The organism is Bacteroides sp. M10, from assembly GCF_014334015.1.
In the GTDB taxonomy this organism is placed as follows: domain Bacteria; phylum Bacteroidota; class Bacteroidia; order Bacteroidales; family Bacteroidaceae; genus Bacteroides; species Bacteroides intestinigallinarum.
Map to the genome: position 1 here is coordinate 2,894,010 of NZ_CP060488.1, position 57,671 is coordinate 2,951,680.

Genomic DNA, 57,671 nt, shown 5'->3' on the forward strand with positions numbered 1-57,671 from the left:
AACCGAAGTTCTTTTCTACCAGTACCACCATATCGACCAAGTCCAGGCTGTCCAGTTCAAGAGTTTCCATTAACGGTGCATCCGGCTGGATAACGTCGATGTCTACTTCAAACTCTTCTGCCAGAGTGGTTCTTATTTTCTCGATGATTTCTTCGTTTGTCATATATCTGTTTTTTTTAGTAAATTATGGATTGATTTTGCGTATGATTAGCGTGGAATTGGTTCCTCCGAATCCGAATGAGTTGGAAAGGAACGTATCAAATTCCAGGTTTACCCGTTGGGTAGGTATATTTAATTGTGCAGAGGCCTCGTCCGGTTCCTCGAAATTGAGGTTGGGAGCGATGAAACCGTTGTTCATCATGAGGGTGGAATAAATCACTTCACTGGCACCGGCCATCCACATTTCATGTCCTGTCATAGACTTCGTGGAAGTCACATACGGGTGATGCCCTTCAAATACTTCCGCAATGGCTTTCGCCTCGTTCAAGTCACCTACCGGAGTTGAGGTGGCGTGTGCATTGATATAACTGATCTGTTCGAGTGCAATCCCTGCATCTTTAATGGCCATTTGAAGAGAACGTTTCGGGCCGTCCACATTAGGTACGGAGATATGCTCCCCATTGGATGAAAAACCGTAACCGATGACTTCGGCCAAAATAGGAGCTCCTCTTTTTACAGCCGATTCATAACTCTCTAATACCAGACTGGCGGCTCCTCCACTCGGAATCAGTCCGTCACGTCGTTTATCAAAAGGTTTCGAGGCTTTCTCGGGGGCTGCTTCCTGGGTGGAAAATGCGCTTAGTCCGTCGAAACTTCCTACTGCATAAGGATTGACTTCTTGTGCGCCACCGCAAAGAATGCAATCCTGCAATCCCGATTTTATAAGCAGGTAACCCATGCCAATAGCGTGAGAACCGCTTGCACAGGCTCCGGCAATGGTGAAGTTGACCCCTCTAAGTTTGAAAATAACCGATAGGTTCATTGTCACGGTGGAATTCATCGACTGAAAAATAGAACCGGAACCCACCAGCGCTGTATTTTTCTTTTCACGAATGATGTCCACTGCATTAATAACAGGAGCGGCACTACTATCATTGCCATACAAGATACCCACTTCGTTGGCTTCGAGAAAATTCTCGTCAATACCGGCATTACGGAAAGCCTCTAATGTGGCGAGATAAGCATATTCTCCCTGCTCCGGCAGACAGAGACGTTTACGGCGGTCTAACAACTTCTTCAAATCGGGACGTTCCAATATCCCCGTTAATGCAGAAAAATAGCCCAATTCTTTCCGTACCGGGTCTATGCCAATTCCCGATTTCCCATGATATAGTGAGTCTTTTACTTCATCCAGATTCTTGCCGATGCAAGAGTAAATCCCCATTCCCGTGATAACAACTCTTTTCATTATTTTGTCTATTCTATGCTTTTATTTTAAGTATATAGTCCTCCGTTGATGGAAATCACTTCTCCTGTGATGTAGGATGAGGCTGGAGATGCCAGGAAACCGACCAGGTCGGCAACCTCTTCCGGAGTGCCGAAACGTCCCGCAGGAATATGTTTCTTCCATTCGTTCTCATCAATTCCTTCCGTCATATCCGTACGGATGAATCCCGGAGCTACTGCATTGACTGTTACTTTCTTCTTGGCAACTTCCTGTGCCAGTGCTTTGGTAGCGGCTATTACGCCACCTTTGGCTGCGGAGTAATTGGCTTGGCCGGGCATTCCCTGAATGCCCGACAATGACACGATATTTACGATACGTCCATAACGTTTGACCAGCATATTCTTCAATAAAGGCTGTGTCACGTTGAAGAATCCGTTCAGGCTGATATCGAGCACTTTGCTCCATTCTTCTCCTGTCATCCAGAGCATCAGGTTGTCTTTGCGGATACCTGCATTGTTTATCAGTACCTCGATATATTCGTCGGGGTGTTGGGAAGCCCAGTTGCCCAAAGCAAGGGTGATAGCGGCAGGGTCGGTCACATCGAACTTCATCAACTCGCCATTACTTCCTTTTTCCTGTACTAACTGCAACGTTTTCTCCGCTTCTGCGTCGTTATTCTGATAATTTATCAGTATAAAGTAGCCCATTTCCGCCAGTTTACAACTGACAGCACGGCCGATACCTCGGCTTCCTCCGGTTACTAATGCATATTTCATTTTATTTATCTTCTTTTTTGAGATAGTCTATCATCATTTCTATCTCTTTATATTTAGGTGTGTCATTGGTAAATACAGGGAAGAAACTGCGTATTTCTTCATAAACCTGCCTGCTTTTGGAACTTAGGCGATCCTGTATTTTCAGGTAGTCGATAGCTTGTGCCATTCCCATGAACTGGATAGCCATCACCTGATAAGAATTCTCAATGACTGTTTTTGCTAATAGAGCCGAGTTGGTTCCCATGCTGACAATATCCTGATTATCATTGTTGTTGGGGATACTGTGTACATACATCGGATTTGATAATGTCTGACACTCCGCTGTGGTGGAGGTTGCAGTGAATTGCGAAGCCTGTAAACCATAGTTCAATCCAAGCACTCCCAAATTTACAAACGGAGGCAGGATGCCATTGATACGGTCGTGGAACAGATAGTTAATCTGTCTTTCGCAAAGCATAGTCAGCTTGGTCACGGCAATTTTCAACTTGTCCATTTCGAAAGAAATGTAATCTCCGTGGAAGTTGCCGCCATGATAAATATTTTGTGTATCCGGATCGACAATCGGATTGTCACAGGCGGAATTTATTTCGTTTATTAATACTTCTTCCGCATTCTCCAGTTCATCGTAAATAGGACCGAGTATTTGCGGAACACATCGCAAGGAATAATAGGGCTGTACTTTGTGTTCGAAGATTTTCTCTTTATGCACCTGGTTGTATAGCTCGTTCTCTCTTTGAAGCACGCATTTACTGCCTGCCACCCATTCTCTCATCATAGCAGCTATCTCTTGTTGACCTTTATGATGCTTGGCCTCGTTTAATGCCTGTGCCATAAAATCATCATAAGAGGCGGCAATCTCATTCATCATTACAGAGGCAGCCACCGACCAATGGAGTAGTTTTTTTGCATAAATCAGATTGACAATACCGATGCCTGTCATTACAGAAGTACCGTTTGTAACGGATAAACCTTCACGAATACGCATGGAAAAAGGTTTCAGGCCGTTTTCCTGAAGCACCGTAGCTGCGTTACACAATTTACCCTGATAAAAAACTTCCCCTTCCCCTATTAATGTCAGGGCGATATGGGCCAGTTGTACGAGATCGCCGCTGGCACCTACACTTCCATGTTCGGGTATGAACGGATAAATTCCGCGGTTGATAAATTCACAGAGGAGAGAAACCAGTTCCAGATGCACTCCTGACTTCCCTTGTAGAAAAGTGTACAAACGGGCAATCATAGCTGCTTTTACATAAAGTTCGGGAAGCGGTTTGCCGGCACCGGTGGAATGGCTTCGGATGATATTATACTGAAGGTCGATCAATGACTGATCTTCTATTCTGTATTGTGCCATTGGGCCGAATCCCGTATTGATACCATAAATAATCTTATCGCTGGAAAAGGATTGCAGAAAATCGAAGCTTTCCTCTACTTTTCGAATACATTCTTCAGAGAGTTCCAGCTTCTCATTATCAAACAATACTTTATGAAGGGTATCTAAATTTATACTTTTGTCAGCTATCATTTTCTGTACTAGATATTTTATGCCTTAATAATAAGGTGCAAAAATAGGCAATTTCTGTTATATAGCGGACATGAATCAGGATAAAACTTTTTCTAAGGAATTGGTTTTGCTTGTTTTGTTTCTTATTCGTGGGAGATTTGTTCCCCGGTGTCGGAGGGTGTCTTCATCGGTGGGGTGGAATCAATCTATGCTTTTTGCAAATCCCGTCCTTCATACTTGCAGATCGCTTCTATCCATTCCTTGGTCAGTGGCATGGACTCATGTCTTTCAAGATCGAAAGTAACCATGATGGACTTGCAAACACATTTCACCTCATTGGTTTTCGTGTCAATGACTTGTTGAACCAGATGAAAGCTTTTGGTACCTATCTTAGAGACGGCGGTTTGTACAGCGATGTGGTCCGATGCGAAAATTTGCTTAACGAAATTCGCTTCAATATGAACAACGACAATGCCAATCTTTTCCCAATCTACTCCCGGGCATACTGAACCGAAGTATTCAGTCTTTCCCAAGTCGTAAAAGGAGAAGTAAACCGTGTTGTTGACGTGACCAAATTTGTCTACATCATTGAATCGCAATTGGATAGGTAATGTGTGATGAAATACGATTTCTTCCATTGTTTTCTCTTAAACGTTTTAAATTCGACACAAAAATAGCACTTTTGCTTTCTTGCTTGAAATTGGGACAAAGATAGATATTTCTGCTGATTCTGTTCTCGGAGACGGGGGAGAAATTAGTTAATAATCGTTTAAACTGGAGTTTTGGAACGTTTATTCTGACTTCTGATATGTGGAAACAATCAGAAGGATGGAAAGGAACTTTTAAATACGGATTATTCTTAACTTATTATCTTGTGGAATATGTCCACATTTCTGTGGAATTTTTGCACAGGATCGTGCTTGAAACTTAATCTGGCTATTAATGCTTTTTTTCTTTATTGCAAATTGTTTATGTGTTTGAAAATGAGTGATATAATCTCTTTTGTTAAACTTGGCAAGTCTCGTTGTATCAGTCTTTTGTTATGCTTTTGGCACATAAATTGCCTAATATTGATGGTAATCTATCCTAATAACTATTCTAATTTTAGAACAATAATGGAAGTAATAATGAAAAACAAATGGCTATTATGCATTCTTTTAATGCTGTTTCTGCCTTTCGGATTATTCGCGCAGGTTGCTCCTCCTCTTGAAAAACAGAAGACAGAAACACAGGAAGCCCCGGAAAATAACAATGAAGTTACGACAAACAGTGATACTAATACCGACGGGGATGCTGGAAAGACAATCAAAGGAGTGATTAACGACGAACAGGGAGAGACAATCATTGGTGCTTCCGTCATTATCAAAGGTGAAGATACCGGAACTACCAGTGATATGGATGGTAGGTTTACTCTCGAAGCTCCGGAAGGAGCGATTTTAGTGATCTCTTACATCGGTTATCATACGCAAGAAGTGAAAGTCAGAAAGAGATCTCTTCTTCGTGTTGTGTTGAAAGAAGACAATCAGTTATTAGATGAAGTGGTAGTGGTAGGATACGGAACCGTCAAAAAGAGTGACCTTACGGGTGCTGTGTCCGGTGTATCCAACAGACAATACAAAAATCAACCTGTACAACGGGTTGAAAATATACTCCAGGGTCGTACTCCCGGTGTAGAAGTCACTGCTACGAGTGGTATGCCCGGAGCAAGTATGAAGGTGCGCGTTCGTGGAACTACCTCTATTAATAAAAGCAGTGATCCTTTATATGTGATTGACGGTATCATCTCTTCCAGTGGCTTGGACGGTATTAACCCTTCTGATATCCAGTCGATGGAAATACTGAAAGACGCTTCCTCCACTGCCATTTACGGTTCCCGTGGTTCGAATGGCGTTATCCTGATAACCACCAAACAGGGTAGTGAGGGAAAAGCACAGGTAACGTTCGATGCATCGGTAGGGCTTTCGACTGTCAGAAAACAGTATGACCTGCTGAACGCTTACGAATATGCAACTGCACTGAATGACATTCGCGGATCGTCTACTATCTCTGCCGAAGATCTTGAGGCTTATAAAAATGGAACGAAAGGAATTAACTGGACTGATCTTCTGACTCGTACAGGTATCACCCAGGATTATCGGCTCGCCATATCCGGAGGAAATGAAAAAGTGAAATACCTTATTTCGGGAAATGTGCTCGATCAGGAAGCCATCACCATCATGTCCGATTATAAACGCTATGGAATTCGGGCAAACATCGGCTCGGAAGTGAAACCCTGGTTGACAATCTCTGCAAAATTAAACGCATCCAGTCTTCACAAACACAATGAAGGTGGGGCGAACTGGTTGCATGTCACTAACTTTTCACCTACCATGGAGCTGAAAGATCCCGAAACCGGCGTGTACAATACAGACCCGTATAATATGATCGGTTCCAGCCCTTACGGTGAAATGATAGTGAACAATAGCGATAGCTATAGCTATAATTTAAACGCTAATCTGACATTGCTGTTTAAGATCATGAAAGGACTGACGCTTTCCGTTCAGGGAGGTTATGACTACGATAATAGTCCTTCTTATTCTTTCCGGTCGAAACTGGATTCGCCGGGTGCTATCAATAGCGCAAGCAATACCAACGCATTGCATAACTATTGGCAGAATACTAACAATCTGACCTGGCAAAAGCAATTCGGAGATCATAGCTTCACTGCCATGGGCGTATGGGAAATAAGTCGTTCGTGGGACTCACAACTAAAGGGAACCGGTTCCAATCTGAACAATGAAAGTGTTGGGTACTGGAATCTTGGTAATGCTGCTATCAGAGATGCGAGCAATTCATACACGGAATTTTCTTTGGCTTCCGGTATCGTGCGTGCTAATTACGATTATAAGAAACGATATTTTATTACCGCTGCATTAAGAGCTGACGGTTCTTCTAAATTTCAGGGAGACAACAAATGGGGATATTTCCCTTCCGCAGCTGTGGCTTGGGATATTGCACAAGAATCTTTCATGAGCAACCAGCACGTGCTCGATCAGTTGAAACTGCGTGCCAGCTTTGGTGTCACCGGAAATCAGGATATTGCTGCTTACAGTACATTGGGTATGTTGTCGGGGGCATCTTACGGCTGGGGAACTTCCACTTCCTCTACGGGATATTGGGGATATCAGTTTGCTACACCCGGCATTACCTGGGAAAAGACTTACCAATATGATTTGGGATTGGATATGAGTATCGGAGGCTTTAATATTACAGTGGACTGGTTCAAGAAACAAACGAAAGATCTGCTCTTTCAGAAACAAGTGCCTAAATATAACGGAGGTGGTACTTATTGGGTGAATCAAGGAAAACTGAACAATACCGGAGTCGAATTATCCCTTACCACTTTTCCTGTAAAGGGGGCTGTGACGTGGGAAACCAGCCTGAATGCTTCTTATGTGAAGAATGAAGTAGCAGACCTCGCAGGAGATGACTTTGTACTCACTGCTAACTATAGCGATTTGGGAGGTCCTCTGCAGATTATGAAGCCCGGTTATCCTATGGGATCTTTCTATGTCTATCAATGGAAAGGATTCGATGATAAAGGCGCCAATCTTTATCAGAAAGCAGATGGTAGTCTGACAACGAATCCGACTTCCGATGATCTGGTTGTGAAAGGACAGGCAAGTCCCAAATGGACAGTAGGTTGGAACAACACTGTTACTTGGAAAAACTGGACGCTGAATGTCTTTTTCAATGCTGCCACCGGATATGACCGGTTGAATATCAGCCGTTTTATGGCGGCATCCATGACTGGTGTCTCTCGTTTCGTAACCTTGCGTGATGCCTACTTCAAAGGATGGGATCATGTTGCCAACAAAGCGGACGCTCTTTATCCGAGTCTTACCAATACCGACAACAAGAGTTATGCTAATTCGGATTTCTGGCTTGAAGATGCTTCTTTTATCAAGTTGAAGAACATTAGCCTCTCGTACCGCATTCCTCGCCGTGTACTGAAGTTTGCAAGTGTACAACTGTCCGTCAGCGCACAGGATCTCTTTACAATCACCCGCTACAAAGGAATGGATCCTGAAGTGTACACCAGTTATGACGGACTGGATTACGGTGCTTATCCGATTCCTCGGACAATCACCTTTGGAGCCAAATTCAGATTTTAAACCGTGTATTAAGACAATAACCGTATGAAAACAGCATATACCTTTATAATGAAAGCCTTGCCTGTGCTTCTGACAGCTTTGTGTTGGACTTCGTGTAGTGATTTTCTGGAAGAAGATCCGAAAGGACAGTTACCTTCGGATACCTATTTCAGTAACAAAGAAGATCTGGACGCTTCGCTGACGGCTCTCTATTCCGTGATCGCAAGTTCACAGGCTAGTAATAATCTTTGTGGAACGAACTTCCTGGTGGGAGATGATATCTCCACTCATCCTTCCAGTAATAAACAACCTCTTCGTGAACACGATCAGTTTGATGTGAAAGACAATAACTCGTGGTTGTCCAGTATGTGGGAGCAGCGTTTCAAAGTTATCAAGGCGGCCAATTTTATCATAAATAATGCGGAGCGTACGCCGGAGGTATCAAAAGACGATATAAAAGTGGCTATTGCACAAGCACATTATTGGAGGGCCTACTCTTATTTTTATCTGGTGACCACTTGGGGGCGGGTTCCCATTATGCTGAAAGAAGAAATAGATTATAATGCTCCGTTGAAGACGGAAGAAGAAGTGTACGAATTGATTCTGTCTGACCTGAAAATAGCAGAAACCGATTGCCCCGCATTGTACACGAAGGAACCGTATGGCAGAAATGGAATGAACATTGCTGTAAGTGAGGGAGCCGTAAAAGCAACGATGGCTTATGTCTATATGTGTATGGCAGGATGGCCGCTTAATAAAGGAGTAGAATATTACAAGCTGGCTGCCGCCAAAGCCAAAGAAGTGATAGACGGTGCAGATGGTGGTAGCTACTATTATAAACTGCTGCCGGAATATAGCCAGGTATATTCATGGGAATACAATAATAAGAATACGGAACTTCTGTTGGGTATCTATTATAATAGGGATGCAGCAGGACAATCCGCTCCCTTGACTGATTTCCTGCAAGATATGAAACAGGCCGGTTGGGGAGATACGAATGGAGAAATTAATTTCTGGATGAACTTCCCCGAAGGCCCTCGTAAAGATGCTACGTATTTCCCGAAAATCATGCTTAGCGACGGGAAACTATATGATTGGTGGTATGATACCGATCCTGCTTCCCGCGAGGTAGTGGCACCTGTCTTTATGAAGACCGTGGAAGGTGCTGTACGCGGAACTGAATTTGATTATACAAATCCTGCCGTAGTCAATGCATCGGGGGAGAAAACATTCCAGTTATTACGTCTTTCGCAAGTATATTGCTGGTATGCCGAAGCAACAGGCCGTGCGGGAGAAATCAATGAACAGGCGGTTAAAGTGTTGAACGAAGTGCGCAATAGGGCAGACGGTGAAAAAACAAATAGATATACGACGGATATGTCTCCTGATGAACTGGCGGAAGCAGCCTACAATGAACATGGTTGGGAAATAGCCGGTTATTATTGGGGCGGTATTGCGAGCAGAGCCAGGGATATGTTCAGAATGTACCGGTATAAGGATCATTTTGAATTCCGTAAGAAAAATGAGCCTATTAAAGTGGCGCCCGGAGTTTTCAGGAAAGAAGCAGTAACGGTCACCGGAACTTGGGATGACAGTAAGATGTATGTTCCTTATCCCTATGAAGATGTGATTTTGAACCCGAATCTGGACAATAGTTGGAAGAATAGATAGCGTTAGGGGTTGATTTTTTGAATGATCTGTTTTTTATAGAACGATGTAGGTTATCTCTTAATTTACATCGTTCTTTCTTTTTTGTATGGTTTGTTGTGTCAATCTATATTTTTGAGGGACTTAAAAACGTCGGGATAGATTTCACTAAATGGAATAAAAGTGTTATTTTTGCGTCTTGTTCTTAACGGAAATTAATCAAGAAATGATAGAAGATATTAAAAAAGCCTGTCAGGTGATGAATGAAGGAGGAGTGATCCTTTATCCCACCGATACCGTATGGGGTATAGGCTGTGATGCGACTAATGAAGAGGCTGTACGCCGCGTGTATGAGATTAAGAAACGCGCTGACAGTAAGGCTATGCTGGTCTTGGTAGACTCTCCGGTTAAAGTAGATTTTTATGTACAGGATGTGCCTGATGTTGCATGGGATTTGATTGAAGTTACCGACAAGCCGTTGACGATTATTTATTCCGGAGCACGTAACTTAGCATCGAATTTGCTGGCCGAGGATGGCAGTGTAGGGATTCGAGTGACGAATGAAGACTTTTCCAGACGACTCTGTCAGCAGTTCCGTAAAGCAATCGTTTCTACTTCGGCTAATGTCAGCGGGCAGCCGGGGGCGGCTAATTTTAGTGAAATCAGTGATGAAATCAAATCGGCGGTAGATTATATCGTTGGCTTTCGCCAGGACGATATGAGCCGGCCGAGACCCTCAAGTATTATTAAGTTGGAGAAAGGTGGAGTGATAAAGATAATCCGCGAATAAATGAAGGGAGAAAAACTTAGTTTATTGCAGCGTTGCATCAAATGGCGGGAAGCGAATATAAAGGAGAAGCAATTTATCCTGATATTAAGTTTCCTGGTCGGAATTTTCACAGCGTTTGCCGCATTAATATTGAAATTCTTTATCCATCAGATACAGAATTTCCTAACTGATAATTTTAATGCAACGGAAGCTAACTACCTGTATTTGGTATATCCGGTAGTCGGGATTTTTCTTGCAGGTTGGTTTGTTCGTAATATTGTTAAGGATGACATCAGCCATGGAGTCACCAAAATTCTATATGCTATTTCCCGTAGACAGGGACGTATCAAGCGACATAATATCTGGTCCTCTACGATTGCCAGTGCCATCACTATCGGGTTTGGTGGGTCGGTCGGAGCAGAGGCGCCGATTGTACTGACAGGTTCGGCAATCGGTTCCAATTTAGGGAGTGTATTCAAGATGGAGCACCGCACGTTGATGTTGCTCGTCGGCTGTGGCGCAGCAGGTGCGATTGCCGGCATTTTTAAAGCTCCGATTGCGGGATTGGTATTTACATTGGAAGTCTTGATGATCGACCTGACCATGTCCTCTTTACTTCCCCTGCTGATTTCTGCCGTGACAGCGGCAACCGTTTCATATATAATCACCGGTACGGAGGCTATGTTTAAGTTTCATCTGGATCAGGCATTCGAACTGGAGCGTATTCCTTTTGTTATCTTATTGGGAATCTTTTGCGGACTGATTTCATTGTACTTTACACGTGCCATGAATTCGGTGGAAGGTGTCTTTGGTAAACTCAACAACCCTTATAAGAAACTGGCTTTCGGTGGTGTGATGTTGAGTATATTGATCTTTCTTTTCCCGCCTCTTTACGGTGAAGGATATGATACCATTAATCTTTTGCTGAATGGAACGTCTGCGGCAGAGTGGGATACGGTCATGAACAATTCTATGTTTTATGGCTATGGCAATTTGCTGCTGGTTTATCTGATGCTGATTATTCTGCTGAAGGTCTTTGCTTCCAGTGCAACGAATGGTGGCGGTGGTTGTGGTGGTATCTTTGCACCTTCACTTTATCTGGGATGTATCGCCGGGTTTGTCTTCTCTCATTTTAGCAATGACTTTGCTTTCTCCGCTTATTTGCCGGAGAAGAATTTTGCATTGATGGGGATGGCGGGAGTGATGAGTGGCGTTATGCATGCTCCGTTGACAGGGGTGTTTCTTATCGCCGAATTGACAGGGGGATATGATTTATTCCTTCCGTTGATGATTGTATCCGTAAGTTCATATCTGACCATTATTGCTTTCGAGCCTCATAGTATCTATTCGATGCGTCTGGCCAAGAAGGGACAGTTGCTTACACACCATAAGGATAAAGCTGTGTTGACATTGATGAAAATGGAAAATGTGGTGGAGAAGGATTTTGTTGTCGTACATCCGGAAATGGATTTGGGAGAATTGGTGAAAGCAATAGCTGCTTCCCATCGAAATGTGTTCCCGGTGACAGATAAGAAAACGGGTGAATTGCTAGGAATTGTACTTCTCGACGACATTCGTAACATCATGTTCCGACAAGAACTTTATCATCGTTTCACTGTTAATAAATTAATGACATCTGCCCCTGCCAAGATATTCGATACGGATGGAATGGAACAGGTGATGCAGACATTTGATGATACGAAAGCCTGGAATCTTCCGGTAGTGGATGAAGAAGGGCGATACCAGGGATTTGTCTCTAAATCGAAGATATTTAATTCATATCGGCAAGTATTGGTACATTTCTCAGAAGACTAACAACCGTAAGGGAAAATTTATTAGGCACGGATTACACAGATTACGCTGTTGTTTTATGTAGCCGTAATTCAGGAAACCGTGAAATCCGTGTAATCCGTGCCTAAGTAGCGATAACATATTGAATTATGAAAAAAGAAGATTTAAGAATAGTATATATGGGGACTCCCGATTTTGCGGTAGAGGCCCTGCGTCAATTAGTAGAAGGCGGTTATAATGTAGTGGGTGTGATTACAATGCCCGATAAGCCTGCCGGACGCGGACATAAGATTCAGTATTCTCCTGTAAAGCAATATGCACTTGAACAAAATTTGCCGTTACTTCAACCGGAAAGGTTGAAAGATGAGGCTTTTGTAGAAGCATTGCGTGAATGGAAGGCGGACTTGCAGATTGTAGTTGCTTTCCGTATGTTGCCGGAAGTGGTATGGAATATGCCACGACTGGGTACGTTCAATCTTCATGCTTCTTTGCTTCCTCAATACCGTGGAGCTGCCCCCATTAATTGGGCGGTAATCAATGGTGATACGGAAACCGGAATTACTACTTTCTTTTTGAAACACGAGATAGACACCGGAGAAGTCATTCAGCAAGTGCGTGTGCCTATCGCAGATACGGATAATGTGGAAGTGGTACATGATAAGTTGATGGTGCTGGGAGGAAAATTGGTTCTTGAAACGGTAGACGCTATATTGAATGGAACGGTAAAACCGATTCCTCAAGAAGAAATGGCAGTTGTCGGTGAACTTCGTCCTGCTCCGAAGATCTTTAAAGAAACCTGCCGGATTGACTGGAATCAGCCGGTGAAGAAGATATACGATTTTATCCGTGGATTATCACCTTATCCCGCTGCCTGGAGTGAACTGATTACTTCCCAAGAAGGAGCAGCAGTGGTCGTGAAGATCTTTGAAAGCGAGAAGATTTATGAATCACATCAATTAGCTACGGGAACAATCGTGACCGATGGAAAGAAATTCATGAAAGTAGCTGTACCGGATGGATTTGTATCTATTCTTTCTTTACAGCTTCCCGGTAAAAAACGTCTGAAAATAGATGAATTGCTTCGTGGATATCACCTGGAAGATGGTTGTCTGATGAAGTAATTAATCGGATGAGCAGATTAAAACGAGCAAGCCATTAGATTATAAATAGAATAAAACGTCCCGAATAAGAGACGGCTAGAACCTAAAATAAAAGAATTATGAAACCGATTATCGCTCCTTCCATTCTTTCTGCCGATTTTGGATATTTGGCAAAAGATATTGAAATGGTAAACCGCAGTGAAGCGGAGTGGGTACATATTGATATTATGGACGGAGTATTTGTTCCGAACATTTCATTTGGCTTTCCGGTACTGAAATATGTGGCGAAGTTAAGCCAGAAACCGCTGGATGTGCATTTGATGATTGTGAATCCGGAAAAGTTTATTCCGGAGGTAAAAGCGTTGGGCGCCCATACGATGAATGTGCATTATGAAGCTTGCCCGCATCTGCATCGGGTGATTCAACAAATCAGAGAAGCCGGGATGCAGCCTGCTGTAACTATCAATCCGGCCACTCCTGTAGCTCTTTTACAAGATATTATCCGGGATGTATATATGGTGCTTATTATGAGCGTGAATCCGGGATTTGGCGGACAGAAGTTTATCGAACATTCAGTAGAAAAAGTTCGTGAACTGCGTGCCCTGATTGAACGGACAGGTTCGAAAGCGCTGATTGAAGTAGACGGTGGGGTGAATCTGGAAACAGGTGCCCGCTTGGTTGAGGCGGGAGCCGATGCGTTAGTGGCTGGTAATGCTGTCTTTGCGGCACCGGATCCGGAAGCGATGATTCGTCAGTTGCACGAACTGTAACTCTTCTGTTGAGTACTTTTTACATCCATCGATATCCCTATATACGCCTGATTATCCCTTGGATAACAGGCGTTTTTTGTGGAGATCATTTTTTTGACCGTTCATGGGAACCTTTTTGGAGTATTCTAGCTCTTGGACTTTGTATTGCTTTATTGTTTGTTCTTTATTTCCTGAAACGCCATTCTTTGCGATGGTGCTTTGGATTAGCTGTCTCTATCCTTTGTTTTATAGGAGGGTGGTTTGGAATAACTTGGCAATTACAACACGCTGTCTACTCTTTTCCGGAAGAAGAAACAGTGTATCGGGTTTTAATAACGGATGCACCTCAAGCGAAAGAACATACTTACCTCTGCCAGACATTATTAAAGGAACGTCGTGATACTGCCGGCACATATCCGATAGAACGTGCTGCAATCCTTTATCTACAGCAAGATTCGGCCGTCACCCGGTTGAAAAGTGGAGATGAACTGCTGATTTCTGCCCGTATTTCTCCCCCTCTCAATAATCGCAACTTTGATGAATTTGATTATGCCCGCTTCCTGATGCGGAAAGGAATCAGTGGAACAGGATATGTTGCATCCGGGAAATGGACAAAACAGGACGGAATGAATAACCTTGATCTCAAAAGTATAGCCAGCTCTTGCCGAAGAAAGATGATTTCACTTTATCAGAAACTAGGGTTTTCCGGCGATGAACTGGCTGTACTTTCAGCACTGACCATAGGAGACAAAACGGAACTAAGTGATTCGGTTCGTGAGAGTTATTCGGTGGCCGGTGCAAGTCATATTCTAGCTCTATCCGGTTTGCATATCGGGCTTTTATATACATTGCTCTTTTTCATACTGAAACCTATTGCCCGAAGAGGAAATATAGGTAGAGTTATACGTTCTGTTCTTCTTCTTATCCTATTATGGGCTTTTGCCTTTTTCACAGGACTTTCTCCTTCGGTAGTACGCTCGGTCAGTATGTTTTCGATTTTAGCAATGGCAGATATGGTTGGTCGCCAACCGCTATCTTTAAATACATTGGCGGCAGCTGCATGGTTGATGTTATTCTGCAATCCGGCATGGTTGTTTGATGTTGGTTTCCAGCTCTCTTTCCTTGCTGTTGCTTCCATCCTATTGATTCAAAAGCCAATCTATCACCTGATTACGATGAAAGGTAGAATAGGAAAATATATTTGGGGACTGATAAGTGTGTCTGTTGCTGCACAAATAGGAACAGCTCCGCTTGTCATGTTTTATTTCTCCCGGTTTTCTGTACATTTTCTATTGACGAACTTGGTTGTTATTCCTTTCATTACGATTATCCTGTATGCTGCTGTCATTATGCTTCTTCTAACTCCTCTTTCGTGGCTTCAGATCGTAGTGGCCGAAGGTGTTAAGAAACTATTGGAAGGACTTAATTTCTTCGTCCGATGGGTGGAACAGCTTCCTTACGCTTCTATAGATGGAATCTGGCTTTATCAGTCAGAAATATTGGGTATCTATATCGTTGGCTCTTTGTTAACCTATTATTTCATGAACCGTCGATACCGGAATTTATTGATTTGTCTTTTTTCTATCTTATTACTAGGAACTTATCATGCAACATTATATTGGCTAGATCGTCCCCGGACAAGTCTGGTCTTTTATAACGTGCGCGGTTGCCCTGCAGTACATTGCATTGAGAGCGATGGACGTTCCTGGATAAACTATGTAGATACTATCCCCAATGAAAAACGTCTGAAACGTATGACTGCTAACTATTGGAAGCATCATCACCTTCTGCCTCCCAAAGAAATAACTGGCGATTGCCGGTATATGGAACTTAACCGTCAGCAGCAGATTATATCCTATCATGGCTGTCATATTTGTGTAATAAACGATAACCATTGGCGGAACAAAACCACCGTTTCTCCGTTATCTATTCAGTATCTTTACTTATGCAAAGGGTATGACGGACATCTGGAAGAGCTCACCCGAATCTTTTCTTTCTCTTACGTCATATTGGACGCATCTCTCTCGGAATACCGCAGACACCTCCTTGAAAGCGAATGCAAACAATCCGGTCTGCGGTTTATCTCGCTATCCGACGAAGGTTCTGTCCGCTTTTTGCTCTAAGTACAAAGATTTATCGTACATTTGCACCTTGATAAAGTATAAGAGTATGTTGACGAAAGTAATTGAACAAGCCAAAATAGACCATTTCACCAAATGGTTTGAACGAGCTGACAAAATAGTAATTGTATCTCATGTTTCTCCTGACGGCGATGCTATCGGTTCTTCACTGGGATTATATCATTTCTTGGATTCACAAGAGAAAACAGTAAACGTAATTGTGCCGAATGCTTTTCCCGATTTTTTGCGGTGGATGCCGGGCAGTAAGGATATCCTGTTGTATGACCGTTACAAAGACTTTGCAGATAAATTGATCGCCGAAGCAGACGTCATCTGTTGCCTCGATTTCAATGCACTGAAGCGTATTGACGATATGGCAGATGCTGTGGCCGCTTCTCCGGCACGTAAAATAATGATCGATCATCATTTATATCCCGAAGATTTCTGTAAGATAGTAATGTCCTATCCTAAAATATCTTCTACTTCCGAACTGATATTCCGTCTTATCTGCCGTATGGGATATTTCAGTGATATCTCCAAGGAAGGCGCAGAATGTATCTACACAGGAATGATGACAGATACCGGTGGGTTCACCTATAACTCGAACAACCGGGAGATTTATTTTATCATTAGCGAACTCCTTTCTAAAGGAATCGATAAAGATGATATTTATCGTAAGGTGTACAACACCTATTCGGAGAGCCGTCTACGTTTGATGGGATATGTATTATCGAACATGACTGTGTATTCGGAATCTAATTCGGCTTTAATCACCCTGACAAAAGCAGAGCAAAGTAAATTCAACTATATAAAAGGCGATAGCGAAGGCTTTGTTAATATTCCCCTTTCCATTAAAAATGTCTGTTTCTCTTGCTTCTTGAGGGAAGATACCGAGAAACCGATGATTAAAATATCCCTTCGTTCAGTAGGAACCTTCCCATGCAATCAGTTAGCTGCCGAATTCTTCCATGGAGGAGGCCACTTGAATGCTTCGGGCGGTGAATTTTTCGGAACGATGGAAGAGGCAAAAGCGGTTTTTGAGAAAGCGCTTGAGAAATATAAACCTTTACTAACAGCGAAAAGCTAAAGATGGAAGGTTAAAAGTGAATATGGAAAGGTTAAAAGATACGAACTTTCAACTTCCCCCTTTCAACTTTTAATGATTTTGAGATACATTTGTGCGGAATATAGCTAAATAACAGATAATGAAGAAACTTGTATTTTTATTTCTCTCTTTGTTAACCGCCGGAAGTCTGTTCCAGGCATGCGACAATTCGAAGACTTATGCAGAAATGCTGGAAGACGAGAAAAATGCGGTGAATAAGTTCATCAAAGATAATGATATCCGTGTCATTTCACTGGAAGAGTTTGAACGGGATACTATTACAGCTTCTAAAGAAGCGGGGAATGAATATGACGAATACGTTGCTTTCTCCAATGGAGTATATATGCAGATCGTAGATCGTGGAGGAAAAGAGGATAAGAATGGAGTTGAAGTTATTAATGAGGTAGATACTTTTGCTAACAATAATGTCATTTGTACCCGCTATGTAGAACAGGATATGATGACAGGAGATACTACATGTTTCAATGTTCCTTTGGAAAGATGGATGGATGTTCCAGATTATTATAAGTTTCCATTAACATTCCGTTATGTGCAAAACGCGTCTACTGTTTATGGAATCGTTTTATCCGGTAGTTTGGATTACGATTTATTATGGAATAGTAATGGTTATGGAACTGCAATTCCATCCGGATGGTTGATTGCCTTACCTTATTTGCGTAATAATGCACATGTACGCCTGATTATACCTTCCAAGATGGGACATACACTTGCACAACAATATGTCAATCCTTATTTCTATGATATCCGGAAGTTTGAGAAAGCAAAAAGCTAAAGCACTAACATTTAGATAAATCAAATCTTTAAGTAGAGAACCTATGACTCTAATCAAATCTATCTCTGGAATCCGCGGAACTATCGGCGGAGGAGCGGGAGAAGGACTGAACCCGCTTGACATTGTAAAATTCACCTCGGCTTATGCTACTTTGATTCGTAGAACCTGCAAGGCAAAGAGTAATAAGATTGTTGTGGGACGTGATGCCCGCATTTCCGGTGAAATGGTAAAAAACGTAGTAGTCGGCACATTGATGGGAATGGGCTGGGATGTAGTAGACATTGATCTAGCTTCTACCCCGACCACAGAACTTGCTGTAACAATGGAAGGCGCCTGTGGCGGTATTATCCTGACAGCTTCTCATAACCCGAAACAGTGGAATGCACTGAAATTGCTGAATGAACATGGTGAATTTCTGAATGCAGCCGAAGGTAACGAAGTACTTCGTATTGCTGAAGCTGAAGAATTTGACTATGCCGATGTCGACCATCTGGGATCTTACCGCAAAGACCTGACTTATAATCAGAAACATATCGACAGTGTATTGGCTCTCGACTTGGTAGATGTAGAAGCTATCAAGAAAGCCAATTTCCGTGTAGCGATTGACTGTGTGAACTCTGTAGGCGGTATCATTCTCCCTGAACTTCTTGAACGTTTGGGTGTGAAACATGTAGAAAAACTCTATTGTGAACCTACCGGAAACTTCCAACACAACCCTGAACCGCTTGAAAAGAACCTCGGTGACATCATGAACCTGATGAAAGGGGGCAAAGCAGATGTAGCATTCGTTGTAGACCCGGACGTTGACCGTTTGGCAATGATTTGCGAAAATGGAGTAATGTACGGTGAGGAATATACACTGGTTACTGTGGCTGACTATGTGCTGAAACATACTCCGGGTAATACAGTTTCCAATTTGAGCTCTACCCGTGCTCTGCGTGACGTAACCCGTAAATATGGTATGGAATACAGTGCTTCTGCAGTAGGCGAAGTAAACGTCGTAACGAAGATGAAAGCAACCAATGCCGTTATCGGTGGTGAAGGAAATGGTGGAGTGATCTATCCTGCCAGCCACTATGGTCGTGATGCATTGGTAGGTATTGCTTTATTCCTTAGCCATCTGGCTCATGAAGGAAAGAAAGTTAGTGAGCTTCGTGCCACTTATCCTCCTTACTTCATAGCTAAGAACCGTGTCGACCTGACTCCGGAAATTGATGTAGATGCTATCCTTGCAAAAGTAAAGGAAATCTATAAGAATGAAGAAATCAACGATATCGATGGTGTGAAGATTGACTTTGCCGACAAATGGGTACATTTGCGTAAAAGTAATACAGAGCCGATCATCCGCGTATATAGCGAAGCGTCTACCATGGAAGCTGCCGAAGAAATCGGTCAGAAAATTATGGATGTAATTAATGAATTAGCAAAATAATATCCTGTAGAATAGGATCTTGTTTATAATATAGGAGTCTCGTATATCATAAAGATAGCTGAATGAGCTGTCTCACATGATATACGAGACTTTTTTTATTAGGATGATATCCAACTGAATGATAGTTATTCTCTTTCTTGAGTATTAACAATAAAGTTTCTTTTGATTAAATCTAAACTTCCTTTTGTCCAATAGTAAACTTCTCTTTTATTATGTGCAAACTTAAAATGCAAGCTTCATTTTTATAAATGCAAGCTTTGTTTTTAAAAACGGAACCTTTGTTTTTATAAATGAAGGTTGCATTTATAGATTGGAACGAATGAAAAGCAACTTTACTGTTAATAAAAAGAAAGTTTGAACTTAATCAAGAGCAACTTTTCTATTAATAGATTGTATGAAAAGTAAGCGGTATTGAGAAAACAGTGGTCAATATAGCTTACTTCTTTTCTTCGTTAAAATAAATATGACACAAGAGTATTGATTGATATACAAAGCTTTATAGCTCTTATATCAATGATAAATAAATGGTTTATATATGTAGATTTGATATATGAAAAGGATAATTAAAGGAAAATTGTAGTATATTTGTACTGTCCTTTGGGACGTCTTTATTATAAGGAAGCGTTTAGTGCTTTTTCTCAAGTGCGAATCTGGACAATTCAAGCTGTGTTGAGGAAATAAACACAACGTTCTCCCTTTGGTTCGTATGCTGCACTTAGGTACTGATATTACAGTCAAGGGCGTGAGCTGTTTTTGCTTATATTCAACACAGAGGTAGTCCAGAACCTGCACTTGGATATAAGTTTAGTGGTCTCACGTCTTTTGTATGTACACTTCTGTTGAGACTAGGAAGGAACTAACAAATCAAAGAGCATGCGAACGGTACCAATTTTATCAGTAATCTATTCCATTTCGCAGGCTGATAGCAGCTGTTTATGGATTTTTACTCATTTAGAGGTAAATCGATTTTCACAAAAGACAAGACAGGTGGTAGGTAACTACGATTTTTCAGGTGATTATTATGTCCATTCCAACAATCAGGGAAACACATGGGTACTTGGCAGTGGTGGAATTTATTATTATAATACAAAGCAGCAAAGTTTTATCCGAGTATAGACTTCAGCTTTACCTATGGAGTATATGGAGCAGCGTGCATTTGTGATTGATAATGGAGTTCTTTGGTTGTTTCCTTCTTCAGTTGTAACTGATTCAGTGTGCGTTGTTCAAACAGCCGATGGATTCTTGTATCAGATAATTTTAATTGGCAGGACTTTTTTCCGGTCTGGGGTAGCGAGACGGAGGTAAAGATTGTCTATTTCGCGGATGGGAGCTGGCAAGAATGGAAAAGGCAGACTCTTAGATTGTGTGAATTAGTAGTGAGGTAATTGCTGAAAAATAGAGTTGCTTGATAAAATAGAGTTGCATTTTCCGTATAAAAACGTATCTTTGTGTAAAGAGAATTAAAGACATCGATTATTAATGACTATTTTCTTTCGCAATGCGAAACAAAACATATAAGCGGTTGCCTGATATTTAATAGATGATATTAATGATTAACACAATGAAAATACGCTTGATTTTTCCTTTTGTTCTATTGATTTATTCATTGGTCTGTCAGGCAGATGGCGGTAAAGATTCATATATCTTCCGGAAAGTAGATTATCAGCAGGGATTATCCAATAGCGCTGTGCTGTGTCTTTTTCAAGACAATACAGGATTGATGTGGTTCGGTACTTACGATGGAGTGAATTGTTATGACGGCAGAAGCATGGAAGTTTTCCGCTCTGATTTTTCAGCCCCCAAAGCTTTGAGTAACAATGTGATTCATTCTATTCAGCAGGCGGATAATAATTGTTTGTGGGTTTCTACGCATTTAGGGATCAATCGCCTTTCACAAGATACGCGGCAAGTCGTCGGCTATTATGATTTTGCAGATGATTATTATTTACATTCCAATTCTAAAGGAAACACATGGGTGGTGAGTCATGATGGGATTTATTACTATAATACATCTTGCAAACGGTTTATGCAGGTTCAGAATCTGAAAGTCTCCATTGAAGATATGGATAAACGGGCATTTGTAACAGATGATGGTGTCTTGTGGATTTTTCCCCAACATACAGGAGAACTGTTGCAGGTTTCACAGGATGCTTTTGATTGCGACACATTATCCATTTATTCCACTGTTTCATCTGCCAATTTTCATGCGAAACCCATTGAAGATGTCTTTTATCAGAATGGTGTTCTTTGTTTTGTCGATAGTGAATATGACCTCTATGTTTATGATATTTCCCGACAGTCTAAAATATATATTCGTAACCTATCTCCATTAGTGCAGAAGTATGGCACAATTGCAGGAATAGCCCTTTTCTACGAAGATATTATCATAGGCTTTAGAACGAACGGATTGGTACGTCTTCGTACTTCGCAGAAATATCAAGAAGAAGTGGTTGACCGTAATATACGTATATACAGTATTTATCGAGACCCTCATCAGAATGTTTTATGGGTTGCTTCGGACGGACAAGGAACTATCATGTATGCGAAGAAATATTCTATTGCCACTAATCTAATACTCAATCAACTGTCGTCTAACTTAAGCAGGCAGGTACGCTCTGTTATGACAGACAATCGTGGTGGGCTATGGTTCGGGACGAAAGGTGACGGACTGTTGCATATACCGGATTACCGCGAGAGTGTAGATGCTTCTTCCGTTACAGTCTATTCTCCTGGAGGCAAGCAAAATGCTGCATCTTATATACGGTGGAATGAAGAATTTACTGTTTATAAACTGGTTCAGAGTCATTATATGGATGGCTTTTGGATTGGGTCTGGTGATCCGGGGCTTTTCTATTACTCTTTTGCAGATCAAGCTTTGCATGGTGTGGAGAATTTGTCGGCACAGCCCACCGAGATACATGGCATTTATGAGGAAAATGATAGTGTACTTTATGTGGTAACGGCCGGTTCCGGTTTCCGTAAGTTGATACTTGAGAAGAGGGCAGGTGGCATTCGTCTCAAATCGCAGAAAAGCTACCATTTCTTTCACGGTCAGCGGGAAATAACGATGTTCTATCCGATGCTGGCCGAGGGAGATTCAATATTGTGGCTTGGCAGTCGGGAAAAAGGACTCGTACGGTTTGATAAGCGAACAGAAGAGTATAAAGTGATTTCTCTGAAAGAAATGCTTCAAAAATCGGTAGACGACGTGCTTAGTTTGTATCGCACAAAAGAAGGACTCTTGTATGTGGGAACGACCTCCGGATTGGTATGTCTCAATTTTAATGGGAAACAGATGGAAGCCACTTATATAGGGCGGGAACAAGGGTTGCTCAATGATATGATTCATGGGATACTCGAAGATGAGAGCGGGCTTTTATGGCTTGGAACGAACCGGGGACTGATTAAATATAACCCGATAAACGGGTCATCACACGCATACTATTATAGTGCAGGTGTTCAGATTGGCGAGTTCAGTGATGATGCTTATTATATGTGTCCCTATACACGGGAACTTTTTTTCGGTGGGATTAACGGCTTGCTGTATCTGGATAAGGAAATGCAGACAGCTCCGGAATTCTATCCGGATATTTTGTTGCGTAAGTTGACGATTGGACGTACGCAGGTGCTTCAAGGAGATTATTATACGGATGATGGTAAGGCATTGCAATTTAAGGGGACGGAGATTTCGTTTACTCTTTCTTTTGTTGTGCCGGATTTTTTATCAGGAGAGGATATCGAATATTCTTACCAGCTGGAAGGATATGACAAAGACTGGACCTCTTTTAGTAGTATCAATGAAGCTTCATATACAGGAGTGTCGGCAGGTGATTATATCTTTAAAGTACGCTACAAGAGGGATGTGTTTGATACGGAATATCGGCATTTCTCTATTCCAGTGCATATTCTCTCTCCATGGTATCGTTCTGCACCGGCTTATCTTATTTATTTTATCTTTTTCCTGCTGTTGTTAGGTTACGTAGTATATTTGCTTCGTAAAAACTTCCTTCAGGAACGGATGATGAAAAGGCTGATGGGGACAGAAAGCCGCGGGAAATCCGGAACTTTCCATACGGATCGCAAAGTACTTGAAGATTTTACCCTTATTTATAATTATTGCGACCAGTTGCGTGCCGAGAATCTTTCTTATGAGCAATGTCTCGAGAAGGTGTCACTCATACGTGAAACGGTGATGACCGCCCTTCTAAACCCGGCCACTTTACACTTGGAAGAACTTAAGCAATTCTTTCCGGATCGGTTCATTGTTTCTGCGCGTATGAGTATCCAAGGAGTTTCCCAGGAAGTACTTCGTACATTGGAAGAACAAGGTATCGATCATTCTTCCATAACATCAGTGATACCGGAACATTTGACGTTTCCAGTCTATAAAAACGCATTGTACAGTATCCTTTATTGTTGCTATCTTCGGATTGCCGAAACGAAAGCTACACATGGGGTAATGGTAGATATGTCAGAACAAGACGGTAAGATGCAGCTACATTTTTCTTCTAAAGATGCTACGGTGAAAACACTCTATGAATACCTTTCTGGTGAGACCTCTTCTGTCGTAGAGAAAGATTCCGACCATGCATTTTGCATACATTTGTTGTTAGGGTTTGTCCGGTCAGCCTTAGAACGGATTCATGCCACTCTTCATTATGGCAACGATGAGAGCAGCAACCGACTGACGATTGTCTTTGAACCGGCAGTCTTAACCGTAGTTGGTGAACAAGGGAAGAAAACAGTACTTTTACTGGAAGACAGGGATGAAATGACTTGGTTAATCAGTAATTTTCTGGCTGATGAATATGTGGTTCATCAGGTAAAGAGTGTGCAGCTTGCTTTTGAAGAAATCCGTCGGTCGGCTCCGGCTTTGCTACTGGTGGATATGACCATGTATGTAGATGCCGAAAGCACTTTCATGGAGTATGTTAGCAGGAACCGTACCCTGCTTTCAAAGACAGCTTTTATTCCGTTGCTTACTTGGGAAGTGGGTTCAGCCATTCAGAAGGAGTTGATTTTGTGGTCTGATTCTTATATTGTGCTCCCTTATGATATTCTATTTCTGCGAGAGGTTGTCCATAATGCTATTTATGGAAAACGGGAAGCAAAACAGGTATATATGGAAGAGTTGGGAGATTTGGCAGGGCAGATTGTCTGTACAACTACCGAACAGGCTGATTTTATTCGTAAATTGCTAAAGGTAATCGAAGAAAATTTAGACAAGGAAGAATTAGGATCAACATTAATAGCCGATCGTATGGCGATGAGTTCCCGCCAGTTCTATCGTAAATTCAAAGAAATTTCCAATACAGCTCCTGGAGATTTGATAAAAAGTTATCGTATGGAGAAAGCGGCTCGCCTGTTACTTGATGAAGAGCTCTCTATCCAGGACGTTATTATGGAAGTAGGCATTTCCAGTCGTTCTTACTTTTATAAAGAATTTACCCGCCGGTTCGGGATGACACCGAAAGATTATCGGGAACAGCGAAAGGCAAACTGATTGCCGGGCGGGATTTCTTTTGTATTGATTAATTTTGCTGCATTATTATTAAACAGTTTGTCACTGTCTTGTGCTCTGATTTCCCTACTATAACTTTATTGTATTGATTATTAGTGTGTTAATTTGTGCTCTAATTGGTCACGGTGTGCTTTAGAAGTGTGTTTTTATTTTGCCGTTTTTTTGGCAAAATAGAGCATTTAACTTTTGTTTGAATGACCTTTATTTGCAACAATCTTTTTAAAGGGAATTAACCTTATTACTAATCAAATTTAAAGGAATTATGAATGAAAAACTAAAGTATCTTACCTTATTTGTAATAGGTATGATGTTGAGTTTGGGCATGAATGCTCAATCTGTAAAATCAATCTCCGGTACGGTAACCGATGATCAGGGAGAGGCGGTTATCAGTGGTACGGTGAAAGTTAAAAACGGTAGTATAGGAACAATCACTGACATTAACGGTAAATACACCCTCTCTGTTCCTTCCAATGCCACCTTGGTATTTTCGTATATTGGTTATATCACACAAGAATTTAAAGTTTCGGAATTAAAGAGTAATGTTCTGAACGTAGTTCTGCAATCGGATACGAAAGCACTGGACGAAGTAGTCGTTGTAGGTTATGGTACGATGCGTAAATCGGATTTGACAGGTTCTATTTCCACAGCCAAGGGTAAAGACATGCTGAAAGCACAATCTTTTAATGCGCTTGACGGATTGAAGGGTAAAGTGGCTGGTGTGAATATCTTCTCGAACACCGGTCAGCCGGGTGGAGAATCACGCGTCATTATTCGTGGTATTTCTACCATCAACGCATCAGCGTCACCGCTGTATGTAGTCGATGGAGTGGTCATGTCAAACTTCGAGTTGCTTAATCCGAATGACATAGAATCTATCGAAGTGCTGAAAGATGCTTCTTCTGCTGCTATCTACGGTGCCCGTGGTGCTAATGGTGTTATCATGGTGACCACCAAACGCGGTAGTGCAGGAAAGGGAGTTCATGTTTCCTATGACGGTTCGTTGTCTATCGGTATGATGGCCAAAAAAATAGACGTGATGGATGCTAACGAATGGATGGCTACCTTCAAGCAAGGATTGGAAAATGCCAACGAGTTTCAAGGTAAAAACTTCACAACAGATCTGTCGCAAATATTCACTGACGAACGGTTGTTCAATGCAGACGGTTCTCCGAAATACAATACCAACTGGCAGGATGAAGCATCCCGTACTGCGATCTCTCACAACCACCAGATCAGCATCCAACGTACAGGAGAAGGTTCTTCTATTGGAGCGTTCATTAATTATACTGACCAACAAGGTATCTTGCTGAACTCTTACTTCAAACGTATCAACGCCAAACTGGCATACGACGACAAACCGACCGATTGGCTGTCTACTTCCGTTAATTTGCTGGTGAATCATACTTGGGGTAACAGAACTTCTGATAACCCTTACGGACAAGGTGCATTGCGTACAATGATCGAACAGCTGCCTTTCTTGCCTGTGAAGCTGGATGGTGAATATACACAGACAAATATTATTAATACAAGTGCCATTCTTAACGATCAGTCCAATCCTAATAGTGGAAAACAAGGATTCAGTCCCGAAGGTGTAGGTAATCCTGTTGAGTTGCTTGAACGAATGGAGGCTATGCAATATCGTACCCAGATCTTTGGAAATGCCGCTTTGACTTTCCATCTCATGAAAGGGCTGGATCTGAAAACCCAGTTCGGTATCGATTATCATAATAATCGCGACGCTAACTACACACCGTTCACCCCGCGTCCTATGATTAATCAGAATTCTGAAGGAACAGCTTCTGCAAATAACTCCAACTCTTTCTATTGGCAGGAAGAAACCTACCTGACTTATGTGAAAGATATAAATAAACACCACATCAATGCGATGGCAGGTATGTCTTGGCAAGAGTATAATTATACCAAATTCGAAGCTTCCGACAGTAAGTATATTGATGACTTCTATGGATATTATAATTTAGGTTCCGGTACGAATCGTCCTTCTGTTGGCAGTGATTACGACAAGTGGGCAATGAACTCTTATTTCTTGCGTCTGGCATACTCTTATGACAACAAGTACATGGCTACCGTAACCGGTCGTTACGACGGTTCTTCTAAGTTCGGACAGAACAATAAATATGCATTCTTCCCGTCAGTAGGTTTGGGATGGATGATTTCTAACGAAGATTTCCTGAAAGATAATTCGCTGATCAGCAAACTGAAATTACATACTTCTTACGGTGTGACAGGTAACTCGGAAATCGGTACTTATAAGTCATTGGCTACAGTAAGCCAGTCGAATACGATCATTGGTGATGCTCTGCACGTTGTGTCTTATCTGGACAATATGCCTAATCCGGACTTGAAATGGGAAAAGACCGGACAATGGGATTTAGGATTCGAACTGGGTTTATTCAACAACAGACTGAATTTCGATATTTCCTATTATTATAAATATACTTCTGATTTGTTGCTCGACCGTCCGGTTCCCGAATCAACTGGTTATTCTTCTATCATGGATAATATCGGAGCTGTTTCCAATCGTGGTGTAGATATTCTAGTCACAGCATATCCTATCCAGACACATGATTTCCAATGGACTTCCACTCTTAATTTAGGTTTCAACAAGAACAAGGTAGAGAAGTTGGACGAAAGTGCCTCCGTTGACCCGGTTACCGGTAAGCGCCAGATTACAACCGACGGTTTTGTGGGTTACGATATGTTGATTCGTGAGGGTGAAGAACTCTCTTCTTTCTATGGTTATAAGCGTGCCGGTATTTATGATGGTATTCCGTCTAACTGGGATGCAGAGACAATGAACATACCTTCTACTATCGGTGAGAAGGTGACTTATAAGAAACGTGAAATTATAGGTAACGGACTACCCGACTGGATGGGCTCATTTATCAATACCTTTAATTATAAAGGATTCGATTTGACATTAGACTTCCAGTTCACATGGGGAGTAGATGTAATGCAAGAATATTATCACTCTACTGTAGCCCGTTTCCTCACCAACGGTATAGACCGTCTTTATAAGGAAGCATGGCATCCTACTCTCAACCCGACAGGTAAAGAACAGGCAATTCGCCTGAATAACTTCGGTCAGGGAGCTAATAACCAGGCAGATGACGATTGGGTTTGTAATGGTTCTTACTTGCGTTGTAACATGATTCAGCTCGGATATACTTTTAATCCGACACTGATCAAGAAGATCGGCCTTTCTTCATTGCGCTTGTATGCGAATGTGAATAACGCATTCCTGATTACTTCTAAGGACTATAATGGATACGATCCTGACAACTCTTCTCGTTTAGGTGACAACAAATGGGGGGCTAACCGCCAGTTCTTTACCTATCCGCGTCCGAGAACGTTTACGTTCGGTCTTAATGTAGCATTTTAATTCACCGTTATAAAAACTATAAGAATTATGAAACTATTAAAAGTATATATATCTGTATTGTGTATGTGTTCACTTTCTGTGTTGCTGAATTCATGCGACGATTTTCTGAAAGAAGAACCATTGGATATGAAGTCGTCTGACCAATTCTGGAAGACGAAAGCGGATGCGGAATCGGGTGTGAACGCATTGTATTTTGGGGGTGTACCTTATTTGCATAACACTGACGTAGGCGGTGGCTGGACTCCTAAAGCAACCATGTGGGGTGGCATTGTGTCCGGATTGTACGTTGATAAGCGTAAGGACAGAACATTTACTACTGCATCTGAAGGTTGTAATTTCAATATTGAGTCTTTCGATGAAATTGCAATGAAATACTGGCATGAGTTCTATAAAGGTATTTCACGTGCCAACTTTGTTATTGCCAATATTCCGACCATGACGGGTGTGCTGGATGAAGCTACTATTAATAATTATGTGGCTCAAGGTAAATTCTTCCGTGCGTACGGATATTTCTGGCTAGTCAAAGAATTTGGCGGTGTTCCTTATATATCAGAGCCTTATACTTCTACGGAGGGTATGTACAAAGAACGTCTTTCTGCCGAAGAGATTTATGCGAAGATTGAAGCTGACTTGCTGGATATTGTCAACGGAGATGCATTGCCCAATAAGACGTTCTATGAGAATGGTTGTTATGTTACCAGAGCAATGGCACAGACCTTACTGGCACAAGTTTATCTGCAATGGGCGGGAGCGCCGTTGAATGGTGGAACAGAGTATTATGGTAAGGCTGCACAGATGGCTTTGAAGGTAATCAATGATGGTCCTCACAGCCTTATTGATCCGAATGGGACGACTGATGATCTGAAATCTGCGTATAATGTGATTAAAACTACAAAAGAGTCTGCTGAAATCATCTATGCTAAAGAATATAATTATAGTGATTATAGTGTAGGTAACTCTTATGCTTGCCGTTCTATTGGTACAGATGCTTTCCAGTGGGGAGTGTTCCATCCGGGAGGAGACGTGTTGTATAACGCATATCTTCCTTGTGATATGTTGATTGACAGTTATGCAGATAATGATATCCGGGGACATGAGAAACAGTTCTTCTTTAGGGAATATGAAGATGCAGACGGAGTGAAGCATACTTTGAACAATGTAGGAAACTGGGCATGGTTTGATGAGAGTTCCTTGATTAACGGTCATGACGGAGATTATAATATGCCGGTATTCCGTTATGCGGAGGTTTTGCTGATTGCTGCCGAAGGTTTGGCGCGAACAGGACAGGAAGGCAATGCTGTTGGTGGTGCTAAATATTACCTTAACCAAGTACGTAAACGCGCAGGATTGGCGGATGAGACAGCTACAGGAAACGATTTGATACAGTCTATTTTAACTGAACGTTTGCATGAGTTGCCGTTAGAATTTAAGATTTGGGATGACATTCGTCGTACTCGCTTATATCCGGAAGCATCTACTGAAGCAGGAAAATTGAAATGGACTGCTCTTGCATCGGCTCAAATCCAGAACAAACCTGATGGAAGCACAAGAGCCGGAGCCATTCCTGAATATGCTTTGTTATGGCCTATCCCGTTGGATGAAATTCAGGCTAACCCATCTTTGGAAGGACACCAGAATCCGGGATGGAATTAATCAGGTAATAATAAATAGTTGTTTCTAGTGAAATTGGAGAGAGGGTAAAGGCAAATTATCCTCTCTCTCTCACTTAAACGGTTAGTCTGATGGTTGTACTCTCGTAATACGTGCATATTCATTATGTGTTGATCCTCAATTATTTAACTTGTACTCTCATTGACATTCTTATCCTTTGATTGACTATATTAATGTTTCTTCTTATTTTGTCGTATCAGAGGACTGATAATTGCCGAAAGATGCTTTAATTTGTAACGTAAATAAAAACACTTGATAATCTAGTATTAATAGCTTAATTTGTAGACCATGAATAAAAAGAAACTACTATCTTTCGCAATAGCCCTGCTATTGGGGGGGGCCTCTACATTTGCTCAAAAGGCACCTGTAGACTATGTGAATCCTTTGATGGGGACTGATTCGAAAATCTCGTTATCTAATGGAAATACCTATCCTGCTATTGCTTTGCCTTGGGGTATGAATTTCTGGATGCCGCAGACCGGGAAAATGGGTGATGGCTGGGCCTATACTTACGCTTCGGATAAAATCCGTGGCTTCAAGCAAACCCACCAGCCCAGTCCCTGGATCAATGATTACGGTCAGTTTTCAATCATGCCAATGACTAAACAGTTGAAGATCGACCAGGAACAGCGCGCTTGTTGGTTCTCTCATAAAGCGGAGAAAGCCACTCCTTATTATTATAGCGTTTATCTGTCAGAGTATGACATGACAACAGAAATAGCTCCGACCGAGCGTTGTGCTTATTTCCGTTTCACTTTCCCCGAAACAAACAATGCCTATGTGGTGGTAGACGCCTTCGACCGTGGTTCTTATGTGAAGGTGATTCCCGAAGAGAATAAGATCGTCGGATATACTACACGTAATAGTGGCGGCGTTCCACAGAATTTCAAGAATTACTTTGTTATAGAGTTCGACAAGCCTTTTACTTTTAATAAAGTATGGGCAGATTATCATTTGGTAGAAAAACACCTTGAATTACAGTCCAATCATGTTGGAGCAGCTATCGGTTTTGCAACGAAGAAAGGCGAACAGGTACATGCAAAAGTAGCATCCTCGTTTATCAGTCCCGAACAGGCTGAACTGAATCTGAAAGAAATTGGGAATAAAACTTTCGAACAGACAAAAGCAGCGGGACGGAAAGCCTGGAATGATGTGTTGGGCCGTATCAAAGTCGAAGACAACGATGAGAACCGTATGCGTACATTCTACTCCTGCCTGTATCGTTCGGTGCTGTTTCCCCGTATGTTCTATGAGGTGAATGCTAAGGGAGAGACGGTTCATTATAGTCCTTATAATGGTGAAATCCGTCCGGGATATATGTTTACCGATACCGGATTCTGGGATACTTTCCGCTGCCTGTTCCCATTTGTCAATCTGGTATATCCTTCGATGGGCGAAAAGATGCAGGAAGGTTTGTTGAATACCTATCTTGAAAGCGGATTCTTCCCGGAATGGGCAAGTCCCGGACATCGCGGCTGCATGGTTGGAAACAATTCCGCTTCTGTAGTGGCAGATGCTTTCATGAAGAACGTGACCAAAGCGGATGCGGAGAAAATGTACGAAGGTCTGCTGAAAGGAGCCAATAGTGTGCATCCTAGAGTTTCTACTACCGGACGTCGTGGATACGAATATTATAATAAACTGGGCTATGTGCCTTATGATGTAAAAATCAATGAGAACGCTGCACGTACGTTGGAATATGCTTATGATGACTGGTGCATCTATCGCATGGGTGAGAAGTTGGGACGTCCTGCGGAAGAACTGGAACTTTATAAGAAGAGAAGCCAGAACTACCGCAACTTGTTTGATCCGGAAACGAAGCTGATGCGCGGCAAAAATTCCGATGGAACTTTCCAGACGCCTTTCAATCCGTTTAAATGGGGAGATGCCTTTACCGAAGGAAACAGCTGGCATTATACATGGTCTGTCTTTCACGATCCGCAGGGACTCATCGATCTGATGGGCGGCAAGAAGATGTTTGTGAGCATGCTTGATTCGGTATTCAGTCTTCCTCCTATATTCGACGACAGTTATTACGGTGGAGTGATTCATGAAATCCGTGAAATGGAAATAGCTAATATGGGTAATTATGCACATGGCAATCAACCGATCCAGCACATGATTTACCTGTATAATTATGCCGGGGAACCTTGGAAAGCACAATACTGGCTGCGTGAGGTAATGACCCGCTTGTACTTCGCCACTCCGGATGGATATTGTGGTGACGAGGATAACGGACAAACTTCCGCCTGGTATGTGTTTACGGCACTGGGTTTCTATCCGGTATGTCCGGGTAGCAATGAATATGTGATGGGAGCTCCTTATTTCAAGAAAGCAACCATTACCTTGGAGAATGGCAAGAAGCTTGAAATTTCTGCTCCTAAGAATAGTGATGAGAATCGTTATATCCGTTCATTGAACTATAATGGAAAGAGTTACACAAAGAATTATCTGAATCATTTTGATTTATTGAAAGGAGGACGACTGCTGTTCGATATGGATAATAAACCCAATAAGGGAAGAGGTGTGAATGAAACTGACTATCCATATTCTTTCTCTCGTGATAAAAAGTAAATAGATATATGTACGGTATAAAGAAGACAATAGGGATAATAGCTGTGGCGGCGGTTGCAATGTCGTCCGCCATGGCTCAACAGCCGGTAGATTATGTGAATCCGATCATCGGCACGAATGGTATGGGACATACTTTTCCTGGTGCTTGTACACCTTTCGGGTGGGTGCAACTAAGTCCGGACACAGACACAATTCCACATAACATAAATGGGGCTTATCAGAAGAACGCTTATGAATATTGCGCCGGTTATCAGTATCGGGACAAGACGATTGTCGGCTTCAGTCATACGCATCTTAGCGGAACGGGACATTCGGACTTGGGTGATATTTTGTTGATGCCTGCTACCGGTGCACTGAAATTGAGTCCCGGCAGGGCGGATCATCCGGATGAGGGCTATCGTTCCCGTTTCAGTCATGCTACGGAAAAGGCAACTCCCGGATATTATGAAGTGATGCTGGATGATTATGGCATAAAGGCACAGCTGACAGCAACGCAACGGGTAGGAGTTCATAAATACACTTTCCCTAAAGGAAAAGACGGTCATCTTATCCTTGACCTGGTTCATGGCATATACAACTACGACGGCAAAGTGCTCTGGGCCAACTTGCGGGTGGAGAATGATACGTTATTGACAGGCTATCGCATCACAAACGGATGGGCGAGAACCAACTATACCTACTTCGCTATTTCTTTGTCGCAACCTGTCAGAGACTATGGCTATAAGGATAAAGAAAAGGTGCTTTACAATGGCTTCTGGCGTCGCTTCCATATGGCCAAGAACTTCCCGGAGATTACGGGACGTAAGATTGTAGCCTATTTCAATTTCGATACAGCCCAAGAACCGGAACTGGTTGTGAAAGTAGCACTCTCTGCTGTCAGCACCGAGGGAGCTGTTAAGAATCTGCGCGCCGAAGCTTCCGGAAAGAGCTTTGAACAGCTGGCTGAAGCAGCCCGTACAGACTGGAATAATGAACTGGATCATTTTGAAGTAGAAGGAACTGCCGATCAGAAAGCAATGCTTTACACTTCGCTTTATCATACGATGATTAATCCGTCGGTCTATATGGATGTGGATGGATCTTATCGCGGTCTGGATCATAATATTCATCAGGCGAAAGGCTTCACGAATTATACCATATTCTCACTTTGGGATACATACCGCGCAGAACATCCGTTTCTGAATTTGGTAAAACCTGAACGAAATTCGGACATGGTGGAGTCGATGATAAAGCATGAACAGCAGAGTGTGCACGGAATGCTGCCTGTCTGGAGTATGATGGGGAATGAGAACTGGTGTATGAGCGGATATCATGCCGTATCAGTGTTGGCTGATGCCATTACTAAAGGAGTCTTTTCCAATGTGGATGAGGCTTTGGCTGCCATGGTAAGTACTTCTACTGTACCTTATTATGAAGGAGTAGCAGATTACATGAAGCTGGGTTATATCCCATTGGATAAGAGCGGTACAGCCGCTTCCTCCACGTTGGAATATGCCTACGATGACTGGACCATTTATCAGACTGCCTTGAAATCCGGAAAAAAGGATATTGCGGAAACCTATCGGAAGCGTGCCTTGAATTACCGTAATATCTATGATACTACGATTGGCTTTGCCCGTCCCCGTTATAGCGACGGTTCATTCAAGAAAGATTTCGATGTATTGCAGACCTATGGCGAGGGCTTTATTGAAGGGAATTCCTGGAACTTCTCTTTTCACGTGCCGCATGACGTGTTTGGGATGATGGACCTGATGGGAGGAGAAAAGACGTTTGTCGATAAATTGGATAAACTGTTTTCCATGCATCTACCGGAGAAATATTACGAGCATAACGAGGATATCACAGCAGAATGTCTGGTTGGCGGGTATGTGCATGGCAATGAACCGAGCCACCATGTCCCTTATCTCTATGCCTGGACCTCCGAACCGTGGAAGACCCAGTACTGGCTACGTGAAATCCTGAACAAAATGTATAAGAACGATATCAACGGTTTGGGTGGTAATGACGATTGCGGACAGATGTCTGCATGGTATCTTTTCTCGGTGATGGGATTCTATCCGGTTTGCCCGGGAACGGATCAATATGTATTGGGATCACCGTATCTGCCTTATCTGAAGTTGAAGCTTCCCAATGGGAATACGTTGGAGATTAAGGCTCCCGGTGTCAGTGATAAGAGACGTTATGTACAGTCGCTGAAGCTGAATGGAAAAATCTATGATAAGATGTACCTCACGCATGAAGATATACTGAAAGGCGGGGTACTTGAGTTTAAGATGTCTGCATCGCCGAACAAGCGTCGTGGTTTGTCGGCAGAAGACAAGCCTTACTCATTAACCAAAGGTATTAATAAATAATAGAATAAAGATATGAAAAAGAGACATTTGATCTATGTAGCCTGCCTGTTGGTAGCTATGGGGGCTTGTTCGGCAACCTCAAAAGAACGCGCTAAAATAACGCCTGATGCATGGGGTAAATATAATGTAGGAACCGTCTTATTTGAGGATAAAGCACCGGAAACGAAGGGCTCGGATATTTATCACCGGATTATTCCCGATGCGGAATCGTATATCAAAGCGCAGGCACGTGAAGTATTGGCTACGCTATATAATTCGCCGGAAGATAGTATTCCTACGGTAAATAAAATACATTATACGTTGGAAGATATCGAAGGCGTTTCTGCCAAAGGTGGTGGTAATGGGGATGTAACAATCTTCTATAGTACACGGCATATTGAGAAATCATTTGCTGCCAATGATACGGCAAAATTGTTTTTTGAAACACGCGGAGTACTCTTGCATGAACTGACACATGCTTATCAGTTGGAACCGCAAGGGGTTGGCTCATACGGTACTAATCGGGTGTTCTGGGCATTTATTGAGGGTATGGCAGATGCGGTGCGTGTGGTAAATGGTGGTTTTGACGGTCCTAACGCACGTCCGAAAGGCGGGAACTATATGGACGGGTATCGTACAGCGGGTTATTTTTTCGTTTGGTTGCGTGATAATAAGGACCCGGAGTTCTTGCGTAAATTCAATCGCAGTACGTTGGAGGTGATTCCCTGGTCGTTTGATGGAGCGATCAAGCATATTTTAGGGAATGAATATAACATTGATGAACTGTGGCACGAGTATCAGGTAGCTGTGGGAGATATACAAGCACAATAAAGAATAAATATGATCTGTAGATTTGGTAAAAAGAGATTGTTTTTGGTTTGGTCGTGTCTGGTGAGTATCTTGCCGGGCATGGCTCAAACCGAGAAACTGATTGATTACGTGAATCCGTTTGTTGGGACAGACGGTTATGGGAATGTTTATCCGGGTGCACAAATACCTTTCGGAGGAATTCAGATGAGCCCGGACACAGACAGTAAATACTATGACGCAGCCTCCGGTTATAAATATAATCATTCTACTTTGCTGGGATTCAGTCTGACTCACTTAAGTGGGACGGGCATACCTGATTTAGGAGATTTTCTGTTCATTCCCGGAACTGGAGAAATGAAACTGGACCCGGGTACTCGTGAGGAACCGGAGAAGGGATATCGTTCCCGCTATTCACATGAGAAGGAATGGGCTTCTCCCAATTATTATGCTGTGGAATTGACTGATTATGGAGTGAAAGCTGAAATGACATCAGGAATACGTAGTGGTATGTTTCGCTTTACTTATCCTCAATCAGACAAGGCTTTCATAATGATTGATATGAATCATACTTTATGGCAGTCTTGTGAATGGGCGAATCTGCGGATGGAAAATGATTCCACTATTACCGGTTATAAATTGGTGAAAGGTTGGGGACCTGAACGACACGTTTATTTTACGGCTACTTTCTCCAAGAAGCTGAAAGGCTTACGTTTTATGCAGGATAAGAAACCGGTAGTTTACAATACTTCCCGCTTTCGTAGTAGCTATGAGGCTTGGGGAAAGAACTTGATGGCTTGTATTTCTTTCGAAACGAAGGCCGGAGAGGAAGTGATTGTGAAAACTGCTATTTCGTCTGTTAGCACCAACGGAGCAAAAAATAATATGAAAGAGCTTGCGGGGCTGACTTTTAATGACCTGAAAGCGAAAGGTGAAGCTCTGTGGGAAAAGGAATTGGGAAAATATACACTTACCGCTGATCGCAAAACGAAAAGAACTTTTTATACGTCAGCTTATCATGCCGCTCTGCACCCGTTCATCTTTCAGGATGCGGACGGTCAGTTCTGTGGCTTGGATAAGAATATAGAGAAAGCAGAGGGCTTTACCAATTATACGGTCTTCTCTCTTTGGGATACGTATCGTGCTCTGCATCCCTGGTTCAATTTGGTTCAGCAGGATGTTAATGCGAATATTGCCAATTCAATGCTGGCACATTATGACAAGAGTGTGGAGAAAATGCTTCCCATCTGGTCTTTCTATGGAAATGAAACCTGGTGTATGATTGGTTATCATGCTGTTTCCGTACTGGCAGACATGATTGTGAAAGGAGTGAAAGGCTTTGATTACGAACGTGCGTACGAAGCCATGAAGACCACAGCGATGAATCCGAATTATGACTGTCTGCCGGAGTATCGTGCCATGGGATATGTCCCTTTCGATAAAGAAGCGGAATCGGTGTCGAAAACATTGGAATATGCTTATGATGATTATTGCATTGCGCAGGCTGCCAAGGCTTTGGGTAAGGAAGATGATTATCGTTATTTCCTGAATCGTGCGCTTTCTTATCAGACCTTGATTGATCCTGAAACGAAATATATGCGTGGTAGGGACAGTAAGGGAAACTGGCGTACACCATTCACTCCGGTGGCTTATCAAGGTCCCGGTTCTGTGCATGGATGGGGAGATATAACGGAAGGCTTTACTGTTCAGTATACGTGGTACGTTCCTCAAGATATACAAGGTTATATGAATGAAGCTGGTGAAGATTGGTTCCGTAACCGATTGGATGAATTGTTCACTGTAGAATTGCCGGATGATATTCCAGGTGCACATGATATACAGGGACGTATTGGTGCTTATTGGCATGGCAATGAACCTTGTCATCATGTGGCCTATCTTTATAATTATCTGAAAGAACCTTGGAAGTGTCAGAAATGGGTTCGTACTATTGTTGACCGTTTCTATGGAGATACACCGGATGCGTTGAGTGGGAATGATGATTGTGGGCAGATGTCAGCCTGGTATATGTTCAACTGTATCGGTTTTTATCCGGTTGCTCCGTCGAGTAATGTGTATAATGTCGGTTCTCCTTGTGTAGAAGCGATAACCGTTCGGATGAGTAATGGAAAATCTATTGAAATGGTAGCGGATAATTGGTCACCGAAGAATGTGTATGTGAAGGAATTGTATGTCAATGGTAAGAAGTATGATAAATCTTATTTGAAGTATGAAGATATACGTGATGGCGTGAAGTTACGTTTTGTGATGAGCAGTAAACCGAACTATAAACGTGCGGTATCGGATGAGGCAGTGGCTCCATCGTTGTCTCTTCCGGGAAAAACAATGAAGTATCAAACAGGTTTTTCAGAGAATAAAAAAAGTGGAAATCCCCTTTTTAAAGGCTGGTATGCTGACCCTGAAGGAGTGGTCTTTGATAATGAATATTGGATTTATCCCACATATTCGGCAAGTTACGATGAGCAAATTTTTATGGATGCTTTTTCTTCTACTGATCTGGTACATTGGGAGAAGCATCCTAAGGTACTTGCGAAAGAGAATATCAGTTGGCTTCGGCGTGCTCTTTGGGCACCTGCGGTACTTCATGCGAATGGGAAGTACTATCTCTTTTTCGGTGCAAATGATATCCAGAATAATAATGAATTGGGAGGAATTGGCGTAGCTACGGCGGATAGTCCTGCTGGTCCTTTTAAAGATGCCTTGGGTAAGCCGTTGATTGATAAGATCGTTAATGGGGCACAACCTATTGATCAGTTTGTGTTCAAAGATGATGACGGGCAATATTACATGTACTATGGTGGTTGGGGACATTGTAATATGGTGAAAATGGCTCCGGATCTATTAAGTATCGTTCCATTCGAGGATGGAACGATGTACAAAGAAGTCACTCCGGAAAACTATGTGGAAGGTCCATTCATGTTGAAACGTAATGGGAAATATTATTTCATGTGGTCGGAAGGTGGTTGGGGACTCCCGAACTATAGTGTAGCATATTCTATTTCAGATTCCCCTTTCGGTCCATTTAAAAGAGTGGGTAAAATCCTGGAGCAGGACCTTTCGGTAGCCACAGGAGCGGGACATCATTCGGTGATAAAAGGTGCTGGAGAAGATGAATGGTATATTGTTTATCATCGTCGTCCGTTGGGAGAAACTGCAGCGAATAGTCGTGCAACCTGCATTGATCGGATGTATTTTGATGAAAAGGGGTATATTAAGCCGGTGAAGATGACTTTTGAGGGAGTATCGCCTAGTCCTCTATGATGTTAGATGAGATTCTGATATATTGAAATTCTCCGTTGTAATCTAGGTAATAATAGACTATAACGGAGAATTCCTTTCTTATTTGAAACATGAGAATATACACGATGGTGTGAAGTTGTTTAAACATAATCTTTATCTTTGCATAAAGGCTTTCAAATAATATGGTATAACATAAAATAAAAACAATGAGAAAGTATTTATTGCTATCAATGTTCCTGTGCTTGGTATCGTTACTTCATGCCCGGAATAAGTTTGAGTTAGTTTCTCCTAATGGAGAAATAAAAGTGTCATTCAATCTCTCGGATAAAATCTATTATAGTATAGATTATAACGGAGATGTATTGTTGAAAGATAACTATCTTCAGTTGACTCTAAAAAATCAAGTGTTGGGGCAGAATCCCAAGTTGCGTCGTCAGAAGCGTACGAGTATCGACGAACATTTGACTCCTGTTGTACCTTTGAAATATTCGAAAGTCAATAATCGTTATAATCAATTGCTGCTAACCTTCAAAGACTATTCTGTAGAATTCCGCGCTTTTGACGATGGAGTTGCTTACCGATTTATTACTTCACGAAAAGGTGATGTTGAAGTAATGGGCGAAGAGTTTGCGATCAACTTTCCGTCGGATTATTTGCTTCACTTGCAACAACCGGGAGGATTCCATACAGCTTATGAGGAACCTTACACACATGTTCAAAGTAATGCATGGAAGCCTGAAGAACGGATAGCAGTTTTGCCGGTATTGATTGATACACAAAAAGACTATAAAATATTAATCAGCGAGTCGGATTTGGCTGATTATCCATGTATGTTTCTCAAAGGAACGGGTACAAACGGAGCAATCTCTGTTTTTCCTAAAGCTCCGCTTGCGTTTGCCGAAAACAGTGATCGTAGTGTGAAGATTACTCAAGAAGCAGATTATATTGCCAAGACAAAAGGTACAAGAAATTATCCTTGGCGTTACTTTGTGATAAGTAAGAATGATAAACAGTTGATTGAAAACACAATGACCTATCGGCTTGCTGAAAAGAATCAACTTCAGGATGTTTCATGGATAAAGCCGGGGCAGGTAAGCTGGGAATGGTGGAACGATGCCTCTCCTTACGGACCCGATGTGGATTTTGTTTCCGGCTATAATCTGGAAACTTACAAGTATTATATCGACTTTGCTTCAAAATTCGGCATTCCTTATATTATTATGGACGAAGGTTGGGCCAAAAGTACTCGTGACCCTTACACACCGAACCCCAAAGTCAATTTGCATGAACTAATTCGTTATGGCAAAGAAAAGAATGTAGGGATTGTGCTCTGGCTGACATGGTTGACAGTGGAAAACAATTTTGACCTGTTCAAGACTTTCAATGAATGGGGAGTGAAAGGACTTAAAATTGATTTCATGGACAGAAGTGACCAGTGGATGGTCAACTATTACGAACGGGTAGCTCGCGAAGCGGCTAAACATAATTTATTTGTCGATTTTCATGGTTCTTTCAAACCGGCAGGATTAGAATATAAATATCCGAATGTGCTCTCTTATGAAGGAGTACGTGGTATGGAACAAATGGGAGGCTGCTATCCGGATAACAGTCTGTATTTACCGTTTATGCGTAATGCTGTCGGGCCGATGGATTATACTCCCGGAGCAATGATTAGTATGCAACCTAATGTGTATAGATCAGAACGTCCGAATTCTGCCAGTATCGGAACACGGGCTTATCAGCTGGCATTATTTGTGGTTTTCGAAAGCGGCCTGCAGATGTTGGCGGATAATCCGACTCTTTATTATCGCAATGAAGATTGTACCCGCTTCATCACACAAGTTCCCGTAACTTGGGACGAGACTGTGGCATTGGAAGCTAAAGCGGGTGAATATGTAATTGTGGCGAAACGCAAAGGTGATAAGTGGTTCATAGGAGGAATCACCAACAATGGTGAAAAGGAACGTGAATTTACCATCAATCTGGATTTTCTGAATAAGGATCGTTCCTATCGGATGACATCTTTCGAAGATGGTATCAATGCAGGACGTCAGGCGATGGATTATCGTTGTAAGTCGTCGCAGGTGAAAACCGGAGAACAGTTGACTGTGAAGATGGCCAGAAACGGAGGTTTTGCAGCCGTCATTGAGTAAAAAAACATCGATTAGAGTGGTTATCTTCTTGAGAACCACTCTTTGAACTCTGCTACTCTCGCCTTGCTGACAAGTATTTTTTCTTTGATTCTGGAATAACGCAAATTGATGGACAGTCGACTGTTAAACCATAAATCAATATCTTTGATAGCTTCTCTTGAAATTAGATATTGGCGGTTGGCACGAAAGAAAAGACTGGGATTGAGACAATCAGTGAGTTCATCCAATGTTTGGGAAAAGCAATATTCCGTTCCATCGGTTAAGACTACTTTCACTTGACAATCTTTAATATAGAACAATTGTATCATATCTACGGAGACAGGCAATAGCTTGTCTCCTTTTGTAGGAATGAGGAAATGGCTTTTGTAGTTTTCCTGTTTTTTGAGTGAATGTATAAGTTTCAGTAGCTCGTTCTCCTGCTGTGGAAGAGGGGGGTGATGCTTATCAATGACATCCTGTAAACCCTCCAACTTATTGAAAGCATGTTCTATGTCTTCTTTACCAATGGGTTTTAATAAGTAGTCGATGCTATTCACTTTGAATGCGCGTAGTGCATATTCATCGTAGGCGGTTGTAAAGATAATCGGGCAAGTGATGCTGACATGATTAAAGATTTCGAAAGCAGAGCCATCTGCCAGGTGAATATCCATAAACACCAGTTCCGGCATCGGATGGGAACTGAACCACTCGATAGTGGAACTGATACTATCTAGTATAGCCTCAATTCTTGCATCCGGTTTTACCTCGTTGAGCAGTGAAGTCAGGTTTCGTACTGCTGCTTTCTCGTCTTCTATAATGACAGTCTTCATGGTATTATAGCAATAATCATTATTCTTGTAGTGATGCTGCAATCAGAGGAATGCAGACAGTAAACTCTTTATCTTCTGTTATTTGTATGTCCCGTTTAAACAAGAGCCTGTATCGTTTGGCAAGGTTGGCTAGTCCGATGCCCGTTCCGGGAGTTGCAGTCCATTTGGGTTGAATGTCGTTACTGACGGATAAATTGCCATTATCGTCCGTTGTGATATGGATGGTCAGAGGCTTTCGGTTACTGATCTCGTTGTGCTTTACTGCATTTTCAATCAGTACTTGCACTGCCATTGGAGGAAGGAGATGTTCTTCGTATGCATTGTTTATCTGTATGTCGAATTGCAGATTGTTCTCAAAACGCATCTTTAACAGAAATATGTAAGCAGAAGCAAATTCCATTTCTTCCCGGAGGCTGACACTTTGTGACTCATTGCTTTGTAAAGTATATCTTAGTACCCGGGAGAGTTCCTGGATGTAATCCTGGGCTTTATCCTGATTTTCGCGTACCAGTGAACGCAGTGTATTCAGCGAATTGAACAGCATATGTGGATTAAGCTGATTTTTCAGGACTTCATATTGATTGCGAATATTTTCCGCCTGAAGCTGTTCATTTTCAATAAGTACCTGTTGTTGCCGATATATCAGGTGAATAATGCAACAACTGCTGGTGACAAGACATGCTACAATGAAATCTCGCAATGGATGCAGATAATGATGTACCATGGCATCGATGGCCGGAATATCAAATGTTCGGTGCAGGAAAACAAATACCTGCCCTGACAGGTTACTCAATATCCATGTCAGGACAAAGGATAGCAGGATCTTTGTTCCTGTAATCTTGATGGAGGATTGATTGAAATGGAATAACCGGGTATTGATAGCGAAAAGCAGCAGTAGGGACAGGAAAGTGAATAGTATTTCATTTGCCACATCGATGAATTTCATGCCTGGAAATAGGGAATGGCTTTCGAAACGGTCGAAAAGCGATACCGATTCCGGGAAATGAATCAGTACAGCTACCGCCAGCGAGATGATGATTGTGGAAAGTATATACTTATCTTTTTTTATTGCTTTTGCTATCATACAACAAAGATAGTGGTTAATTACGAATTACCCATTACAAAACGTGAATGCCGTAGCCCGATTGACAGATTATTGTTTCTGAATGTGTGCAGTGACGTACATACCGGGCCGGAATTGTGGATTTGTCTCCTTAATGGAAGCATATACCTCGAGCGAACGATTGGTTTCGTCCACCTTTTGTCCGATAGAAATCACTGTGCCATGAAAAGTCTGTGTTCCCATTCCGTTCGCACGAAACTGTACCGGACTGCCGACCTGTATGTCTACGAGATCTTTTTCGTAAGTAGTCAGGCAAAGCATCGGGGCACTTTTATCTATGAGTTCGCAAAGTGCTTCGCCCGGATTGATATATTTGCCGACATTCATTGCTACATTGGCTGCATAACCGCTGATAGGAGCTTTGACTTCCAATAGTGGCTGTATTCCGTTCCTAAGTAATGTTTCCGGATGGACACCTAAAAGAGAAAGTTGTGCGGCTGCAGCATCTTGGCGACTTTTCATAGAAAGATAATCCGCTTTACTTTGCTGGAATTTCTTTTGAGAAGCAGCTTGTTCGGCAGAAAGATTTTTTTGGCGTTCGTATTCTGCCTGGAGATATTCTGTTTGCGCGTGACTGTCCAGATAGGTTTGTTGAAGGGTGATAAACTCCGGATTTTCTAATGTGGCGATGACACTGTTTGCAGCCACCCGTTGTCCTGGCAGTAGAGAGGCTTTTTTTATGATACCTCCCATAGTCAAAGCGATGGTTGCCTGACGTTGGGGAGGAAGAACTATTCGCCCGTTGAACGAAACCTGATTAGGCTTTGAGGTGGCTGAAGTGATAGCGTCCACTTCGGGTTGTGCGATGGTGTCTGTTGGCATTTCGGCAACGGGGGACGTGGAAGATTTGTCGTTCGTAGTTTGCTGGTTTCCCTTGCAAGCTACCAGCGCAAGTAAAAGGATTGGATAAACTATCTTTTTCATATACTATGTTTTATAATAATTATTATGGGTGATGGATGTCATTCAAAGTCCCAATTTCGTACCTACTTGAAAAGTTCATATTCTAAGGCAGCAATATTGTATTGGTAGACTGTTTCAATATAGCCTCTACGGATATCTCTGGCAGTAGTTATCGACTGTATATACTCGGCAATGCCTGTTTCGCTCTGCTGTAATTGCAGATTAGCCGCCTTTGTCAGTTCATCGGCCTCTTTTAAGGCAGAAGAGGTGTAATATCGTAAACTTTCGTTATATCTGCGGAGGGAAGCCTCTAGCTCGAATATTTTATTTCTTAGTTCCCGAATGTTGGCATCCGCTTGGATTTGTGCGGAAGTGGCAGATAGCCGTGCTTGTTTCACTTTGCTCTTTTGAGGTAGGAAATAGAGCGGGAAAGACACCCCAGCCATCCAGGCATTTAGATTTTTCAACGGGAGAATGTCCTGACGTGTATATCCCACACTGATTTCCGGGAAGAAATGGCTTTGTTCGATGTGAAGCATTGCTTTTGCTTCATCTGCCTGGCTTTGGAAGTAAGCGGTATGTGCTTCCGACAAACTTCCGTTCGAAATGCCGATATAGAATAGGGATAAGGTGGAATCGGCGGGAACAATCGGCTGGTTGGAGTAACAACTCCATTGAAAACGTGCCAATGCCATTTTCTCTTCTTCCTGTGCCTGAAACCTGCGGTTGTGCAGATCAGCAGCCATGGTTGTCATCATGTTCTTTTCAAGCAGGGTGATCTCTCCCTGTTGATAGCGTAGTTCTCCGATGCGTTGCAGTTCTTCCGCCATTTTGTCTTGATCTCGGTACATTGAACAGAGGTTGGTGGCATACTGGTAGTAGGCCCACGCCCTTTTCACCTCTGCTGTGATTTCTTTTTCCACCATCTGCCGATAATAGGTGTTTGTTTTCACTTGGCGGTTGACTAACGCATTCTTATAGAATGGAGTCAGAAGCGAGCCCAGATTTTGTTCGAAAGCCAGTTCCTTATCTTTTTTGTTTTCTCCGTTAAGTTGTCCCCAGGAATAGTTGAACGAAGTAGGAGTAGCTTCTATTATTTCTCCACGCGTAGCTTTGACCTGTTGAATAGCGTTATTGGCTATTTTTAGGCGCGGATGATTCTGTTTGGCTATTTCGATAGCCTGTTCGATGGTGACTGCTTGTGTTGGTTGAGCGGAAATGAAAGTGGGAAACAACAGGAGCAGGGGAGTCAATATGAAAAAAGGTCGGTGGAACTTGTTACCCGGACGTCTCCAGGTGACAAATGAATTTACAATTTTGTAGAACACCGGAATAATGAGCAAAGTCAGTACGGTGGAAATAATCAGTCCGCCGATTACTACTGTTGCCAATGGGCGTTGTACTTCCGCGCCGGCTGAAGTGGCGATTGCCATTGGGACGAATCCCAGAGAGGCAACCAGTCCTGTCAGGAACACAGGACGTAGCAGGTGGGGAATCCCTCTTTTGATAATCTGATTCGTACTCATGGAGTAAGTATTTTGTTTACGGAGTTCGTTGAAATGATTCACCATAAGGATGCCGTTCAATACTGCCACACCAAACAATGCGATAAACCCTACTCCAGCCGATATGCTGAACGGAAGTCCGCGTAGCCAGAGCGCGACGATGCCGCCGATGAGTGACAGGGGAACGGTTGAGAATACCATCAAGGTATAGGTGATGTTCTTGAAAGCAAAGAACAGTATCAATAGAATAAGCATTAATGCTACGGGAATGACTACCAGTAATGTATTGATGGCATTTTGCAAGTTTTCGAACTGACCGCCATATTCAAAGTAATATCCCGGTTTCAGTTGGATGTTTTTGTCCAGTGTCTTTTGAATGTTGGCTACAACCTGTTGTATATCCGCGTCCCGCACATTGACACCGATGACGATACGTCGTTTCGTTGCATCCCGGTTTATTTGCAATGGTCCGCTGACAAGGTCGATGCTTGCTACTTCTCCAACTGGAATTTGAATCCCTTCCGAAGTGCGTACAAACAATTTGTCAAGATTCAAATCGGCTACTTTATCCTGGTCAAGTCGTACTACAAGGTCGAATCTCCGTTCGTTTTCGAAGATTACACCTGTTGATTCTCCGGCATAAGCGGTTCGGATAATAGTGTTGAGTTCTTCTATGTTGATACCGTAACGGGCAATTTTGCTACGGTTGTATTTTACTACCAGTTGGGGTAATCCCATCGTTTGTTCAACGATGACATCGGCTGCTCCCGGCACCTTTTCTACAAAGGTGGCTGCTTCTTTGGCTTTTTCGTACAGTTCGTGCGTGTCTTCTCCATATAGTTTGATAGCGATGTCTGCCTTGGCTCCTGTCATCAGCTCATTGAAACGGAGTTGTATCGGTTGTGAGAAATTGAATTCTGCTCGTTCGGACAGCGGAGTGAGCGCTTCTTTCATCTTATCCACCATTTCGGCACGACTTCCCGCGCTTGTCCATTCTTTGAAAGGTTTCATAATAATCATCACGTCGGCGTCTTCTACTGCCATTGGATCAGTGGGAACTTCTGCCGTTCCGATTTTGGCTACGACATGTTTGATTTCAGGAAATTTGTCCATTAATGTTTTCTCTGCCAGGCGGGATACTTCAATACTCTCGGTCAGTGAACTTCCTGCAGGCAGTGTCATTTGCATGGCAAAATCTCCTTCATCCAAAGTGGGGATAAACTCTGCTCCCAGACGGGTGAAAAGGAATAGTGAACCTACCAATGCGGCAAAAGCTATAATGACGGTACGCCATTTGTTACGGAGACAGGTGTACAGACCATATTGGTATATCTTGTTCAACTTCTCAAAGAAGCGGTCGGCAAGTGTGGGTTTCACTACAATAGTATGCTTCAGGAAGAGCGATGCCATCATTGGAACATAAGTTAGCGAGAGAATTAAGGCTCCGATTATACAGAATACGAGTGTTTTGGCCATAGGTGTGAAGTATTTTCCCTCAATCCCGTTTAATGTGAGGATAGGGAAGAATACAATCAGGATAATCAATACTGCAAAAGTTGCGGAACGTGCTACACCAGAGGCTCCTTTTTCTACTTCTTTGTCCATTTCTTGGCGGGTCAGCGTACGGCCTCGGAATTGTTTTCCGTAAATATGGGCGAGAATACCCTCTAATATAACAATAGAACCATCTACTACAATACCAAAGTCAATGGCTCCAAGACTCATCAGATTGGCGGTTACATTGAATATACGCATCATGATAAAAGCAAAGAGCATCGCCAGTGGGATGACTGATGCGACTATCAGTCCGGCGCGAAAGTTCCCGAGAAAAAGGATCAGTACCAGAAAAACGATTACCGCTCCCTCAATCAGATTGTTGACAACCGTAGAGATGTTCCGGTTGACTAGTTCCGAACGATTTAGGTAGGGCTCGATACTGACTCCTTCGGGTAATAAATGCTGTATCTTTTCTACTCGTTTCTCAAGTTCTTGAGTCACGACATTTGCGTTGGCTCCTTTCAGCATCATGGCAATTCCACCGACACATTCACCTTCGCCATCTTTTGTCATAGCACCGAAACGCTTGGGAGAACCGAATCGGACAACTCCTACATCGCTGATGTGTACCGGAATTCCATTTCGGTTGGTAACCACAATCTGTTCGATATCCTTGATTCGGGTAATCATACCTTCCGACCGGATATAGTAGGCATTTTTCACTTTCTCAATGTAGCTTCCACCTGTGTTTTGATTGTTACTGCTAAGTGCTTCGAACACTTCACCAATAGTAATATTCAAAGAAAACAAGGCATCCGGGTCTACGGCTACTTCATATTGTTTCAGATAACCGCCGAAACTATTGATTTCTACAATACCGGGTATACCGGACAACTGGCGCTTCACCATCCAGTCTTGAATGGTACGGAGTTCCATTGCATCATATTTCTTCTCATATCCGGGAGCCACTTTCAGTATGTACTGGTAAATTTCTCCCAGTCCGGTAGTGATAGGCATCATCTCCGGTGTTCCGAGTTCTGTGGGAATTTCACCTGCTACGGTTTGTATTTGTTCATTTATCAGTTGTCGTGCATCGAGTGTGGGTACACTTTCTTTGAAAACGACCGTAACTACTGATAGACCGAAGCGGCTGACGGAACGGATATCTTCGACATTCATAATATTGCTCATCGCTATTTCGATAGGCATGGTGATGAGCTGTTCTACTTCTTGTGGCGCGAGTGTAGGGGATACAGTCACAATTTGTACCTGATTATTTGTAATGTCGGGCACGGCATCAATAGGCAGTGTCAACATCGCATAGATGCCTCCGATAAACAGGAAGAGAGTAGTGAGTCCTACAAACAGCTTCTTTTTAATTGAAAAGCGTACAATTGCTGTAAACATGATTCTCGTTGTATTATTATTTCATGCTACAAAATTACAGTCTATCTTCGTCCGTTATCATTAAGAATAAATGAAGCGGAAAGATTGTGGGGTGAAGTGACGGAATCACGGATTGAAATGCGTCAGACGATTGTTTTTTGTTTCACTGCCGAACAAACATTTTATTCTGTCTGCTCGTTTATTATAGAAACAAACTAAATGTATATTCACCATGAAAACATTCGTCTTGATGATGGTAAGTCTGTTGTTTGCCGTTTCTTTGGAAGCGCAGAACAAGTCTTTTTATGATTTTACAGTGAAAACGATTGATGGCAAAGACTTTCCTCTTTCTTCATTGAAAGGTAAGAAAGTGCTTGTGGTCAACGTAGCTTCTAAGTGCGGACTGACGCCACAGTATGCTCAACTGGAGAAACTGTATGAGAAATATAAAGATAAAGACTTTGTAATAGTCGGTTTCCCGGCAAATAACTTTATGGGGCAGGAGCCCGGAAGTAATGAGGAGATAGCTCAATTCTGTTCTTTGAATTACGATGTAACTTTCCCGATGATGGCTAAGATTTCCGTCAAAGGGAAAGAAATCGCTCCCCTTTATCAATGGTTGACAGAGAAGAAACTGAATGGTAAAGAAGATGCGTCGGTTCAGTGGAATTTCCAGAAATTCATGATTGATGAGAACGGAAACTGGGTGGGCTTTGCCTCTCCCAAAGAAAGTCCGTTCTCTGAAAAGATCGTTACTTGGATAGAGAAGGAATAAGAGAGACTTTCTGCAATTCGCTTTCGAAATTGGGAGTGAAGATCCCTTTTCCTAAGTTTTCTTTTATTTCTTCAATGGTCCAGAATCGTCCTCCATCCAGTTCCTCACTGGGATGGATCTCTCCATCGTAAACAGTCTTGTGAACAAAGACAAGTTCTTTTTCACGTTCGGACTCGAAAACATAATTAGTAAGTAGTTCAGGAATAAAGTCTGTGATGCCTAATTCTTCACGGACTTCTCTCTTTAGAGCGATTTCTACGCTTTCGCCCAAGTCGATATGTCCGCCTACGGCTGTATCCCATTTCCCCGGTTGGATGTCTTTCCATTCAGGACGTTTTTGCAAATACAATTCTCCACGGGTATTGAAAATATGAAGATGAACTACCGGGTGAAGCAGTTTGCTGCCGCTATGACATTCTCCACGAGTGGCCGCTCCGGTGATATTCCCCTGCTCATCTACGACGGGGAACATTTCTTGGTTATTATCGCTTAGCATAGTTCTTTTTTATTTGGTGAACAGAATTCTTCAGGATGCAGAATATTTATGGTATCAATAAAGAAGAATCTCCATAACTTAAGAATCGGAAATCATGTGCTAAAGCATAATCATAAATCGCACGCCAGTTTCCTTTAACAAAAGCTGAAACCAATAATAATAGGGTGCTTTGTGGCTGATGAAAGTTAGTAACCATCGCTTTTACTATCTTGTACTGATATCCGGGAGCTATGATAATTTGTGTGCTGGTATGGAGAGCTTCGAGCCCATTTCTATCGAGATAACCCAATATCTTTTGGAGAGCAACTACCGGAGGGATCTGATCGTATTTCTCATAGGGTTGCCACTGTTTGACGTGCAGTTCTTCTTCCGTAGCATCCGGATGATCTGCTAAAATAACTCCAATGAGATACAAACTTTCGAGAGTGCGTACAGAGGTGGTTCCTACAGCAATGGCACAGCCATCATGATCGATTAGTTTCTTAATCGTGCTCCGGTTAACCGATATATATTCTGTATGCATCTCATGACCTTCGATCTCTTCACTTTTTACAGGTTTGAATGTTCCGGCTCCTACATGTAATGTTAACTCTTCAAGATCGATACCTTTTTCCTGCAGTGCATCTAATACTCGCGGAGTGAAATGTAAACCGGCAGTAGGTGCAGCTACCGAACCTTTAATCTTAGAGTAAACGGTCTGATAAGTTTCCTTATCACTTTCTTCCGTATCCCGGTTTAAGTAAGGAGGAATAGGAAGTTCTCCGAATACTTCAAGAATATCGGCAAATGTCACTTCCGGATTATCCCATGAGAAATCTACCCAATGACTGGTTCCTTTACATTCTCCTCTGACGGCAGTCAATGTGATTGGAAATCCTTTGACGGTCATTTCCCGCTTTAACTCTCCGTCTTTCCATTTTTTCAGGTTGCCGATCATGCAGAGCCAAGCGGCATGTTCTGTCTGTTGGAAGTTCAATGCATAATCATTCGGCTGAATCGGTTCAAGGCAGAATACTTCAATCAGTGCCCCTGTTTCTTTCCGGAAATGAAGACGTGCCTGAATGACTTTCGTATTATTGAATATCATCAGACTGCCTTGTGGGAGATACTCGGGCAAAGAAGTGAAGATATCTTCACTTACCTCTCCACGACGGTATATTAAGAGTTTGGACTGGTCGCGGGTAGGCAACGGGAATTTTGCAATACGTTCATCCGGAAGAGGATAACTGTATTCACTGATATGTATATGTCTAGGATCTTCTTTCATTGTCTTCTAAAATAAAAAGAGGTTAGAACCCATTCGGCTTCTAACCTCTTTCACCAGTCGGGGTGACTGGATTCGAACCAGCGACCACACGCCCCCCAGACGCGTACTCTAACCGGGCTGAGCTACACCCCGAATTGCGGATGCAAAAGTACTGATTAATTTTTAATTAGCAAATAATCCGCTGAATTTTCTATATGATTTATGTTGATTTATGGCTATGATTCTGATTATTAGCCTTTCTTTGGGTTGTACAAATCCTTTTTTCAATAGGTTTGTCGATTATTGGATCATCTTTTGATAACTTTTTGTGTGATATTAGAAGTAGATATTAATAATTTTGCTTGAATTAGAAAACAATCTGCTTATTTGTCGTTTGAACGCACTAATTCTTTTCTTATCCTAAAAACACTATAAAAAGTAGGCCGGTATATAATAAAACTAAATAGAGAAATGACAAATGAACTAACAATCAGTAAGTTTGTTTATAAATTAATGCAAATAAAAGGTGTTTGACTTCCTTAGTATGATACTATATTTCCAATTTTGGTGTGTGGTAAATTAGGAAGTTATACATTTGTAAAAAGACTTAGTTTAGAAAGGTGTTAAATGTTAGACATTAAAAATAGAGAGACATTAGAGATATACGTCTTGGGTGACGATTTTAAATTTTATCAAAATCTGAAGTATCTTCCTCTGACTTCTTATCCTTCTAATAATCAATCAGCGTTGATTATATATTGTTTAAGTGGAAGGGCTAAAATTACAGTGCATGAAGATGTACACTGGATACAGCCGGAGGAATTGATTATATTACTACCCGGACAATTTATCTCATTTAGTGAGCCAAGTGAAGATTTCTCGACCGTTACGATGGTTATATCTACTTCACTGTTTAGTGACGCGTTAAGTGGTGTGCCCAGATTTTCTCCGCATTTCTTTTTCTATATGCGGACCCATTATTGGTATCCGCAGTCGGAACGCGATGTTCCCCGGATATATAATTATCTGGGTATGGTAAAAGATAAGGTTACTTCTCAAGATATGTATAGGCGGGAGCTGATTATTCATTTGTTGAGGTATCTTTATCTGGAACTGTTCAATGCTTATCAGAAGGAATCGACTTTGATGACTGTCCGTAGGGATACCCGTAAAGAAGAATTGGCAAATAAATTCTTTGGGCTTATTATGAAGCATTTTAAGGAGAATAAAGATGTAGCTTTTTATGCAGATAAACTGTGTATTACTTCCAAATACCTGACTATGGTAATCAAGGAAACAAGCGGGAAATCTGCCAAAGACTGGATTGTTGAATACATCATATTAGAGATCAAGGCTTTATTGAAAAATACAAGCTTGAATATTCAGGAAATAGCTATTAAAACGAATTTTGCGAATCAATCGTCGCTTGGACGTTTTTTTAGAAAGCATACAGGTATGTCGCTTTCACAGTATCGAATGAGTAACTTAGAACAATAGCGCGGGCAATTGTGCAACAATTGCCAATTATTTATAGGGATTGGGAAGAGAAAGGGAATGAAGTTTACTTCATTCCCTTTTATTATTATGTAATCTGTCCGGTGCCGGATTAAATTCCCATACATTCGCGATAGAAATCGAGCATCTCGAAAATAGTGTCCTGATTGGCAGTTTGATTGATGCAAATATCTCCGATATCCTTCAGTAGAGTGAAATTAATTGTACCTGAAGTATTCTTTTTGTCATGCGTCATGAATGCATATAGTTGGTCATATTTTTTGCAATCGAAAGTAAATACACCATAATTGTCCTTGATAAATTGGATCGTTTGTCTCATTTTCTCTTTCGGGAAATCTACTTTGAGATGAGAAAGATACAGTTCGCATACGATTCCCCAAGCTACTGCATATCCATGCAATACAGGGCGGTCCTCTGCCAGTGCCATGCTTTCGAATGCATGTCCCACAGTGTGTCCCAGGTTTAATGCCTTGCGGATCCCATGTTCAAAGGGATCCTGTTCTACGATATCTTCTTTCACTTGTACCGATTGGCCTACTAATTGTTTGAGAGCTGTATAATCAATATTAGAAGTATTGAAATTGAGTAATTCCACCCAATGTGCCGTATTGCTAATCAAACCATGCTTCAGCATTTCAGCATATCCAGAGAAAAAATTGTGTGCATCCAGTGTACGCAGGAATTCCGTTTCAATCAGTACGTTGTTTGCCGGAGCAAAGGCACCGATTTCATTTTTCAGACCGTTGAAGTTGATTCCTGTTTTACCACCCACTGATGCATCTACCATAGCCAGTAGAGTGGTCGGTATATTGATATAGGAGATACCACGTTTGAATGTAGCTGCGGCAAAACCTCCGAGATCCGTCACCATCCCTCCTCCAAGATTGATAAGCAAAGAGTGGCGGGTAGCTCCTTGAGTACTTAATGCCATCCAGACGGAGGCAAGCGTTTCCAGAGTTTTATGTACGTCTTCGGCTCCGATACAGATTTCTACAGCATCTTTCAGTAGACCTGATGCCTTTAAGGAAGGAAGGCAAAGACGCTGGGTATGCTCGTCTGTGAGGACGAATAATTTGTCATGCGGGCATAACTCAATGGCACGACCGAGGCTCGTTTCCAAGCTTTCGCAGAGAATAACTTCTTGTTTACTCATGATTCTTTTGCTTTTTTACTCTGCAAATGTATATAAAATATCTTTTTTTACTTACTTTTGTCTCATTAAAACATTCAATCATGAAAGCATTATTACCTGTATATTGTCGTCCTTTAGGATATGTGGTCTTGTTGGTAGCTCTGTTCATCCCTTTTATTCTGGTGATGCAGGGAGCGGTAACCGATACTAACTTGTTATTTTATAAAGAATGTACAAAGTTGCTGATGATGGCAGGGTGCTTGTTGATAATCTTTGCATTCAGTAAAAATGAGAGCCGTGAAACGGAGCAGATTCGTAATTCAGCTGTTCGTAATGCTATCTTTTTAACATTTTTGTTCGTCTTTGGTGGCATGTTGTGGCGTGTAATGCAAGGAGATGTGATTAATGTTGATACTTCCTCTTTCCTGACCTTTTTGGTTTTTAATGTGCTTTGTTTGGAATTTGGTCTTAAAAAAGCGCTTGTTGATCGATTCTTTAAAAGATAATTTTCTTTTCAATTAAACCTTTTGCGATTCGATTTGTCAAAAAGACATTGTTATTGCTACTAATATAATCGTAAATAAGGTAAATGAAAAGATTTTCAGCAGGGTTGGTGTTGATGTTGTTATGCACCTTCTCAATTTTTGCACAGAATAAGGTAATTACCGTTTCGGGACGTGTGGTGGAAGCCGACACAAAAGAGCCTGCAGCGCAGGCTACAGTTCAATTATTATCATTGCCCGATAGCGCTTATGCCGCTGGTATAGCCAGTAGTAACCAGGGATGGTTCACTCTCCCCAAAGTAAAAGCCGGGAAATATGTGTTGAAAGTTTCCTATATCGGGTTTCGTACCAAACTCGTACCAGTACAATTATCTGCTAATGCCACCGATAAAAAGATGGGAACCATTGCATTAGACCCGGATGCTGTTATGCTGAAAGAAGCAGTGATTACTGCCGAAGCTCCGCAGGTGACCGTAAAAGAAGATACTCTGGAATATAATTCGGCTGCTTATCGTACTCCGGAAGGAGCGATGCTCGAAGAGTTGGTAAAGAAACTTCCGGGAGCAGAGATTGATGATGACGGTAATGTCAAAATCAATGGTAAAGAAGTAAAGAAGATTATGGTAGATGGTAAAGAGTTCTTTGGGGGTGATGTGAAAACCGGATTGAAGAACTTGCCGGTCAACATGATCGATAAACTGAAAACATACGATAAAAAATCAGACTTGGCACGTGTCACCGGAATAGATGATGGGGAAGAAGAAACTGTTCTCGACCTGAAAGTGAAGAAAGGAATGAATCAAGGCTGGTTTGGTAACGCAAGTGTTGCCGGTGGTACAGAAGACCGTTACGGAAGTAACTTGATGTTGAACCGTTTTGTCGATAATAGCCAATTTTCTTTAATCGGTTCGGCCAATAATGTGAACGATCAGGGATTCTCTGGTGGAGGTGGTGGCCCTCGTTTCCGGAATAGCAATGGTTTGACTGCTACCAAGATGCTTGGAGCCAACTTTGCTACTCAAACTGATAAACTGGAACTAGGAGGTAGTGCCCGTTATAATTTCAGTGATCGGGATGCAATATCTACAAACTATTCGGAACGTTTCCTGCAAAATGGAAATTCGTACTCCAACTCAAACAGTAAAGGCCGTAATAAGAATACAAACTTCAATGCAGACTTCCGCTTGGAATGGAAACCGGATACATTGACCAATATTATTTTCCGTCCGAACGTTTCTTATGGAAAATCTAATAGCTATTCCATTTCCGAATCGGGTACTTTTAATGGAGATCCATTTAATTTGGTATCCAATCCTAATGATTTTCTGAACAAGGTTCTGTGGGGAAGCGCAGATGATCCATTGGAAGCTATTCGTGTCAATGCCAGTAATAGTGAGTCCAAATCTGAAGGTCAGTCTCTCTCTGCAAATGGTTCTTTGCAGGTGAACCGGAGATTGAATAATCAGGGACGAAACATTACCTTCCGTGGTACATTTAGTTATGGAGATAATGACAGTGAACAGTTTAGTGAATCATTAACGCGTTATTTTGATGAGGCAGCAAATAAAGCGGATGATGAACGTAAACAGTATACTACTTCTCCAACCAAGAGTTATGATTATACTGCCGAACTGACTTATAGCGAACCGATTGCGAGAGCCACTTTCTTACAGTTCCGCTATAAATTTCAATATAAATATAGTGAAAGCGATAGAAGTACATACAGTTTGATTCCTGATGCAGATAAAGGACAGGATTGGTTCTGGAATTTTGGTGATGGTCTACCTGAAGGGTATGAAGAGAATAAGGATAGAGATTTGAGTAAATATGCTCAATATAAATACTATAACCATGATATTAATGCAGGGTTGAATATTATCCGCGAGAAATATCGATTGAACTTTGGAGTGTCTCTGCAACCGCAGAATACTAGATTAGATTATAAGAAAGCTGAAGTAGATACTGTAGTAAAAAGAAATGTGTTCAATTTTGCTCCTAATGTTGATTTTCGTTACAGGTTCTCTAAAGTCAGCCAGTTACGTTTTACTTATCGGGGACGTGCAAGTCAGCCGAGTATGGAAAATTTGCTGGATGTAACCGATGATTCTAATCCGTTGAACATTCGTAAGGGTAATCCGGGATTGAAGCCTTCTTTCTCTCATTCTATGCGTTTATTCTACAATACCTATAATGCAGATAAACAGCGTGGCATAATGGCTCATGCAAACTTGAATATGACTCAAAACAACATTACTAATGCCACTACTTACAATCAGAGTACTGGTGGAGTAACAGTTAAACCGGAGAATATCAACGGAAACTGGAATGCGATGGGGATGTTTGGATTCAATACGGCATTGAAAGATAAGCGTTTCACTATAAACTCTTTCTCTCGCGCCAACTATACCAATGCGGTTTCTTACCTTTTCAATGACGATACCAAGATAAATGACAAGAACACCAGTACAACATTGACTTTAGGAGAGAATCTAAATGGAACTTTCCGTAACGACTGGTTTGAATTTACCTTGAATGGTTCAATCAACTATAACTTTGAACGAAACAAACTGCGTCCGGAAAATAACCAGGAACCTTATACATTTGGTTATGGTGCAAGCACTAATATCTCTTTACCTTGGAGTATGACGTTGTCAACCAATATAACTAATAACGCACGCCGTGGTTATCGTGATGCCAGTATGAATAAGAATGAACTTATCTGGAATGCGCAGATTGCCCAGAACTTCCTGAAAGGCAATGCTGCAACCATCAGTTTTGAAGTATATGATATTTTGCGGCAGCAATCCAATATCAGCCGTTCGTTGACTGCCGATATGCGCTCTGTTTCCGAGTATAATGGAATTAACAGTTATTGTATGCTTCGCTTCTCTTATCGCCTGAATATTTTTGGAAATAAAGAAGCTCGTGGCAATATGCGTCATGGTGGTTTTGATGGTGGTGGCCCACGTGGTCCGCGTGGTGGAGGCTATGGTGGCGGCAGACCACACTTCTAAATCAAGATAACAGATTTAAATGGAAAATAAAGTCCCGGCACAACATTCAATGTTGTCACCGGGACTTCTTTGTTAATCCGATAATTTACTCTATATTTGTTGTTCAGTATCTGTATGAAAGGAGATTCCTATGATTGATTGGAACTATGTGCTTAGCCAGATAGCAACAGTAGCTTTTGATATTCTTTATTTTGGAGCCATTATCGGTACGATTGTCATAATCATTCTTGACAACCGGAATCCGGTTAAAACTATGGCATGGATACTCATATTACTTTTCTTACCTATTGTCGGGCTCGTCTTTTATTTTTTCTTTGGTCGGAGCCAGCGTCGTGAGCGCATTATCGGACAAAAAAGCTATGACCGCCTATTAAAGAAACCAATGGCCGAATATCTGGCGCAGGATTGTTCAGATGTTCCCTATGAATATTCCCGTCTTATTCAGCTTTTCCAGCAAACGAATCAGGCATTTCCATTTGAGGGAAATCGTGTGGCAATCTATACGGAAGGATATACCAAACTCCAATCATTATTGCGTGAGCTACAAAAAGCGAAGCAGCATATCCACATGGAATATTATATCTTTGAGGATGATGCTATTGGGCGTCTGGTCAGAGACGTACTGATCGAAAAGGCTTCTCAAGGAGTTGAAGTGCGGGTGATCTATGATGATGTAGGTTGCTGGCATGTGCCTAACCGCTTTTTCGAAGAAATGCGTAATGCCGGCATTGAGGTCAGAAGCTT

General features: G+C 42.0%; 35 protein-coding genes and 1 tRNA gene (2 of these 36 cut by a window edge). 23 read left to right on the plus strand and 13 right to left on the minus strand.

Features of this window, described 5'->3' with window-relative positions; genetic code table 11:
- The 5 genes from H8796_RS10280 to H8796_RS10300 form a co-directional block, all read right to left on the minus strand.
- Positions 1-163, minus strand: the 5' portion of a protein-coding gene (locus H8796_RS10280) for an acyl carrier protein (protein WP_004305450.1). It extends 89 nt beyond the left edge of the window; the window shows 163 of its 252 coding nt (coding positions 1-163); its start codon is at positions 161-163; the stop codon falls past the left edge of the window.
- A 21-nt stretch (positions 164-184) separates the two neighbouring features.
- Positions 185-1,408, minus strand: a complete 1,224-nt coding sequence (locus H8796_RS10285; protein ID WP_117934511.1) for a beta-ketoacyl synthase — start codon at positions 1,406-1,408, stop codon at positions 185-187.
- A gap of 26 nt (positions 1,409-1,434) precedes the next feature.
- The gene (fabG, locus tag H8796_RS10290; RefSeq protein ID WP_004297297.1) at positions 1,435-2,163 is read right to left on the minus strand and encodes a 3-oxoacyl-ACP reductase FabG; all 729 of its coding nucleotides are present in this window, start codon (positions 2,161-2,163) and stop codon (positions 1,435-1,437) included.
- A gap of 1 nt (position 2,164) precedes the next feature.
- Positions 2,165-3,688, minus strand: a complete 1,524-nt coding sequence (hutH, locus tag H8796_RS10295; protein ID WP_117934509.1) for a histidine ammonia-lyase — start codon at positions 3,686-3,688, stop codon at positions 2,165-2,167.
- Between the two features lie 185 nt (positions 3,689-3,873).
- Positions 3,874-4,305 (minus strand): thioesterase family protein, encoded by a 432-nt coding sequence (locus tag H8796_RS10300; protein WP_004324741.1) that lies wholly within the window; start codon positions 4,303-4,305, stop codon positions 3,874-3,876.
- A gap of 489 nt (positions 4,306-4,794) precedes the next feature.
- On the opposite strand from H8796_RS10300, the gene H8796_RS10305 reads away from it, so the two are divergent.
- From H8796_RS10305 to H8796_RS10390, 18 genes are all read left to right on the plus strand, one after another.
- Positions 4,795-7,821, plus strand: coding sequence for a TonB-dependent receptor (locus H8796_RS10305; protein ID WP_233530311.1), 3,027 nt, complete (start codon positions 4,795-4,797; stop codon positions 7,819-7,821).
- 24 nt (positions 7,822-7,845) lie between these two features.
- Positions 7,846-9,471, plus strand: a complete 1,626-nt coding sequence (locus tag H8796_RS10310; RefSeq protein ID WP_117934503.1) for a RagB/SusD family nutrient uptake outer membrane protein — start codon at positions 7,846-7,848, stop codon at positions 9,469-9,471.
- Positions 9,472-9,673: 202 nt separating this feature from the next.
- On the plus strand, positions 9,674-10,237 hold the full coding sequence (locus H8796_RS10315) for an L-threonylcarbamoyladenylate synthase (protein WP_117934627.1): 564 nt from the start codon (positions 9,674-9,676) through the stop codon (positions 10,235-10,237).
- The gene (locus H8796_RS10320; protein WP_004297305.1) at positions 10,238-12,031 is read left to right on the plus strand and encodes a chloride channel protein; all 1,794 of its coding nucleotides are present in this window, start codon (positions 10,238-10,240) and stop codon (positions 12,029-12,031) included.
- Positions 12,032-12,156: 125 nt separating this feature from the next.
- Entirely contained in the window at positions 12,157-13,128 is a 972-nt protein-coding gene (gene fmt / locus H8796_RS10325) for a methionyl-tRNA formyltransferase (protein ID WP_117934500.1), read from the plus strand.
- 98 nt (positions 13,129-13,226) lie between these two features.
- Complete coding sequence (gene rpe / locus H8796_RS10330; RefSeq protein WP_004297307.1) at positions 13,227-13,877, plus strand: ribulose-phosphate 3-epimerase; 651 nt, start codon at positions 13,227-13,229, stop codon at positions 13,875-13,877.
- Positions 13,878-13,885: 8 nt separating this feature from the next.
- Positions 13,886-15,979 carry a ComEC/Rec2 family competence protein gene (locus H8796_RS10335; RefSeq protein ID WP_117934497.1) on the plus strand — a complete coding sequence of 698 codons (2,094 nt, stop codon included), beginning with the start codon at positions 13,886-13,888 and terminating at the stop codon, positions 15,977-15,979.
- A gap of 46 nt (positions 15,980-16,025) precedes the next feature.
- Entirely contained in the window at positions 16,026-17,063 is a 1,038-nt protein-coding gene (locus tag H8796_RS10340; RefSeq protein WP_004297310.1) for a bifunctional oligoribonuclease/PAP phosphatase NrnA, read from the plus strand.
- Positions 17,064-17,181: 118 nt separating this feature from the next.
- A complete protein-coding gene (locus H8796_RS10345; protein WP_117934495.1) occupies positions 17,182-17,874 on the plus strand; it encodes a DUF4827 domain-containing protein in 693 nt (230 codons plus the stop codon).
- 43 nt (positions 17,875-17,917) lie between these two features.
- Positions 17,918-19,306, plus strand: a complete 1,389-nt coding sequence (glmM, locus tag H8796_RS10350; protein ID WP_004305440.1) for a phosphoglucosamine mutase — start codon at positions 17,918-17,920, stop codon at positions 19,304-19,306.
- Between the two features lie 1,549 nt (positions 19,307-20,855).
- A complete protein-coding gene (locus tag H8796_RS10355) occupies positions 20,856-24,809 on the plus strand; it encodes a helix-turn-helix domain-containing protein (protein ID WP_117934624.1) in 3,954 nt (1,317 codons plus the stop codon).
- A gap of 280 nt (positions 24,810-25,089) precedes the next feature.
- On the plus strand, positions 25,090-28,227 hold the full coding sequence (locus H8796_RS10360; RefSeq protein WP_117971439.1) for a TonB-dependent receptor: 3,138 nt from the start codon (positions 25,090-25,092) through the stop codon (positions 28,225-28,227).
- Between the two features lie 27 nt (positions 28,228-28,254).
- Positions 28,255-29,880 (plus strand): RagB/SusD family nutrient uptake outer membrane protein, encoded by a 1,626-nt coding sequence (locus tag H8796_RS10365; RefSeq protein ID WP_117934489.1) that lies wholly within the window; start codon positions 28,255-28,257, stop codon positions 29,878-29,880.
- Between the two features lie 306 nt (positions 29,881-30,186).
- Positions 30,187-32,472 carry a GH92 family glycosyl hydrolase gene (locus H8796_RS10370; protein ID WP_117934486.1) on the plus strand — a complete coding sequence of 762 codons (2,286 nt, stop codon included), beginning with the start codon at positions 30,187-30,189 and terminating at the stop codon, positions 32,470-32,472.
- Between the two features lie 8 nt (positions 32,473-32,480).
- A complete protein-coding gene (locus H8796_RS10375) occupies positions 32,481-34,826 on the plus strand; it encodes a GH92 family glycosyl hydrolase (RefSeq protein WP_117934483.1) in 2,346 nt (781 codons plus the stop codon).
- 12 nt (positions 34,827-34,838) lie between these two features.
- Positions 34,839-35,636 (plus strand): basic secretory family protein, encoded by a 798-nt coding sequence (locus tag H8796_RS10380; RefSeq protein WP_117934481.1) that lies wholly within the window; start codon positions 34,839-34,841, stop codon positions 35,634-35,636.
- A 9-nt stretch (positions 35,637-35,645) separates the two neighbouring features.
- Positions 35,646-38,891 carry a GH92 family glycosyl hydrolase gene (locus tag H8796_RS10385; protein ID WP_117934479.1) on the plus strand — a complete coding sequence of 1,082 codons (3,246 nt, stop codon included), beginning with the start codon at positions 35,646-35,648 and terminating at the stop codon, positions 38,889-38,891.
- A gap of 185 nt (positions 38,892-39,076) precedes the next feature.
- A complete protein-coding gene (locus H8796_RS10390; RefSeq protein ID WP_117934477.1) occupies positions 39,077-41,023 on the plus strand; it encodes a glycoside hydrolase family 97 protein in 1,947 nt (648 codons plus the stop codon).
- Positions 41,024-41,043: 20 nt separating this feature from the next.
- Here H8796_RS10390 and H8796_RS10395 read toward each other — a convergent pair whose 3' ends face one another.
- From H8796_RS10395 to H8796_RS10410, 4 genes are all read right to left on the minus strand, one after another.
- Complete coding sequence (locus tag H8796_RS10395; RefSeq protein WP_117934476.1) at positions 41,044-41,832, minus strand: LytTR family DNA-binding domain-containing protein; 789 nt, start codon at positions 41,830-41,832, stop codon at positions 41,044-41,046.
- 19 nt (positions 41,833-41,851) lie between these two features.
- The gene (locus H8796_RS10400; protein ID WP_117934474.1) at positions 41,852-42,916 is read right to left on the minus strand and encodes a sensor histidine kinase; all 1,065 of its coding nucleotides are present in this window, start codon (positions 42,914-42,916) and stop codon (positions 41,852-41,854) included.
- Between the two features lie 69 nt (positions 42,917-42,985).
- A complete protein-coding gene (locus tag H8796_RS10405) occupies positions 42,986-43,879 on the minus strand; it encodes an efflux RND transporter periplasmic adaptor subunit (protein ID WP_117934472.1) in 894 nt (297 codons plus the stop codon).
- A gap of 62 nt (positions 43,880-43,941) precedes the next feature.
- Positions 43,942-48,267 carry a CusA/CzcA family heavy metal efflux RND transporter gene (locus H8796_RS10410; protein WP_117934470.1) on the minus strand — a complete coding sequence of 1,442 codons (4,326 nt, stop codon included), beginning with the start codon at positions 48,265-48,267 and terminating at the stop codon, positions 43,942-43,944.
- Positions 48,268-48,478: 211 nt separating this feature from the next.
- Between H8796_RS10410 and H8796_RS10415 the strand changes: the two genes are divergently transcribed.
- Positions 48,479-49,021, plus strand: coding sequence for a glutathione peroxidase (locus tag H8796_RS10415; protein ID WP_117934468.1), 543 nt, complete (start codon positions 48,479-48,481; stop codon positions 49,019-49,021).
- On the opposite strand, the gene H8796_RS10420 is transcribed toward H8796_RS10415, so the two are convergent.
- The 3 genes from H8796_RS10420 to H8796_RS10430 form a co-directional block, all read right to left on the minus strand.
- Positions 48,999-49,517 carry an NUDIX domain-containing protein gene (locus H8796_RS10420; protein WP_117934466.1) on the minus strand — a complete coding sequence of 173 codons (519 nt, stop codon included), beginning with the start codon at positions 49,515-49,517 and terminating at the stop codon, positions 48,999-49,001. The two genes, H8796_RS10415 and H8796_RS10420, sit on opposite strands and share 23 nt — an antisense overlap.
- 46 nt (positions 49,518-49,563) lie before the next feature.
- Positions 49,564-50,784 carry an S-adenosylmethionine:tRNA ribosyltransferase-isomerase gene (locus H8796_RS10425; RefSeq protein WP_117934464.1) on the minus strand — a complete coding sequence of 407 codons (1,221 nt, stop codon included), beginning with the start codon at positions 50,782-50,784 and terminating at the stop codon, positions 49,564-49,566.
- Positions 50,785-50,841: 57 nt separating this feature from the next.
- Positions 50,842-50,916, minus strand: a tRNA-Pro gene (locus tag H8796_RS10430).
- Between the two features lie 474 nt (positions 50,917-51,390).
- Between H8796_RS10430 and H8796_RS10435 the strand changes: the two genes are divergently transcribed.
- Positions 51,391-52,260 carry an AraC family transcriptional regulator gene (locus H8796_RS10435; protein ID WP_187343966.1) on the plus strand — a complete coding sequence of 290 codons (870 nt, stop codon included), beginning with the start codon at positions 51,391-51,393 and terminating at the stop codon, positions 52,258-52,260.
- Between the two features lie 109 nt (positions 52,261-52,369).
- Here H8796_RS10435 and aroB read toward each other — a convergent pair whose 3' ends face one another.
- Positions 52,370-53,431, minus strand: a complete 1,062-nt coding sequence (gene aroB / locus H8796_RS10440) for a 3-dehydroquinate synthase (protein WP_117934442.1) — start codon at positions 53,429-53,431, stop codon at positions 52,370-52,372.
- Positions 53,432-53,511: 80 nt separating this feature from the next.
- Between aroB and H8796_RS10445 the strand changes: the two genes are divergently transcribed.
- From H8796_RS10445 to cls, 3 genes are all read left to right on the plus strand, one after another.
- Positions 53,512-53,916, plus strand: a complete 405-nt coding sequence (locus H8796_RS10445; protein ID WP_117934441.1) for a hypothetical protein — start codon at positions 53,512-53,514, stop codon at positions 53,914-53,916.
- Positions 53,917-53,999: 83 nt separating this feature from the next.
- Entirely contained in the window at positions 54,000-56,927 is a 2,928-nt protein-coding gene (locus tag H8796_RS10450; protein ID WP_117934439.1) for a TonB-dependent receptor, read from the plus strand.
- A 130-nt stretch (positions 56,928-57,057) separates the two neighbouring features.
- Positions 57,058-57,671, plus strand: partial view of a cardiolipin synthase gene (gene cls, locus H8796_RS10455; protein WP_117934437.1) — the beginning only. Its footprint extends 826 nt past the window's final position; the window shows 614 of its 1,440 coding nt (coding positions 1-614); the start codon lies at positions 57,058-57,060; its stop codon lies off the right edge, out of view.

Excerpts from the sequence above, each read along its gene's own strand:
- H8796_RS10285 (WP_117934511.1), bottom strand. The coding sequence starts at position 1,408 with ATGAAAAGAGTTGTTATCACGGGAATGGGGATTTACTCTTGCATCGGC.
- fabG (WP_004297297.1), bottom strand. The coding sequence starts at position 2,163 with ATGAAATATGCATTAGTAACCGGAGGAAGCCGAGGTATCGGCCGTGCT.
- hutH (WP_117934509.1), bottom strand. The coding sequence starts at position 3,688 with ATGATAGCTGACAAAAGTATAAATTTAGATACCCTTCATAAAGTATTG.
- H8796_RS10300 (WP_004324741.1), bottom strand. The coding sequence starts at position 4,305 with ATGGAAGAAATCGTATTTCATCACACATTACCTATCCAATTGCGATTC.
- H8796_RS10305 (WP_233530311.1), top strand. The coding sequence starts at position 4,795 with ATGAAAAACAAATGGCTATTATGCATTCTTTTAATGCTGTTTCTGCCT.
- H8796_RS10310 (WP_117934503.1), top strand. The coding sequence starts at position 7,846 with ATGAAAACAGCATATACCTTTATAATGAAAGCCTTGCCTGTGCTTCTG.
- H8796_RS10315 (WP_117934627.1), top strand. The coding sequence starts at position 9,674 with ATGATAGAAGATATTAAAAAAGCCTGTCAGGTGATGAATGAAGGAGGA.
- H8796_RS10320 (WP_004297305.1), top strand. The coding sequence starts at position 10,238 with ATGAAGGGAGAAAAACTTAGTTTATTGCAGCGTTGCATCAAATGGCGG.
- fmt (WP_117934500.1), top strand. The coding sequence starts at position 12,157 with ATGAAAAAAGAAGATTTAAGAATAGTATATATGGGGACTCCCGATTTT.
- rpe (WP_004297307.1), top strand. The coding sequence starts at position 13,227 with ATGAAACCGATTATCGCTCCTTCCATTCTTTCTGCCGATTTTGGATAT.
- H8796_RS10340 (WP_004297310.1), top strand. The coding sequence starts at position 16,026 with ATGTTGACGAAAGTAATTGAACAAGCCAAAATAGACCATTTCACCAAA.
- H8796_RS10345 (WP_117934495.1), top strand. The coding sequence starts at position 17,182 with ATGAAGAAACTTGTATTTTTATTTCTCTCTTTGTTAACCGCCGGAAGT.
- glmM (WP_004305440.1), top strand. The coding sequence starts at position 17,918 with ATGACTCTAATCAAATCTATCTCTGGAATCCGCGGAACTATCGGCGGA.
- H8796_RS10355 (WP_117934624.1), top strand. The coding sequence starts at position 20,856 with ATGATTAACACAATGAAAATACGCTTGATTTTTCCTTTTGTTCTATTG.
- H8796_RS10360 (WP_117971439.1), top strand. The coding sequence starts at position 25,090 with ATGAATGAAAAACTAAAGTATCTTACCTTATTTGTAATAGGTATGATG.
- H8796_RS10365 (WP_117934489.1), top strand. The coding sequence starts at position 28,255 with ATGAAACTATTAAAAGTATATATATCTGTATTGTGTATGTGTTCACTT.
- H8796_RS10370 (WP_117934486.1), top strand. The coding sequence starts at position 30,187 with ATGAATAAAAAGAAACTACTATCTTTCGCAATAGCCCTGCTATTGGGG.
- H8796_RS10375 (WP_117934483.1), top strand. The coding sequence starts at position 32,481 with ATGTACGGTATAAAGAAGACAATAGGGATAATAGCTGTGGCGGCGGTT.
- H8796_RS10380 (WP_117934481.1), top strand. The coding sequence starts at position 34,839 with ATGAAAAAGAGACATTTGATCTATGTAGCCTGCCTGTTGGTAGCTATG.
- H8796_RS10385 (WP_117934479.1), top strand. The coding sequence starts at position 35,646 with ATGATCTGTAGATTTGGTAAAAAGAGATTGTTTTTGGTTTGGTCGTGT.
- H8796_RS10390 (WP_117934477.1), top strand. The coding sequence starts at position 39,077 with ATGAGAAAGTATTTATTGCTATCAATGTTCCTGTGCTTGGTATCGTTA.
- H8796_RS10395 (WP_117934476.1), bottom strand. The coding sequence starts at position 41,832 with ATGAAGACTGTCATTATAGAAGACGAGAAAGCAGCAGTACGAAACCTG.
- H8796_RS10400 (WP_117934474.1), bottom strand. The coding sequence starts at position 42,916 with ATGATAGCAAAAGCAATAAAAAAAGATAAGTATATACTTTCCACAATC.
- H8796_RS10405 (WP_117934472.1), bottom strand. The coding sequence starts at position 43,879 with ATGAAAAAGATAGTTTATCCAATCCTTTTACTTGCGCTGGTAGCTTGC.
- H8796_RS10410 (WP_117934470.1), bottom strand. The coding sequence starts at position 48,267 with ATGTTTACAGCAATTGTACGCTTTTCAATTAAAAAGAAGCTGTTTGTA.
- H8796_RS10415 (WP_117934468.1), top strand. The coding sequence starts at position 48,479 with ATGAAAACATTCGTCTTGATGATGGTAAGTCTGTTGTTTGCCGTTTCT.
- H8796_RS10420 (WP_117934466.1), bottom strand. The coding sequence starts at position 49,517 with ATGCTAAGCGATAATAACCAAGAAATGTTCCCCGTCGTAGATGAGCAG.
- H8796_RS10425 (WP_117934464.1), bottom strand. The coding sequence starts at position 50,784 with ATGAAAGAAGATCCTAGACATATACATATCAGTGAATACAGTTATCCT.
- H8796_RS10435 (WP_187343966.1), top strand. The coding sequence starts at position 51,391 with ATGTTAGACATTAAAAATAGAGAGACATTAGAGATATACGTCTTGGGT.
- aroB (WP_117934442.1), bottom strand. The coding sequence starts at position 53,431 with ATGAGTAAACAAGAAGTTATTCTCTGCGAAAGCTTGGAAACGAGCCTC.
- H8796_RS10445 (WP_117934441.1), top strand. The coding sequence starts at position 53,512 with ATGAAAGCATTATTACCTGTATATTGTCGTCCTTTAGGATATGTGGTC.
- H8796_RS10450 (WP_117934439.1), top strand. The coding sequence starts at position 54,000 with ATGAAAAGATTTTCAGCAGGGTTGGTGTTGATGTTGTTATGCACCTTC.